40 protein-coding genes, 2 tRNA genes and 1 pseudogene (1 of these 43 running past the window's edge) are annotated in these 57,671 nt (G+C 70.2%); 22 read left to right on the forward strand and 21 right to left on the reverse strand.

Annotated elements, in window-relative coordinates; genetic code table 11:
* The 10 genes and pseudogenes from H563_RS16725 to iolC all read right to left on the reverse strand — a co-directional run.
* Positions 1-414 (reverse strand): DUF222 domain-containing protein (locus H563_RS16725; RefSeq protein WP_033210877.1); only part of this gene is annotated, 414 nt, incomplete at its 3' end.
* A 199-nt stretch (positions 415-613) separates the two neighbouring features.
* Positions 614-1,768, reverse strand: a pseudogene (locus H563_RS17100) (Gfo/Idh/MocA family protein).
* The gene (locus tag H563_RS0112935) at positions 1,765-2,661 is read right to left on the reverse strand and encodes a sugar phosphate isomerase/epimerase family protein (protein ID WP_022883017.1); all 897 of its coding nucleotides are present in this window, start codon (positions 2,659-2,661) and stop codon (positions 1,765-1,767) included. Before H563_RS0112935 ends, H563_RS17100 begins: the two are co-directional and overlap by 4 nt.
* 36 nt (positions 2,662-2,697) lie before the next feature.
* Positions 2,698-3,738, reverse strand: a complete 1,041-nt coding sequence (locus H563_RS0112940; RefSeq protein WP_022883018.1) for a Gfo/Idh/MocA family protein — start codon at positions 3,736-3,738, stop codon at positions 2,698-2,700.
* Between the two features lie 53 nt (positions 3,739-3,791).
* Positions 3,792-4,736, reverse strand: coding sequence for a sugar phosphate isomerase/epimerase family protein (locus H563_RS0112945; protein WP_022883019.1), 945 nt, complete (start codon positions 4,734-4,736; stop codon positions 3,792-3,794).
* Between the two features lie 34 nt (positions 4,737-4,770).
* Entirely contained in the window at positions 4,771-6,684 is a 1,914-nt protein-coding gene (iolD, locus tag H563_RS0112950; RefSeq protein WP_022883020.1) for a 3D-(3,5/4)-trihydroxycyclohexane-1,2-dione acylhydrolase (decyclizing), read from the reverse strand.
* Positions 6,681-7,595, reverse strand: a complete 915-nt coding sequence (iolB, locus tag H563_RS16735) for a 5-deoxy-glucuronate isomerase (RefSeq protein ID WP_022883021.1) — start codon at positions 7,593-7,595, stop codon at positions 6,681-6,683. The genes iolD and iolB overlap by 4 nt, the downstream gene beginning before the upstream one ends.
* Positions 7,596-7,613: 18 nt before the next feature.
* A complete protein-coding gene (locus H563_RS0112960; RefSeq protein WP_022883022.1) occupies positions 7,614-9,167 on the reverse strand; it encodes a CoA-acylating methylmalonate-semialdehyde dehydrogenase in 1,554 nt (517 codons plus the stop codon).
* Between the two features lie 44 nt (positions 9,168-9,211).
* A complete protein-coding gene (locus tag H563_RS0112965) occupies positions 9,212-10,093 on the reverse strand; it encodes a class I fructose-bisphosphate aldolase (RefSeq protein WP_245556857.1) in 882 nt (293 codons plus the stop codon).
* A gap of 25 nt (positions 10,094-10,118) precedes the next feature.
* Complete coding sequence (gene iolC / locus H563_RS0112970) at positions 10,119-11,090, reverse strand: 5-dehydro-2-deoxygluconokinase (RefSeq protein WP_022883024.1); 972 nt, start codon at positions 11,088-11,090, stop codon at positions 10,119-10,121.
* A gap of 200 nt (positions 11,091-11,290) precedes the next feature.
* On the opposite strand from iolC, the gene H563_RS0112975 reads away from it, so the two are divergent.
* Positions 11,291-11,362 (forward strand) — tRNA-Met (locus H563_RS0112975).
* A 119-nt stretch (positions 11,363-11,481) separates the two neighbouring features.
* Positions 11,482-12,054, forward strand: a complete 573-nt coding sequence (locus tag H563_RS0112980; protein ID WP_022883025.1) for a flavin reductase family protein — start codon at positions 11,482-11,484, stop codon at positions 12,052-12,054.
* Between the two features lie 203 nt (positions 12,055-12,257).
* On the opposite strand, the gene H563_RS0112985 is transcribed toward H563_RS0112980, so the two are convergent.
* The 4 genes from H563_RS0112985 to H563_RS0113000 all read right to left on the reverse strand — a co-directional run bounded on the left by H563_RS0112985 (position 12,258) and on the right by H563_RS0113000 (position 16,401).
* The gene (locus H563_RS0112985) at positions 12,258-14,432 is read right to left on the reverse strand and encodes a S9 family peptidase (protein ID WP_022883026.1); all 2,175 of its coding nucleotides are present in this window, start codon (positions 14,430-14,432) and stop codon (positions 12,258-12,260) included.
* A gap of 112 nt (positions 14,433-14,544) precedes the next feature.
* Positions 14,545-14,991 carry an SRPBCC family protein gene (locus H563_RS0112990; protein WP_027479435.1) on the reverse strand — a complete coding sequence of 149 codons (447 nt, stop codon included), beginning with the start codon at positions 14,989-14,991 and terminating at the stop codon, positions 14,545-14,547.
* 119 nt (positions 14,992-15,110) lie between these two features.
* Positions 15,111-15,449 (reverse strand): DUF7882 family protein, encoded by a 339-nt coding sequence (locus H563_RS0112995; protein WP_022883027.1) that lies wholly within the window; start codon positions 15,447-15,449, stop codon positions 15,111-15,113.
* Positions 15,450-15,714: 265 nt separating this feature from the next.
* Positions 15,715-16,401, reverse strand: coding sequence for an endonuclease/exonuclease/phosphatase family protein (locus H563_RS0113000; RefSeq protein ID WP_027479436.1), 687 nt, complete (start codon positions 16,399-16,401; stop codon positions 15,715-15,717).
* Between the two features lie 92 nt (positions 16,402-16,493).
* Here H563_RS0113000 and H563_RS0113005 point away from each other — a divergent pair, with 92 nt between their 5' ends.
* Positions 16,494-17,285, forward strand: a complete 792-nt coding sequence (locus H563_RS0113005; protein ID WP_022883029.1) for an NAD-dependent epimerase/dehydratase family protein — start codon at positions 16,494-16,496, stop codon at positions 17,283-17,285.
* Positions 17,286-17,311: 26 nt separating this feature from the next.
* Here the strand turns inward: H563_RS0113005 and H563_RS16740 are convergent, their stop codons facing one another.
* The 3 genes from H563_RS16740 to H563_RS0113020 all read right to left on the reverse strand — a co-directional run bounded on the left by H563_RS16740 (position 17,312) and on the right by H563_RS0113020 (position 20,665).
* Positions 17,312-17,995 (reverse strand): HAD family hydrolase, encoded by a 684-nt coding sequence (locus H563_RS16740; protein ID WP_022883030.1) that lies wholly within the window; start codon positions 17,993-17,995, stop codon positions 17,312-17,314.
* A 295-nt stretch (positions 17,996-18,290) separates the two neighbouring features.
* Positions 18,291-19,493: an MFS transporter gene (locus tag H563_RS0113015; protein ID WP_022883031.1), complete on the reverse strand. Its 1,203-nt coding sequence runs from the start codon at positions 19,491-19,493 to the stop codon at positions 18,291-18,293.
* Positions 19,490-20,665 (reverse strand): 4-hydroxybenzoate 3-monooxygenase, encoded by a 1,176-nt coding sequence (locus H563_RS0113020; protein ID WP_022883032.1) that lies wholly within the window; start codon positions 20,663-20,665, stop codon positions 19,490-19,492. Before H563_RS0113020 ends, H563_RS0113015 begins: the two co-directional genes overlap by 4 nt.
* 223 nt (positions 20,666-20,888) lie before the next feature.
* On the opposite strand from H563_RS0113020, the gene H563_RS0113025 reads away from it, so the two are divergent.
* The gene (locus H563_RS0113025; protein WP_022883033.1) at positions 20,889-22,367 is read left to right on the forward strand and encodes an MFS transporter; all 1,479 of its coding nucleotides are present in this window, start codon (positions 20,889-20,891) and stop codon (positions 22,365-22,367) included.
* A 292-nt stretch (positions 22,368-22,659) separates the two neighbouring features.
* On the opposite strand, the gene H563_RS0113030 is transcribed toward H563_RS0113025, so the two are convergent.
* Complete coding sequence (locus tag H563_RS0113030) at positions 22,660-23,394, reverse strand: ABC transporter ATP-binding protein (RefSeq protein WP_022883034.1); 735 nt, start codon at positions 23,392-23,394, stop codon at positions 22,660-22,662.
* A 53-nt stretch (positions 23,395-23,447) separates the two neighbouring features.
* Entirely contained in the window at positions 23,448-24,977 is a 1,530-nt protein-coding gene (locus tag H563_RS0113035; RefSeq protein ID WP_022883035.1) for an ABC transporter permease, read from the reverse strand.
* Positions 24,978-25,231: 254 nt separating this feature from the next.
* On the opposite strand from H563_RS0113035, the gene H563_RS0113040 reads away from it, so the two are divergent.
* Positions 25,232-26,278: an NAD(P)-dependent alcohol dehydrogenase gene (locus H563_RS0113040; protein WP_022883036.1), complete on the forward strand. Its 1,047-nt coding sequence runs from the start codon at positions 25,232-25,234 to the stop codon at positions 26,276-26,278.
* 62 nt (positions 26,279-26,340) lie between these two features.
* Positions 26,341-26,469, forward strand: a complete 129-nt coding sequence (locus H563_RS18415) for a hypothetical protein (protein WP_281169787.1) — start codon at positions 26,341-26,343, stop codon at positions 26,467-26,469.
* Positions 26,470-26,645: 176 nt separating this feature from the next.
* Here H563_RS18415 and H563_RS0113045 read toward each other — a convergent pair whose 3' ends face one another.
* Positions 26,646-28,268: a sialidase family protein gene (locus H563_RS0113045; RefSeq protein ID WP_022883037.1), complete on the reverse strand. Its 1,623-nt coding sequence runs from the start codon at positions 28,266-28,268 to the stop codon at positions 26,646-26,648.
* A gap of 230 nt (positions 28,269-28,498) precedes the next feature.
* Between H563_RS0113045 and H563_RS0113050 the strand changes: the two genes are divergently transcribed.
* The 5 genes from H563_RS0113050 to H563_RS16750 all read left to right on the forward strand — a co-directional run bounded on the left by H563_RS0113050 (position 28,499) and on the right by H563_RS16750 (position 35,135).
* Positions 28,499-30,580 (forward strand): glycoside hydrolase family 2 protein, encoded by a 2,082-nt coding sequence (locus tag H563_RS0113050; protein WP_022883038.1) that lies wholly within the window; start codon positions 28,499-28,501, stop codon positions 30,578-30,580.
* Entirely contained in the window at positions 30,577-32,037 is a 1,461-nt protein-coding gene (locus H563_RS16745; RefSeq protein ID WP_211212393.1) for an ABC transporter substrate-binding protein, read from the forward strand. Before H563_RS0113050 ends, H563_RS16745 begins: the two co-directional genes overlap by 4 nt.
* A gap of 212 nt (positions 32,038-32,249) precedes the next feature.
* Positions 32,250-33,077 carry a carbohydrate ABC transporter permease gene (locus H563_RS0113060; protein ID WP_211212394.1) on the forward strand — a complete coding sequence of 276 codons (828 nt, stop codon included), beginning with the start codon at positions 32,250-32,252 and terminating at the stop codon, positions 33,075-33,077.
* Positions 33,074-34,015, forward strand: a complete 942-nt coding sequence (locus H563_RS0113065) for a carbohydrate ABC transporter permease (protein WP_027479442.1) — start codon at positions 33,074-33,076, stop codon at positions 34,013-34,015. Before H563_RS0113060 ends, H563_RS0113065 begins: the two co-directional genes overlap by 4 nt.
* Before the next feature lie 28 nt (positions 34,016-34,043).
* The gene (locus H563_RS16750; RefSeq protein ID WP_022883042.1) at positions 34,044-35,135 is read left to right on the forward strand and encodes a LacI family DNA-binding transcriptional regulator; all 1,092 of its coding nucleotides are present in this window, start codon (positions 34,044-34,046) and stop codon (positions 35,133-35,135) included.
* A gap of 163 nt (positions 35,136-35,298) precedes the next feature.
* Here the strand turns inward: H563_RS16750 and H563_RS0113075 are convergent.
* A tRNA-Ser gene (locus H563_RS0113075) sits at positions 35,299-35,385 on the reverse strand.
* 114 nt (positions 35,386-35,499) lie between these two features.
* Between H563_RS0113075 and radA the strand changes: the two genes are divergently transcribed.
* The 11 genes from radA to H563_RS17490 all read left to right on the forward strand — a co-directional run.
* Positions 35,500-36,864 (forward strand): DNA repair protein RadA, encoded by a 1,365-nt coding sequence (gene radA / locus H563_RS16755; protein ID WP_022883043.1) that lies wholly within the window; start codon positions 35,500-35,502, stop codon positions 36,862-36,864.
* 205 nt (positions 36,865-37,069) lie between these two features.
* A complete protein-coding gene (locus H563_RS0113085) occupies positions 37,070-37,903 on the forward strand; it encodes a PP2C family protein-serine/threonine phosphatase (RefSeq protein WP_022883044.1) in 834 nt (277 codons plus the stop codon).
* Positions 37,904-37,907: 4 nt separating this feature from the next.
* Positions 37,908-39,386: an FHA domain-containing protein gene (locus tag H563_RS0113090; RefSeq protein WP_022883045.1), complete on the forward strand. Its 1,479-nt coding sequence runs from the start codon at positions 37,908-37,910 to the stop codon at positions 39,384-39,386.
* On the forward strand, positions 39,383-41,062 hold the full coding sequence (locus tag H563_RS0113095) for a serine/threonine-protein kinase (RefSeq protein WP_022883046.1): 1,680 nt from the start codon (positions 39,383-39,385) through the stop codon (positions 41,060-41,062). The genes H563_RS0113090 and H563_RS0113095 overlap by 4 nt, the downstream gene beginning before the upstream one ends.
* A complete protein-coding gene (locus H563_RS0113100) occupies positions 41,059-41,775 on the forward strand; it encodes an FHA domain-containing protein (RefSeq protein WP_211212395.1) in 717 nt (238 codons plus the stop codon). Before H563_RS0113095 ends, H563_RS0113100 begins: the two co-directional genes overlap by 4 nt.
* A 45-nt stretch (positions 41,776-41,820) precedes the next feature.
* On the forward strand, positions 41,821-47,256 hold the full coding sequence (locus tag H563_RS16760) for an Ig-like domain-containing protein (RefSeq protein WP_155865245.1): 5,436 nt from the start codon (positions 41,821-41,823) through the stop codon (positions 47,254-47,256).
* 142 nt (positions 47,257-47,398) lie between these two features.
* On the forward strand, positions 47,399-52,735 hold the full coding sequence (locus tag H563_RS0113115) for an Ig-like domain-containing protein (protein WP_155865247.1): 5,337 nt from the start codon (positions 47,399-47,401) through the stop codon (positions 52,733-52,735).
* Between the two features lie 22 nt (positions 52,736-52,757).
* On the forward strand, positions 52,758-53,726 hold the full coding sequence (locus tag H563_RS0113120; protein WP_022883050.1) for an AAA family ATPase: 969 nt from the start codon (positions 52,758-52,760) through the stop codon (positions 53,724-53,726).
* Between the two features lie 2 nt (positions 53,727-53,728).
* Positions 53,729-55,045, forward strand: a complete 1,317-nt coding sequence (locus H563_RS0113125) for a DUF58 domain-containing protein (protein WP_022883051.1) — start codon at positions 53,729-53,731, stop codon at positions 55,043-55,045.
* Positions 55,042-57,318: a transglutaminase-like domain-containing protein gene (locus tag H563_RS16765; RefSeq protein ID WP_022883052.1), complete on the forward strand. Its 2,277-nt coding sequence runs from the start codon at positions 55,042-55,044 to the stop codon at positions 57,316-57,318. The genes H563_RS0113125 and H563_RS16765 overlap by 4 nt, the downstream gene beginning before the upstream one ends.
* A gap of 8 nt (positions 57,319-57,326) precedes the next feature.
* Positions 57,327-57,671 carry the 5' portion of an FHA domain-containing protein gene (locus H563_RS17490; RefSeq protein WP_022883053.1) on the forward strand. Its footprint extends 219 nt past the window's final position, so 345 of the gene's 564 nt are visible here — the first part of the coding sequence; the start codon lies at positions 57,327-57,329; its stop codon lies off the right edge, out of view.

Genomic DNA, 57,671 nt, shown 5'->3' on the forward strand with positions numbered 1-57,671 from the left:
CACCGGGTCGGTGTCGTGCGCCGCTCTGCCGAGCGTCTGCGTGATGGCCTGCGCCGACTCCCGCCCGATGCGCCCGGCCAGCACGGCCTCGGCCACATGAGGCAGCTTCGCGATCTCCTCCGAGTCCCTGACCAGCTGGCGGGCCTCTTTGCCCGAGGAGCCCGTCACCGCCTCCAGCGCGTCGGCGGCCGTGCGATACCCGAGCCGCCGGGCCAGCGAGTCCGGGCCGTCGGCCGAGCGCCGGGTCATCTCGCCGGCGTTCACCAGCTCGATCGCGTCGAGCTGCCGGCGCACCTCGGCCGTGGCCTCGAGGAACGCCACGAACTCCCGCGGCCCCAAACACGAGACATCCGTCGGCAGCAGGGCGGCAAGACGCGCCATCGCGTCCGCAGCGGCCGGGCCGATCACCGTCATCACACGCTCCACACACGCACGAAGCACACCCCTTTTCGGGCGGCTTCTTCAGTTGTGGCGCGGACAGGTCAAGACTAGCACACGCGTAGCAAACTCGACCAGCTTTTTCCCCTACTTGTTATCAACAGATTCGAAGACACGTCCGAGTTGTCCACAAGCCCACGACCCCGCACCCCGCTCCCCGACGAGCGGCACCGCCTCAGCCGGTCCTCACCCACTCGCCGCTCGCGCCCGAGCGCTCCGCCGCGTCCGCGACCGCCGCAGCGGCGCGCCCGTCGGCGACGGACGGCCCGTGCTGCACCCCGTCGGCGATCGAGCGCAGGAACTGCGCCGCCTCGATGGTCTTCAGGTCGTCGAATCCCATCGAGGTGCCGCCGCCGGGCTGGAAGCGGGCGAAGTCGCCGTCGCCCGGCTGGGCGTAGAGGGTCGTATAGCCGTAGTCGCGCTCTCCCCTGATCGCCAACTGCAGCTCGTTCAGCCGCTGGAAGTCCCAGCGGAGCGAGCCATCCGTGCCGTACACATCGATGACCTACTCGGCCCGCGGCCCTACCGCGATGCGGCTCGACTCGAACACCCCGAGCGCGCCGTTCTCGAAGCGGGCGATCACGGCAGCGTAGTCCTCGTTCTCGACCGCGCCGGGCGCGCCGGTCGCGGTCGCGTTGTGCCCGATCGCGGCGCCGGTGAGCTGCGGCCGCTCCGCGATGAAGGTCTCCTGCGCGGCCGAGACCTCGGCGATCGGCCCGACCAGGTGGCTCGCGAGGTCGAAGCCGTGCGAGAGCAGGTCGCCGTACACGCCGGAACCGGCGCGGTCACGGATGAAGCGCCACATCAGCGCCCCGTCCGGGTCCGAGGAGTAGTCGGCGAGGAACGAGACGCGCACGTTCGTGATGCGGCCCAGGCGCCCGGCGGCGATCAGCTCGCGCGCCTTCTGGATCGCCGGCGGGTTGCGGTAACTGAACCCGACGGCCGTGACGACCCCGGCCTCCGCGGCGGCGCGCGCGATGTCGTCGCTCTCGGCGAGGCCGCGGCCCATGGGCTTCTCGATCCAGAACGGCTTGCCGGCGGATGCCGCGGCCAGCGCCAGCTCGCGATGCAGATAGTTCGGCGAGCAGATCGACACCGCCTGCACCTCGGGGTGCGCGAGCACCTCGCGCCAGTCGGCGACCGCGTCCCGGTAGCCGAGCAGGTCGACGGCGTCGCGCCGGTTCGCCTCCACGAGGTCGGCCGCGACGACGAGCTCGGGCCGCACCTCCAGCTCGGGGTAGTGCTCCACGACGTTGCGGTAGGCGCGCGAGTGCGCGCGACCCATCCACCCGACGCTGATCAGCCCGATGCCGACCGCGCGGCGGCTCATGCCCCGGCGCCGGCGGCCCCGGCCCCGGCCTGCGCGATCAGCTCGCGGATCTTCGCCAGCTGGTAGGCGGAGGTCTCGTCGGCGGTCTCGTCCTCCCCGAAGACGTTGGAGACGAGGATCGCGTCCTCCCTGGCGAGGAATCCGGAGGCGGCGAGCGCGCCGAACAGCTCGGCCCAATCGACGTCGCCGGCGCCGATGCGCAGGTGCTGGTGAACGCGGGTCGTGTTGCCGGGCGGGTTGGTGATGTAGCGCAGCCCGTGCGAGCGGTGGTGGTCGAAGCTGTCGGCCGTGTAGACCGCCCGGAGCCGGTCGCCGAGCTCGGGGATCAGCGTCGCCGCGCGGTCGCCGTAGTGGAAGGTGTGGCTGCCGACGTACGCGAAGCCGACGGAGGCCGAATTGAGTCCGCGGATGATGCGCCAGGCCTCCAGGCCGTCCTCGACGAAGTCGTCGGGGTGCGGGTCGATGTTGACGGTGACGCCCTCGCGCTCGATGATCGGCAGCAGCTCCTCCATCGAGCGGTAGAAGCCCGCCTCCGACTCCTCGGCGCGTTCCGGTCGGCCGGAGAACTCGGTGTTGATCACCGGCGCCTCCAGTTCGACGGCGATCTCGATGATCCGCTTGAAGTTGCGCACGGCCGCCTCGCGCGGCAGCTCGTCGGGCCACGACCAGCGCTGCACCGGCTGCAGCCCGACGACTCCGACGCCGGCATCCGTCGCCGCCTTCTTCACCTTCGCGAGGTAGTCGTCGTCGACGCGCGGGTGCGCGTAGAAGGGGATGAAGTCGGGGTGCGGGGTGAGGTGGATCCACCCGTAGCCGGCGCGGGCGACGACGTCGAACAGGCCGAGGAAGTCGGTCTGCGAGAAGTAGGGGGTGGGGTCGAGGGCGATCTTCACGTTCTGAGGTCCTCCGGGTCTCAGCTGGGCCGCGGCTCAGGCGCCGACGGGCACGGCGCCTGCGTAGAACGCCGGGATCTCGGGCAGTTCGACCGGCACGGGGCCGCTGGTCTTCAGCGCCTGCACGCCGGCGGCGCAGGCGACGGCGACCTTGTAGCCGTCCCACGCGGAGGGGCCGGCGATCGTGCCCTGCTTGGCGGCGTCGACCCAGTCCTGCACCTCGACGTCGTAGGCCTGCTTGAAGCGGGTCTTGAACGACTGGTGTTCGTCGATCTGGAACTTCGCGTCCTGCCACAGCTGCAGGCCCTCGGGCTGGCCGATGCGGGCCACGCCCTTCTGGAACACGGCCTCGGTGGCGACCTGGTAGCCGAACTGCACGCTGACGTTCATCTCGACGTCGACGAGCACGCCGTTGTCAAGCTCGAACAGCACCAGCACCGGTTCGCGCAGGTGGTCTGGGCTCAAGGCGTTGCGCTTGGCGTACTTGACCTCGACGGAGGTGATGGTGGCGCCGGCCAGCCACGGCACGACGTCGAACTCGTGCACGACGGAGTCGGTGATGAGCATCTCCTGCGTGTAGCTGTCCGGCACCGAGGGGTTGCGGTGCACGGCGCGCAGCATGAGCAGCTCGCCGGCGGTGCCGGAGGTGATCAGCTCGCGCAGCCGGCGGTACTGGGCGTCGAAGCGGCGCATGAAGCCGACCTGGATGAGCTGCTTGCCACCCTTCTGCTCGGCCTCGAGCACCCGCCAGGAGGACTCCGGGTCCTGCGTCAGCGGCTTCTCGCACAGGATCGGCAGGCCGGCCTCGAGCGCCGGCAGCAGCACCGGCTCGTGGAACTGGCCCGGCGTGGCGATGATGACGGCGTCGAGCACGCCGGCGGAGATCGCGTCCTCGATGCGGGTGAAGGTCTGCGCGCCCGGGGCGAGGGCCGCGGCCGCGGCGGCGCGGCCGGCATCCGGTTCGATGATCGCCGAGACGGATGCTCCGGCGATGGTGTTCGTGAGGCGCGCGATGTGGTCCGCGCCCATCTGGCCGGCTCCGACGACGCCGACGCGCAGGTCTGCAATGGTGCTCATGGGGTGTCTTCCTTCTTCATTGAGAATGACGTCTGCGTTGAAACGACGTGTATTCAGCGGATGCGCGTCAGCGGGCTGCAGCCGAAGATGTGCTCCCGGGTGCGGGTCGCGATGCCGAGCGGCAGCTCGATGTCGACGCCCGGCATGTCCTGCTCGACGATCGCGAAGATCTCGGGGTCGATCGCCGAGACGGCCTCGATGATCGGCGCGAACTCCGGGATGCCGGCCGGCGGCTCGACCATGACCTCGCTCGCGGCATCCGCGAACGCCACGTCGTTCTTGAGCACCTCGAAGCGCAGCTCGGGGTCGATCTGCTTGAGGTGCAGGTAGCCGATGCGAGTGGGGTGGGCGTTGATCAGCTTGACGTTGTCGCCGCCGTAGTAGGCGAAGTGGCCGGTGTCGAGGCACAGGTTCAGGTACTGCGGGTCGGTGAGCTCGAGCAGCCGCTCGACCTCCCGGTAGGTGCCGACGTGGCTGTCGGCGTGGGAGTGGAACTGCTGGTGCACGCCGTACTCCTCGAGCAGGGCCTTGCCCAGCCGGTCGTGGCCGGCGGCGAGCTTGTCCCACTGCTCGGGGGTGAGGGTGCGCGACTCGAGGGTCTCGCCCGTGGCATCCGATCGCCACAGGTCGGGGATGACGACGATGTGCTCCGCGCCGAGGGCGTGGGCGAGGCCGGCGACCTTGACGGCCTGATCCCAGGCGCGCTGCCACTGCTCGGGCCCCTTGTGGAAGCCGGTGAACACGGTGCCGGCCGACAGCTCGAGGTCACGCTTCGCGAGCTCGTCCTCGAGCTCGTGCGGGTCGGTGGGCAGGTAGCCGTAGGGGCCGAGCTCGATCCAGTGGTAGCCGGCAGCCTGCACCTCGTCGAGGAAGCGCTGCCAGGGGATCTGCCGGGGGTGCTCGGGGAACCAGACGCCCCAGGAGTCGGGGGCCGTGCCGATGCGCAGTCCCTGGGTGTGCGGGCCGGCCGTGGTGGGGGTCGTGGCGGTGTCGGTCATCGAAGGTCTTTCTGTGCAGAGGGGGGATCGGGGTTCAGCCGAGGAGCGGTCGCTGCTTCTTCTGCTGCTCGCGGTATTCGTCGTAGGCGCGCTTCGTGCTCTCCAGGTCGGCGACCTGGGCGACGGGCACGTCCCACCAGCCCTCGCCCTCCGGCGCGTAGACGAAGGGGTCGGAGTTGATGTGGATGAGCGTCGAGGTGCTGCTCGCCTTGGCGTCGCGCACGGCGGCGGAGAGCTGGTCGATCGCCTCGGGGCCGGGGTGGATCTCGACGACGTCGATGCCGTAGCTGCGGGCGTTGGCGGCGAGGTCGACCGCGGTGAGCAGGTCGCCCTTCTCGAAGTTCAGCTCGTCGCGGTCCAGGTAGCGGTAGCGGGTGCCGAAGCGCTGCGAGCCGACCGTCTCGGAGAGGTGGCCGATCGAGGCATAGCCCTCGTTCTGGATCAGCACGACGATGATCTTGATGCCTTCGGCGACCGCGGTGGCGAGCTCCGAGTGCAGCATCAGGTAGGAGCCGTCGCCGACCATGACGATCACGTCGCGGTCGTCGCCGAGCGCCTCGAGGCCCCGCTTGACGCCGAGGCCGCCGGCGATCTCGTAGCCCATGGTCGAGAAGGCGTACTCGACGTGGTAGCCGAGGCTGTCGCGCACCCGCCACAGCTTGTGCAGGTCGCCGGGCAGCGAACCGGCCGCCTGCACGACGACGTCCTTCGGGCCGCTCGCCGCCTGCACCGCGCCGATGATCTCCGGCTGACCCGGCAGGTTGAGGCCGGTCGGGGTGAACGCGCCGTCGACCGCAGCATCCCACGCGCGCTTCTCGGCGGCGATGCGCTCGGCGTATTCGGCGCTCACGTGGTGCCGGTCGAGCAGGGCGCGCAGCGCGGTCAGCGTCTCGCGGGCGTCGGCGATCACCGGCAGCTGGGTGCCGTGCTTGAACGCGTCGAACGGGGCGACGTTGATGTTGACGAACGCGACGTCGGGATTCTGGAACGCGGTGCGGCTGGCGGTGGTGAAGTCGCTGTACCGGGTGCCGATGCCGATCACGAGGTCGGCCTGGGCGGCCAGCCGGTTGGCGGCCGTCGTGCCGGTGGCGCCGACGCCGCCCAGGTACTGGGGGTGGTCCCAGACGAGCGACCCGCCGCCGGCCTGGCTGGTGCCGACCGGGATCCCGGTGAGCTCCACGAGCCGGCGCAGCGCCTCCTCGGCGCCGGAGTAGATGACGCCGCCGCCGGCGACGATGAACGGCTTCCGGGCGGCGCGGATCGCCGCGACGGCGGCCTCGAGCGCCCACTGCTCCGGAGCCGGGCGGCGGATGTGCCACTCCCGGTCCTGCAGGAACTCGAGCGGCACGTCTAGCGCCTCGGCCTGCACGTCCTCCGGCAGCGCGATGGTCACGGCGCCGGTCTCGGCCGGGTCGGTCAGCACGCGCATGGCGGCCAGCGCGATCGAGAACAGCTGCTCGGGGCGCTGCACCCGGTCGAAGTAGCGCGACAACGGCCGGAACGCGTCGGTGACCTGCACGCTCGTGTCGTGCGGGTGCTCGAGCTGCTGCAGCACGGGGTCGGCGACGCGGGTGGCGAAGGTGTCGGCGGGCAGCAGCAGCGCCGGCAGCCGGTTCGCGGTCGCGAGCGCGGCGCCGGTGAGCATGTTGGCGGCGCCGGGTCCGACGGATGCCGCGGCGGCGAAGGTCGCCCGCCGGCGATGGATGCGGGCGAAGCCGACGGCCTGGTGCACCATGGCCTGCTCGTTGCGGGCCTGGTGGTACGGCATCAGGGTCGGGTCGGCCACGTTGTACTGCTTGAGCGCCTGGCCGAGCCCGGCGACGTTGCCGTGGCCGAAGATGCCGAACACACCGGGGATGGTCCGCTCGCGGAGGTCGCCGTCGACGGTCCACTGGTGGGCGAGGAACTCGACCAGCGCCTGGCCGACGGTCATCCTCTTCGTGGTCATCGGGCGGCTCCTTCGGGTTCGCGGATGCCGCCTGCCGCGTAGGGCAGGCGCGGGTCGGCGGTCTCCTGCTCCCACTGGGAGCGGATCCACGCCTGACGCGGGTCGTCGGAGACCAGCCACACCCGCTCGGGGTCGGGGCCGGCCATGACGTTCAGGTAGTAGAGGTCGTACTCCGGCGCGGCCGCGGCCGGGCCGTGATAGCCGAACGGCACGAGGGCGACGTCGCCGGTGCGCACGAGCGCTTGCGTGTCGATCTCGCCGGCCTGAGACGAATAGCTGGCGAAGCTGCCGAACGCGTCGACGCCTTCGGGGGCACGGATGCCGCGGGCCGGCGCCGCCTCGAAGTAGTAGATCTCCTCCAGCCGGGACTCGTGCCCCGGCACCAGCTCGTCGTGCTTGTGCGCCGGGTGGGAGGACCAGTTGCCGCCCGGGGTGATCACCTCGCACACGATGAAGGCCGCCGCGTCCAGCGCGTCCGGCGTGCCGAAGTTGTGCACCTGGCGGGTGTCGCGGCCGGCGCCGCGCACCTCGACCGGGATGTCGGCCTTGGCGAGGTACCGGCTCGGCTTGCGCACCGTCGTCGGCGCCTCGGCGACGGCGACGCGACCGCTGCCGCGGATCGACAGCGCCTGCCCGGCGCCGATGTAGGCGACATCCGTGGGCCCGTCGAAGACGCTCGCGCGCCCTTCGAGCGTGGTCGTCGTGCCGTCGTGCTCGACGCGGAACGCGCCCGACAGCGGGATGACGAGGCGCTCGACCTCGCCCGCCGGGAGGTCGACAGAGCCGCCGTCGAGGGCGGCGACGCGGAGGCCCGTGTGCTGCCACCCGGGCAGCTGCGCGTCGACGACCGACTCCCAGCCGTCACGGGCGAGCGAGCCGCGGGGGAAGAACCATTCGTTGCGTACTGCCATGCTGCTCGTCGTTCCGGGTCAGTCGTTCTGGGGGAAGCCGAGGTTGATGCCGCCGTGGGTGGCCGGGTCGAGCCAACGGCTGGTGACCGCCTTCTCACGGGTGAAGAAGTCGAAGCCGTGCACGCCGTAGGCCTTCGCGTCGCCGAACAGCGACTTCTTCCACCCGCCGAAGGAGTGGTAGGCCACCGGCACCGGGATGGGCACGTTGATGCCGATCATGCCGACCTGGATCTCGTTCTGGAAGCGGCGGGCGGCGCCGCCGTCGTTGGTGAAGATCGCGGTGCCATTGCCGAACTGGCCGGAGTTGATCAGGTCGACGCCGTCCTGGAAGGACTGCACCCGCACCACCTCGAGCACCGGGCCGAAGATCTCCTCCTGGTAGGCGCGGGAGGTGGTGGGGATCTCGTCGATCAGGGTCGGGCCGAAGAAGTACCCGTCCTCGTGCCCCTCCACCTTCAGGTCGCGGCCGTCGACGACGATCTTCGCCCCGTCGGCCTCGGCGATGTCGACATAGCCCGACACCTTCTCCTTGTGCTGCTTGGAGATCAGCGGGCCGAGGTCGGGCTCGCCGTCGGGGCCGCCGGCCCCGTTTCCGACCTTCAGCCCGGCGATGCGGGTCTTGATCTTCTCGATCAGCTCGTCCGCGACCGGCTCCACCGCCAGCACCACCGAGACGGCCATGCACCGCTCACCCGCGGCACCGTAGCCGGCGTTCACCGCCTGGTCGGCGACCAGGTCGAGGTCGGCGTCGGGCAGCACGAGCATGTGGTTCTTCGCGCCGCCGAGCGCCTGCACCCGCTTGCCGTTCTTCGAGGCGGTCTCGTAGATGTACTGCGCGATCGGGGTGGAGCCCACGAACGAGATCGACTGCACCCGCGCATCCGTCAGCAAGCCGTCCACGGCGACCTTGTCGCCCTGCAGCACCGTGAACACGCCGTCCGGCAGCCCGGCCTCCTTCCACAGCTGCGCCAGCCACAGCGACGCCGACGGGTCCTTCTCGGAGGGCTTGACGACCACGGCGTTGCCGGCCGCGATCGCGATGGGGAAGAACCACATCGGCACCATCGCCGGGAAGTTGAACGGGCTGATGATGCCCGCCACCCCCAACGGCTGCTTGATCGAGTACACGTCGATGCCCGTGGAGGCCGACTCGCTGAACCCGCCCTTGGTCAGGTGCGGGAACCCGCAGGCCAGCTCCACGACCTCCTGGCCGCGGTTGATCTCCCCCATCGCGTCGGAGAGCACCTTGCCGTGCTCGGCGGTGATGATCGCCGCCAGCTCCTTCTTGCGCGCGTTCAGCAGCTCCCGGAACGCGAACACGACCGCCTGCCGCTTCGCGATCGAGAACCGGCTCCACACCTCGAAACCGCGCTGCGCGGAGGCGATCGCCGCATCCACCTCGGCCTCGTCGGCCAGGGCGACGCTCGCGGTCTGCGCGCCCGTGGCGGGGTTGAAGATCGGTGCGGTCCGCCCGCTCGAAGACGGCGACAGCGCGCCGTCGACCCAGTGCGAGACGACGGGCAGATCGGATGCCTGGGCGACGCCCGCAGGCGCCTCGGTGGTGTTGGTCATGACGGTTCCTTCGATATTGCGGAAATCGGGTTGAAGGCGGTCGCTCAGCGACCGTGGACGAGGGCGGCGGCGATGTCGACGGCCTTGGCCACATCGTCGTCCTGGGGGTAGAGCAGGGTGCGGCCGACCACGAGGCCGTGCACGCCGGGCAGCGCCAGCGCGGCCGCCCACGCGTTGTAGGTCTCGTCGGGGTCGCCGTCGGAGTCGCCTCCGAGCAACAGGGTCGGCAGCGTAGCGGCCTCCATCACGCGCTCCATGTCTTTCACGACCGGCAGCTTCAGCCAGGTGTAGGCCGAGGAGGCGCCGAGACCGCAGGAGATCGCGACGGAGGTGATCACGGCCTCCGTGGAGAGGTCGTTCACGATCTTCCCGTCGACCCAGTTGCTCATGAACGGCTCGAGCATGATCGGCAGCCTCGCGCGGGCGGAATCCGTGACCGCGTGCGCGGTCTCCTCGAGGGTGCGCGCCGTGCCGGGATCCTGGAGGTTCACCCGCACCAGCAGCTTCGCGGCGTCCAGGCGCGAGGAGACCATCGAGTCGACGTCGTAGCCGGTGTAGCGGTCGTCCATCTCGAACACGGCTCCGCGCAGGCCCCCGCGGTTCATCGAGCCCACGGCGACCTTCCCGTCGAGGGCGCCGAGCAGCGCGAGGTCCTCGATGATGTCGGGGGTGCCGAGCACGCCGTCGACGCCGGGCCGCGACAGCGCCAGCACGAGTCGCTGCAGCAGCTCGTACCTGCTGGCCATCGCCATGGGGTTGTCGCGCACGCCGAGGGCGCCGCGCGCCGGGTGGTCGGCGGCCACGATGAACAGGCGTCCGTCGCCGTGCACCAGCGGGCGCCTGGTGCGGGAGGCCAGCGCCGAGGCGATCGCCGCGGGGTCGCGGTGCCGGGTCTGGCGCAGCCGGGCGAAGGCCTCGTCGTCGATCGGTCGGTGGACGCGCTCGGTCAGATCAGGCGTGGACACGGTCGAGCTCCTTCACAATCGCGTCGACCTCCGCCGTCGTCGGCATGGCGGTCGAACATTCGCGGCGGGTGGCGACGATGGCGCCCGCGACGTTGGCGAAACGGATGACCCGTTCCAGATCCCAGCCCTGCAGCAGGCCGTAGCACAGGGCCCCGCCGAAGCCGTCGCCGGCGCCGAGCCCGTTCACGACCTCGACCCGGTAGGGCGCGACCTCGACGGTCTCCTCCGGCGTCTTGGCGAGCACGCCGCGGGGGCCCTGCTTGACGATCGCGAGTTCGACGCCGCGCTCCAGCAGGGCGTCGGCGGCGCGGTGCGGGTCGGTCTCGCCGACCGCGATCTCGCACTCCTCGCGGTTGCCGACGGCGACCGTGACCTGCTCGAGCGCCCGGCCCACCTCGGTGGTCGCCTCGGCGGGCGAGGGCCAGAACATGGGCCGGTAGTCCAGGTCGAGGATGGTGAACGGGGCGCGGCCGCGGGCCTGCCACGCGGTGTGGTGGGTGCTGCGGCTCGGCTGCCGGGACAGGCCGGTGACGGTCGCCCAGAAGATCCGCGCCGATGCGATCGCCTCGAGATCCAGGTCGGCATCCGTGATGGCGAGGTCGGGGGCGATCGGGTCGCGGTAGAAGTACAGCGGGAAGTCGTCGGGCGGGAAGATCTCGCAGAAGGTGACCGGGGTCTTGAGTTCCGGCACCCTGGCGACTAAGCGGTCGTCGACGCCCAGCCGGCGCAGCTCGCGGTGCGCGTACCGCCCGAACGGGTCGTCGCCCGTCGCGGTGATCACCGCGGTGCGCAGACCGTGCTGGGCGGCGGCGATCGCGACGTTGGTCGCGGAGCCGCCGAGGTACTTGCCGAACGTCTCGACGTCTTCGAGGCCTACGCCGTCCTGCAAGGGGTAGATGTCGACGCCGATGCGACCGACGGTGACGACGTCGTAGCGCTGGTCACCCCGTGCGATCATGCTTCACTCCCTTGTCGAGCCGTTCGCGATGTGCACCACGCTAGCACTCTTTTGTCCTGTCAAACTAACAAGTGCGCGCATCCGCTCTCGGTCGCCGCGGATCGCCCCGCCGTCGCCCGCCGTCACCTTCCGCAACACGTCGTAAGGGTCGGTAACGAAGCTCGCCTCGCCCTGCCGCCTGCGCCTAACGTGGCCGACATCGCGGCGACCCCAGGCGGTGGGGCGGCGGGCTCATCCCCCGCAGCGCGCGGGTTCGATTCCCGCCGTCGCGTCGAGGGGGCGGCGGCCGACTGGGGCGCCGGGGCGGCCCGGGCGGCGGGGTAGCGCCCGGGCCGCGGCACCCGACCCGCGGCGCCGTAGGTGCGCCGCCCGACCTACAGTGGGAGACGAGATGAGCGCAGAAGAGGCCGCGGTCCGGGCGATCGGGCAGGTGCAGGGCGAGCCCCGCTGGGACGAAGGCCTCAGCCCCGCCGAGTTCAAGCTCGCCTTCCGCAACCACCCCGCCGGCGTCGCCGTGGTTACCGCCGATGCGGGCGACGGCCCCGCCGGGCTGACCGCGACGTCGGTGTTCTCGGTGAGCGCCGAGCCGCCCCTGCTCGTCTTCTCGATCTCGCGGCAGTCCTCGGCCGCGCCCGTGCTGCTCGCCGCCGACACCCTCGTGGTCAACCTGCTCGGCACCGACCAGCTCGAGGTGGCCAGGCTGTTCGCGACCAGCGGCGTCGACCGTTTCGCCGACACCTCGATCTGGGATCGCCTGATCAGCGGCGAGCCGTACATCCCCGGCGCGCACGCCTGGCTGCGCGGCCGGGTGATCAACCGCATGGAGGCCGGCACCTCCACCGTCGTCGTCGTGCACGCCCTGCAGGCGAAGCAGCCGGCCGAGCGCGACGCCGAGGTCGCCCGCCCGCTCGTCTACCACAACCGCACCTGGCACGAGCTCAGCGATCGCTCCAAGCTGCGCTGACGTCGATTCGTCGAAAAGCGCTCACCAGATGCCCATGAGCAGCCATTCCTGACGAATGGCGGAAGGCCCGGGCATCCGTTCGTCGAAAACTGTCGCCGTGCCCCGGGCGGCGGACGCAATGTGACGAATCGGCAGGCGGCGCGGGCGGCGGACACAATGTGACGAATCGGCAGGCGGCGCGAGCGGGCGCCGCGCCCCCCGGGTCAGCCGAGCGTCGCCGGCACCTCGGCCTCGCGCCCGAGCACGTGCTGCGCCAGGAAGGCGAGCACGACCTGGTACCAGACCTTCGCGTGCTGGGGCGAGAGCACCCAGTGGTTCTCGTCGGGGAAGTACAGGAAGCGGTGCACGGTCGAGCCGTCGTCGGCCGCGGGCAGCCCCGACTTCGACAGCAGCTCGTACCACAGCCGCAGACCCTCGCCGATCGGGACCCGGTAGTCCCGGTCGCCGTGCACCACGAGCATCGGCGTGGTGATCTTCTCCACCGACAGGTGCGGGCTGTTCGCCAGCGCCATCTCGGGCGTCAGCTCGCGCTGCCAGTACATCGCGGCATCCGTCGTCGGCCCGAACTGGTCGAGCGCCCACAGGCTCGCGTGCGTGACGATCGCGGCGAAGCGGTCGGTGTGCCCGGCGACCCAGTTGGCCATGTAGCCGCCGAACGAGCCGCCCATGGCCGCGGTGCGGGTCTCGTCGATGTCGGGGCGCTGCTCGGCGGCATCCGTGATCGCCATCAGGTCGGTGAACGGCGCCTGCCCCCACGCGCCCCAGCCGCGCTGGATGAACTCCTGCCCGTACCCGACCGACAGCGCCGGGTCGGGCAGCAGCACGGCGTAGCCCTGCGCGACCATCAGCCACGGGTTCCACCGCCACGACCAGGCGTTCCACGATCCGAGCGGGCCGCCGTGGATCCACAGCAGCAGCGGCGCCGGGCTCTCGGCGCTCGCCCCCTCGGGCAGCGCGAGCCAGGCGCGCACGCGGGCGCCGTCGCCGGCGGTCGTCTCGACCTCGGTGAGGGTGCCGGGCAGCGCGGGCGCGTCCACCGGCGAGCGCAGGGCGACGGCGTCGATCGGATGCCTCGACCCGGCCGGCCCCTGCGCGAGGAAGCCGCCGAGGTCGACGCGTACCGGCTCGCTCGGGGCGAGGTAGCTCGTGCGCAGGGCATAGACGGCGGAGCCGTCGCGCGCCACGGCGACGTTCGAGAAGGCGGCGTCGTCGGCGGTGATGCGTTCGACGCGGGGCTCGGAGGAGGCATCCGTGATGCCGTTCTCGGCGCTGACCAGGAAGAGCGGCTCGCGGCCGTCCTCGTCGGCGGCCACGACGAGGCCCGAGCCGTCGGGCAGCCAGGCGAGCTCGGCGGGCCAGCGGTCCCATTCGGCGGCGACCAGGCGCGCCTCGCCGCCCGCGGTCGGCACGAGGCGCAGGTTGACCCGCGGCGCCTCGAACGGGGTCGTGATGGTCTCGGAGACGAACGCGACCCAGGCCCCGTCGGGCGAGACGACCGGCCCCATGGCGTCGTAGCCGGGGTCGTCGACGAGGGTGCGCTGCTCGCCCGTGGCGGTGTCGATCGCCACCAGGATGGCGCGGGTGTCGGCGCCGGGGCCGGGCACGTTCCAGCTGGTGATCAGGGTGGCGCCGTCGGGGGTGAGGTCGGCGGCGTGGTTCTCGAGCGCGCGGGTGGCGCCGGTGAGCTGCCGCAGCTCGAGGCGGCCGGCGGGCTTCGGGGCGTCCTCGCCCTCGGCGGGCGGCAGCGGCACCGCCGGCGCGTCGGCGAGCGCGGCGAGGTCGGCGGCGAAGCGTCGGGTCTGGGCCGGGCCGAGGTCGTGGTCCCAGAACCGCACGGGGTAGCCGGAGTGCAGGATGGCCTGCACCTTTGCGTCGGTGCGGGCCTTGCGCAGCTTCTCGTCCTCGGCGAGGTCGGCGGCGCTCGGCAGCACCTCGGCGGCGACGCTGACCACGTCGGCGTCCCTCGCGGCGATCGCGCCGCCGACGCCGCCGGGGGCGGTGCCGATCACGCGGGCCTCGCCGCCGTGCGCGGGCAGCAGCCACAGCGCGGGCGGGGCGTCGTCGCCGCCCTTCGTGTCGGGGTCGGGGCGCGCGGAGGTGAAGAGCAGGTCGCCCGAGCGGGTGAAGACGGCGGATGACTCGCCCTTGGCGCTGCGGGTGAGGCGGTGCGCCGGCTGCTGGCCGGCCGGGTCGACCTGCCACAGGGCGGTGGAGTATCCCGTGCGGTCGGGGCCGAGCGTCTGCACGCCGACGACGAGGCGGGTGCCGTCGGGGCTGAGCGCGAGCCCGCTCACGCGCGGGATCGCGATGTAGGCGTCGAGGTCGTGGAACGGGGTGGCGGGCGGTTCGGACTGCGGTGTCTGCTCGGTGTCGGTCACCCTGGTGTGTCTAGCACGCCCGTGTTTCACGGGCGTCTCAGGGCCCTGCCCCGGCGCATCCGATCGCCCGCGCCGCCCGGCCGTCCCGAACGCCGCGCCCGGCGCGGTCGCGTCACCCGACGTCGCCGCGCCAGGCGCCCGTCTCGACGTTGCGGTTCTCGATGAAGGTCTTGAAGTTCTCGAGGTCCTTGGCGATCGCCCGGTCGTCGAAGCCCGCGACCGCGCCGATCTTCTCGACCGCGCCGACCGGCTGCCACTCCAGCTGCACGGTGACGCGCGACGACACGTCGTTGAGCCGGTGGAAGGTGACGACGCCGGCGTGGGTGCCGTCCTCGCTCTTCCAGGCGACCCGCTCGTCGGGGTGCTGCTCGGTGATGGCGGCGTCGAACTCGCGCTCGTCGCCTGCGACCTTCACGCGCCAGTGGGTGTGCGTGTCGTCGAGCTGGGTGATCTCCTCGACGTAGTCCAGGAACTGCGGGAAGGTCTCGAACTGGGTCCACTGGTTGTAGGCGGTGCTGACCGGGACTCCGACCTCGATGGACTGCGTGACGCTGGCCATGATGGCTCCTCTCTGTTCGCTGCCGTATCGGCTGCTCACAGACGGTTACCCGCCCGGCGGCAGGCGGAAACGCGGGTTACGTCACGCGCCGGCGCAGGTCACGGAGGGGTGGGCGCAGGTCACGGAGGAGTGGGCGCGCCGGCCTGCCTCAGGTAGTCCTCGACCTGCTCCTCGGTGATCGCGAGCATGCCGCGGATGCTCTGCGACGAGCGCATCAGCGCCTCGATCCAGTGCCGGTTCAGGGTCTGCCGACTCGAGTCGTCGAAGACGAACTCGATCGGGATGGCCGGGTGCAGCCACACACAGCGTCGGGCGGTGTCCTCGTCGAGCACGCCGTCGAGGTCGAGCATGAAGGACTCCTGCGCCTGCAGCTTGGACGTGATGGCGACCCTCAGGTGGGCCAGCAGCCGGTCGTCGAGCCGCAACTCGCGACCGAAGCCGTAGACGAGGGTTCCCATTGCGCAAGCATGGCACACGGCCGGGCGGCGCCGTGAGGTCGCCGCAGACCGCGTCCCGCGCGGGCTCAGTCGTCTTCGAAGTCCAGCTCGCAGCGCGAGCAGTGCAGCACGCCCCCCTCTCGGCGCAGGTAACCGCCGCAGACGGGGCACGTCTCGGCGGTCTCCTCTGACGAATCAGACATGATGCCGCGAACGTACCCATCCCGCGGCCTGGCATTCCCCGCCGGCGCTCAGGCGAGGCCGTCGACGGCCCGCGGCCCGTGCTTCAGGCGGCGGCCTCGGCGCCTTCCTTGTACGCCGCCGAGACGAGGATCGGCTTGTGATCGGATGCCCCGGCCGGGAGCGTCTCGACGGCGTCGACGCGCAACCCCGTCGAGGTCGCGAAGTCGAAGTGGCCGCGGAAGTACTTGTACCGCGCGTAGGTGGTCGTGTCGCTGCGGGAGAGCTCGTAGCCGGACTGCATCATGCGCGCTCGCAGGCTCTTCTGGAACCACGGGTAGTTGAAGTCGCCGACCATCAGGGTCGGCAGGCCGGGGCCGAGGTCGCGCAGCATCGCGTGGGCCGCGTCGATCTGCGCGCGGCGCAGGGAGTTGGCGGCGGTGAGCGGGGCGGCGTGGAACGACGCCATCACGATCTCGCGTCCCGCCTCGGCGTCCACCAGCCGGGTGCCGACCAGCCGCTCGTGGGCGGGGGCGAGCAGGTGGTCGTGCAGCGACTTCTTCAGCGCGAACGCCTTCGTCGCCACCGTCTCGAAGCGGTGCTGCCGGTAGTAGAGGGCGAGGCCCAGCCGGTTGCGCATCGTCGCCCCGGCCAGGCGCAGGCCGCCGATGTGCTCGGGCAGGCCGGTTGCGCATTCCTGCAGGCACAGCACGTCGGGGTCGAACCGCTCGACGAGGCCGACGAGTTCGCCGCTCGCGTGGTTCTCGCGAAGGTTGTAACTGATCACGCGCATCGCGGTCAGCATAAATGAGACGGGTGGCCTGGAGGATGAACTCATATCCCGCCGGGGTACGGACCCGGAGGGACGGAGCGGGAGGAGGACGGGTGAAACGGATCGCGATCACCGGCGGCGGCGGCAGGATCGGGCGGACGATCGCGCCGCGGCTCGCGGCCGAGGGGTACCGGGTGCGGACTATCGATGTGACGGATGCGGGCGGCGGGGAGGATCACGTCGTCGCATCCGTGCTCGACCCGGCGGCCCTCGACGCGGCCCTGCGCGACGTGGACGCGGTCGTGCACCTGGCCGGCCACGCGTCGGAGCGGCCCTGGGCCGACCTCCTCGCCCTCAACATCGACGGCACGCAGAAGGTGCTCGAGGCGTGCGTTCGCGCAGGGGTGCGCAACGTGCTGCTGGCGAGCTCGATCCACGCCGTCGGCTATGCGACGCCCGAGCAGCTGGCCGGCGTCGAGGTCGCGCCGCCGCGGCCCGACACGTACTACGGCGTGAGCAAGGCGGCGCTCGAGGCGCTCGGCAGCGTGTTCGCCGACCGCTTCGGCATGGCGGTGGTGTCGGCGCGCATCTGCACCTTCGCCGACGAGCCGGGTGACGGGCGTGCGCTGGCGAGCTGGCTGTCGCCGGGCGACATGGTGCGGCTCGTGCGCGCCGCCGTCGAGCTGGAGACCCCGGGCCACCGCATCGTGTGGGGCGTCTCGCGCAACAGCCCGGGCTGGTTCGATCTGAGCGCGGGCGAGGCGATCGGATACTTCCCGCAGGACGACGCCGTCGAGTGGGTGCGCGACGAGGCCGACGCCCCGACCATCCCGGAGCGCGACGAGCTGCTCGGGGGCGAGTTCGCCGACCCGGGCTACGCGCTCGGGCACGACGCGTCGCAGTGACGCCGGGCGGTGACGCGGGTCGGCGGTTACGCGCGCGGGGCCAGCGGCTGGTCGCCGGCGAGCACCGGCCAGGACCGTTCGGCGGCGATCTCGAGCATCGTCGCGTCGGAGCCGACGACGACCGGGTCGGTGACTCCGTCGAGCAGCGGCAGGTCGCTTGGGTGATCGCCGTAGCCCCAGCTGCGCGTCACGGGCGGCCGGTGGGCGGCCGAGTACCGCCCGATGGCGGTGCGCTTGTCTTCGCCGATCATCGCGGCGGCGATGCGGCCGGTGTAGGCGCCGTCGGCGATCTCGAGCCGGGTGCAGAACAGCTCGTCGACGGCGAGCTCGTCGGCCAGCGGCTGCAGGGGGGCCTCGAACGAGCCCGACACGAGCACGATGCGGGCGCCGGCCGCGCGGTGCTCGCGCAGCCGCTGCAGCACGTCGGCGCGGAAGAATCCGGGCTGGGCGGAGACCTCGCGGTACCAGTCGCGGCCCGCCGCGCGCACCTGCTCGACCGGCTGGCCTGCCCAGAGCCCGAAGTAGAGGCGGTTGAACTCGGCGCGGTCGAGCTGGGTGACCTGCTGGGCGAGCTCGCGCAGCCGCTCGGGGGCGACCATGGAGGGTACCCGCTTCAGGTAGAAGAGCAGGAAGGACTCGAGCGTGCGCAGCGAGACGAGGGTCTCGTCGACGTCGAAGAACGCCGCGCTCGCGCCGCCTGGCTCCGACATGGGTGATGCTCCTTGAGGGTCGACCGGTCGCGCCGGGGCGCAGAACGGGATGAGCGTAACAGCCGTGCAGCGCCTGCGCCCGGCCCACGTTCGGGCGGTGCGGCGGCGAGGGATGCTCCCTCAGACCCCAGCCCGGCGAGGGTGTCGCCACGGTGATCCCTTCGGGCGCGGTCAGCGTTCGCACTCGCTCATCTTTCTCACGGGCGCAGTTCGCACGATGCCGCAGGTCGAAACCCGCAGAAGCCCTGCCGAACCGTGCGATCTGCGCCGGATCGTGCGCCAGGTCGCCCGGCCCTCACCCGATCACCCGCGGCCTGCTGACCAGGAACCCGACGCCGACGAGCGCGAGCCCGACGGCGGCCAGGATCAGGAGCGCCGGCGCCCACCGGCCGCTCGTGTCGTGGATCGCGCCGATCGCGACGGGGCCGGCCGCCGCGAACAGGTATCCGATCGACTGCGCCATGCCGGACAGGGCCGCCGCCTGGGCGTGATGCGCCGTCCGCAGCCCGAACAGCGAGAGCGCGACCACGATCATCGTGCCGCCGGCCAGGCCGGCGAGGCAGGCCCAGAGCGCGCCGGCGGAGGGGGCGAGGAGCAGGCCGATCACCGCGACGACGTAGACGCCCGGCGCGACGGTCGCGGTCAGCCGCAGCCCGCCGCGGCGCGGCACGAGCCCCGCCGCGCTCAGGCTGCCGGCGATGCCGAGCGCGTTGAACAGGAACTGGTGCACGCCGGCCTCGGCGGCCGGCACGCCGCCCGCCCGTTCGATCGACGGCAGCCAGGTGACGAGCACGTAGAAGCCGACCGACTGCAGGCCCATGAACGCCGTCACCTGCCAGCCGAGCGCCGAGCGCCAGGGGCTGCGGCCGAGGTTCTGGCCCTCCGCGCCGGCCGCGGTCTGCGGCATCCGTGCGGCCCGGCCGCGCAGCTGCGGCAGGACGACGGCGAGCGCGATCACCGCGAGCCCGGCCCAGATGCCGAGCGCCAGCCGCCATCCGGTCCCGCCGGCGCCCGCGACGGGAACCGCGACGCCGGCCGCGATCGCCGCGAACGCGCCCTGCACGCACGAGTAGGCACCCGTGAGCTGGCCGATGCGCTCGGGGAAGTCGCGCTTCACGAGCGCCGGCAGCACCACGTTGAGCACGGCGATCGCGGCGCCGAGCAGCGCGGTGCCGAGCCACAGCCACACGGCGCCCGGAACCGAGCGCAGCACGACCCCGATCGCGAGCACCCCGAGGGCGGCGGCGAGGGCGGGCTCGACGCCCATACGCCGGGCGAGCGGCGGCGCGAGCGGCGAGATCGCGGCGAAGGCGACGAGCGGCAGGCTGACGAGCACGGATGCCGCCGCGGCGCTCAACCCGAGTTCGTGCTGCACCCCGGGCAGCACCGGCCCGACGGCGGTGATCGCGGCGCGCAGGTTGGCGGCGACGAGCAGCACGCCGACGAGAGCGAGCGCCGGCCGCACCGCCGCGGCGGCCGGTCGCGCGGCACTGGTCACAGGGGCAGCCCCGAGTACTGCTCGGCCAGCGACTCCATCGCGTGTCTCGACCCGGTCACGTAGGCCAGCCTGCCCAGCTGGCTGCGGTACTGGAACTCGGCGGAGTCGTCGTCGGCGGGGGCGCGGTGCAGCAGCTCGGTCATCCACTGCGAGAACTGCTGCACCTTCCACTGCCGGCCGAGCGCCTCCGACTCGTACGCCTCCAGCCGGCCGTCGTCGCCCGCGTAGTGGTCGGCGAGGCCGCGGGCCAGCAGCGTGACATCGGCGATCGCCGCGTTGAGACCCTTCGCCCCGGTCGGCGGCACGATGTGCCCCGCGTCGCCGGCGAGGAAGAGCCGGCCGTGCCGCAGCCGGGCCGACACGAAGCTGCGCATGGGCGTGATCGACTTGTCGGTGATCGGGCCCTCGTGCAGGGTCCAGCCCGGCACGCCGAGCCGGGTCTGCAGCTCGTCCCAGATCCGGGCGTCCGGCCAGTTCTCGATGCGCTCGTCGTTCGGCACCTGCAGGTACAGCCGGCTCACCTCCGGCGAGCGCATCGAGTGCATCGCGAAACCGCGCTCGTGCAGGCAGTAGATCAGCTCGTCGGTCGAGGGCGCGACGTCGGCGAGGATTCCGAGCCAGGCATACGGGTAGCCGCGCTGGTAGGTCGTGAGGCCGGGGATGCTCGGCCGCGAAACGCCGTGGAAGCCGTCGGCGCCGACGACGAAGTCGGCCGTGAGCTCGGTCTCGGCGCCGCCTGCGACGTAGCGCACCCGCGGAGCATCCGTCGTCAGCTCGTGCAGCGAGACGTCGGATGCCTCGAACACGATCTCCGACCCGGCCTCGCGGTGGGCGCGGACCAGGTCGGCGACGACGGCCTGCTGGCCGTAGACGGTGACGGTGCGCCCGATCAGCGCGTGGAAGTCGACGTGGTGCCGCTGCCCGTCGAACTGCAGGTGGATGCCGTGGTGCGTGAGCCCGTGCTCCGCGATGCCGTCGCCGAGGCCGAGCCGGGTGAGCTCTTCGACCGAGCACTGCTCGAGGATGCCGGCTCGGATGCGGCCGAGGATGTGCTCGAGCGAGCGGTTCTCGATCACGACGCTGTCGATGCCGGCCGCGCGCAGCGACCACGAGAGCAGCAGCCCCGCGGGGCCGGCGCCGATGACGGCGACCTGGGTTCGGGTGGTGGACATCGTTGTCTCCTCGGCTCTCGGACCGTAGCTCATCCTGTCGGAAAGCGTCCGCGGCGACGGTCGCGGCGGTCTCACTCAGTGGGATCAGGGGGCGGGCATCCGCCGCGCATCCTGTGCCACGATGCTGCCTATCCGTCGGTGAGAGCGCGACGGAACAAAGAGAATCCCGTTCACGAGGAAGTGAAGCGATGAGCACTCTGATGATCGACCGCGAGGGCGCACGATGAGCGCCCCCTCCACGCCTCAGCCCGCCGGCTCGCCCCGCGCCGAGGTCCAGGCAGGCGAGCCGATCCCCGACGAGGCCCGCGAGCTCTTCGCCCGGCTCGACCGGATCCAGACCTGGTCGCTCTCGCCGGCGTTCCTCGCGATCATCGGCATCGGGTTCCTGTTCACCTTCTACGACATCTTCGACATCAACGTGTCGTTCGTGCAGACCTGCACGCAGCTCGTCAAGGGGTGCACGCCGGAGGACGCGCTGTCCTCCCTGCCGCTGCCGACCGTGCTGAATCTGCTCGGATACGTCGTCGGCACCCTGGTGCTGTCGCCCATCTCCGATCGCATCGGCCGCCGCAACATGCTGCTGATCACGATGCTGGTCACGGGCCTCGGGTCGCTGTACTCCGCACTCGCGCCCGACTACGGGAACTTCATCCTCTCCCGCACGCTCACGGGCGTCGGCATCGGCGCCGACCTCGCGATCGTGAACACCTATGTCGGCGAGGTCTCGCCCCGGCACTCGCGGGCGAAGTACACCACCGTGGTGTTCATCATGTCGGCGCTCGGCGCCTTCGTCGGGGTCTGGCTCGGCCTCTTCCTCACGACCGAGAAGGCGCCCTGGCCCACCGGACTCCCGTTCGCGATCGACCTCGCGTCGGGGTGGCGCTGGATGTACGGGGTCGGCGCGATCCTCGCCCTCGTCGCCATCCTGCTGCGCTTCCAGCTGCCCGAGTCGCCCCGCTGGCTGCTGCAGCGGGGCAAGCACCAGGAAGCCGAGGCGGTCACCGCGGACATGGAGCTGCGCGCCGCGAAGACGGGCCCGCTCGACCTCGCCACGACCGACGGCGTGCCCACGCACTGGCCGCCGTCCCGCCGCGTGCCGTATGCGGACATCTTCACGAATCCCGTCTACCTGCGACGGATGATCCTGCTGTTCTGCATGTGGTTCATCGGCTACATCACGGTCTACGCGTACGCCTCGGGCTTCACCTCCGTGATGACGTCGCTCAAGTACCCGGCCTCGGAGGCCGGCGTGATCGCCGCCGTCGGAACGATCGGTTTCGTCGCCGAGGCCGTGATCATGGCGTTCATCGTCGAGAAGCTCGAGCGCCGCTACTGGCTGCCCATCGCGACGGTCGTCACCTTCATCGGCGCCGTGATGGTCGCCTTCGCCGGCACCTCGGTGGCCGTGTCGTTCATCGGCGCGATGCTGATCTTCGCCGGCTTCAACCTGTGGGTGTCGCCGACCTACGCGCTCACCGCCGAGCACTTCCCCACCCGGGCGCGCTCGACGGGCTTCGCCATCGTCGACGGCGTCGGCCACGTCGGCGGCGGCATCGGCATCCTGGTGCTCGCGCCGCTCATCCCGCACCTGTCGGTGTTCTGGGCGCTGATGCTGATCTCGTCGTTCATGATCATCGCGTCGGTGCTCGCCCAGTTCACCGTGCACACGAGGAACCGGTCGTTCGAGCAGGTCTCGCCGTAGGCATCCGTCGCCCCTCGCCCGGCCCGACCGGGACCCGGCCCCGTCGGCCGGCGCCTAGCCGAGCGCGGGGTGGCCGGGCCGCAGGATGAGGCGGAAGTAGCGCCGCAGTTCGGCGTCCATGACGAGCGGCCGCCTGCGCGCATTGCGCTCGACGAGGTGGTGCAGGCGGCGAGTACGACCCGGGTGCGTACAGGTTCGAGCGCTCCCTGATCGCCGGATCCTGACGGCACGGCCTCGGCCCCGGGGCGACGCGGCTGCGTCACTCCCGGGGCCGTGATGCAAGAGCGCCGGCTCAGATCTCGCGGACCTGCCCCTGCTTGAGGTGGAGTCGCCGTTCGGCGCGCTTCGCGACCCAGGAGTCGTGCGTGACGATCACCACGGTGAGGCCCCGGTCCTTCCACTGCCGCTCGATGAGGGTCATGATCTCTTCGCGGGTCGCCTCGTCGAGCGCACCGGTCGGTTCGTCGGCGAGCAGGACGCGGGGGTTCTTCACGAGTGCGCGGGCGATGGCGACCCGCTGCTGCTGGCCGCCGGAGAGCTCGGCGGGCAGGTGGTCGAGGCGTTCGGCGAGCCCGACCTCGGTGAGGGCGGCCGTCGAGCGCTCCCGGATCTCGTCCTTCGAAAGCTTCGCCAGGGAGCCGGCGAACGCGGATTCGACGTTCTCCAGCGCCGTGAGGGTGGGGATCAGGTTGAAGCCCTGGAACACGAAGCCGATCTCCGTGGCGCGGATGTCGGTCAGCGCATGGTCGCCGAGCGCGGCGATGTTGCGCTCGCCGAGCGTGACTTCGCCGCTGGTCGGCCGGTCGAGTGCGCCGAGCATCTGCAACAGCGTCGATTTGCCGCCTCCGGTCGGCCCCTGGATGGCGACGAGCTGTCCGGCAGGGATCGAGAGGTTGACGCCGCTGAGTGCGACGACCTTCTTTTTCTTCTGCTGATACGTCTTCGTGACGTCGGTGAGGCGGTAGATGGGTGAGGGCGGGGCGGATGCCTCTGCCTCTGCCGCGATGGTCGTTTCGGTCTCGGTCATGATGTGTCCTTGTTGATCGGGTTGAGTGGTGGCGCCGCGTGAGACGGCAGGGTTCAGGCGACGCTGCGCAGCGCTTCGGCCGGCCGCAGACGGGAGGCGCGCCATCCGCCGAGGGCGCCCGCGATCAGGCCGCCGGCGATGGAGAGCCCGATGGCCAGCAGGATGATGTCGACCGTCACGGGCGCGTGCAGCACGACGTCCGCCGTCGAGGTGGTCGAACCGCCGCCGCCGAAGCCGGGCGCCCCGCCGCCCCCGGGGGCGCCGCTGCTGACGGCCGTGGACCGGGCTTGAGTGCCGGTGCCGGTCGTGCTGCCGGAGATGGTCGGCGAGACGATGTTCACCACGAGGATGCCGGCGAGACCGGCTGCGGCTCCGACGATGCCGCCGATGATCCCTTGGACGACCGACTCACCGGCGACCTGTCGCGTGATGCGTCCGTTCGACCAGCCGATGGCCTTGAGCGTGCCGAACTCGCGGGTGCGCCGGGTCACGCCGGAGATGGTGAACAGGATCGCGATGAGGAACGCCGCGGCGAGCACCGCGATCGACAGCCACTTGCCCAGGTTGGAGATCAGGGTGGAGGCCGTCGACAGGGAGCCCGAGATGCTCGAGGCGAGGTCCGCCTCGGTCGACACGGTCGTGCCCGACATCTTCTTCTCCAGCGCCGACTTGATCGTGTCGACGTCGGAGGACGAGGTCGCCGAGACGTAGATCGCGGTGACCTTGCCGGTCTCGCCGGAGAGCTTCTGCGCCGTGTCGAGCGGAATGTACACGTCCGAGGCGGTGCTCGAGGACGAGCTGGTGGACGAGACGATGCCGACGATCTTGAAGGTGGCGCTGCCGAGCTTGATCGTGTCGCCGACCGACTTCGAGTTGGTCTTCGCGTAGGACTGGTCGAGGATCGCCACGTCCTTGCCGCTGTCGGAGGCCGTGAAGGCGCGGCCGCTCGTCGTCGTCGTGCTGGTCAGGGGGCCGACGATGTCGCCGGAGACGGGGATGCCTTCGACGCTCGTCTGATCGAAGCTGAAGTTCCCGCCGCCGAAGCCGCCGCTGGAACCCGAGCTCGAACTCGAACCGGACTGGCCCTCAGGCGCGCCCTGAGAGCTTCCGCCGCTGCCGCTGCTGCCGCTGCCGCTGCTGCCGCTGCTCTGGCTTTGGCTGATGCTGCCGGAGAAATCCGTGTCCTGCAGTTGCAGCACGCCCGTGGCCTTGCTGACGCCTGCGGTCTTCTCGACCTCGGTCACGTCCGACGCCGGGAGCGTCTGGCTTCCCATCGCGAGCGAGAGCCGCGACTGGTTGAGCTTCGTCTGCCCGCTCGATGAGCCCGGCGTCGAACCGGAGCCGGAACCGAAGTTGAAGCTGGGCTTCGATCCGCCGCTCGCGGCGGAAGCGGTCTTGGTCACGGTGATATCCGTGCCCACACCGTAGACGGATTGCAGGGCGGTCGCCTGGGCGGCTTTGACTCCGCTGGAGACAGAGGAAACGATGACGACGAGCGCGATGGCCAGCGCCATTCCGATGCCGATGATGACGGTCTGCTTCTTGCGGTTCGTGAGCTCGCGTCTCAAGTACGTGAGGAACATGGATCTCCTTGAAGTGAGGGGGCCCGTTCGCTTCGGGTGCGAACTCTGGCTGAGAGCCATGACGCTAAGCACCGCCGGTGAGGCAGAACTTGCCGGTCTCAGTGCGAGCGATAAGCGCTAGCCGGGAGCCTGGGGTGCGCCGGATGTGAGAGCGATATAGACCGAGGGATGAGGGCCCAGACGTTCATCGGCTGCCGACGGATGCCCGCAACGGCGGACGAGAATGAGATCCCGGCGACAGGAAGGATCACGCGATGAAAGCGTTGCAGTACGTCAAGGTCGGCGCCCCGCCCGAGGTGCGCGAGGTCGACACCCCGGAACCCGGTCCGGGACAGGTCCGCCTCAAGGTGACGGCCGCGGGTGCCTGCCACTCCGACGCGTTCGTGATGGGGCTCGACGAGGAGAGCTACGTCAACGGCTTCGGCTATCCCCTGCCCATGACCCTCGGGCACGAAGGCACCGGGATCGTGGACAAGCTGGGCGCCGGCGTGACGAGCGTCGCGGTCGGCGATTCCGTGGCCGTCTACGGTCCGTGGGGCTGCGGCACCTGCTACCAGTGCGCGCAGGGCAAGGAGAACTACTGCGAGCGCGCCGCCGAACTCGGCATCACCCCGCCCGGCCTCGGACACGACGGGTCCATGGCGGAGTACATGATCGTCGACGACCCGCGGTTCCTCGTGCCGCTGGGCGACCTGGACCCTGTCGAGAACGTCGCGCTGACCGACGCCGGCCTCACCCCCTATCACGCGATCAAGGGCTCGCTCGGCAAGCTCGGCCCCGGCAGCGTCGCCGTGGTGATCGGCACGGGCGGGCTGGGGCACGTCGCGATCCAGCTGCTGCGCGCCCTCACCCCCGCGACCGTGATCGCGCTGGACGTGAACGACGACAAGCTGGCGTTGGCGAAGGATGTCGGCGCACATCACGCGTTCCTGTCGAACTCGGATGCTCCCGAAGCGATCGCGCAGGCGACCGGCAGAGCGTCTGCGACCGCCGTGTTCGACTTCGTCGCCGCACAGGCCACGGTCGACCTCGGGGCGGCGCTGTGCGGCGTCGAGACGGATCAGGTGATCGTGGGCGTCGGCGCCGCCAAGGCCGACGTCGGCATGCTGGCGAAGCCGTTCGATGCGGCGATCCGTGCGCCCTACTGGGGCTCGCGTGCAGAGCTCATGGAAGTGCTGAACCTGGCCCGCGCCAGCCTGGTGCACGTGGAGACGGAGCGGTTCACCCTCGACGACGCCCCCGAGGCGTATCGCCGGCTCCACGACGGCACACTCCGCGGCCGGGCGGTCGTCGTGCCGTAGGAGGCCTGCTCGCGTCCCGACATAATGATCGGAGTCGGACGTCGAGATCTGGATCGAGAAGCATGGCTTCGTCACCCCTACCGCGCCGCGCCACCAACCGCGACGTGGCGCGGCTCGCGGGCGTCAATTATGCGGCGGATGCCGCGTGCAATACTGCGACCGCCACCGCCACGGTGACCGTGGTCAAGTAGCTCGCGGTCTGGCCGCAGCGGGCGCCGTTCCATCACGCAGCGGCGCCCCGTCTCTCTGTCCGCACCCGGCCGTGTGCGCATCCCGAGCCCGCGCACGCCGACCGTGTAGGGGGCGCTCGACGTAGCGCGTCGGGCACCCCCTCATTCTCATTGAGCGTCTGGAAAGGCAGGCCGTCTCAACTGGTGGGCATGTTCCACTTCTGGGTGAACAGGCCGTTGCAGTCGTAGATCTGAAGTTGGGTGCCTTCGGCGGTCTCGGCTTGCGGGTCATCAAGGCATCGGCCCGACTGCGGGTTGTAGAGGGACCCGTCGCTGCGGGCCACCCACTGCTGGCCGCCGGCACCGTCGCAGTCCCAGAGCTCGACTTTGGTGTAGTTGGCTGTGCCGTTTCCGTCGATGTCGAGGCACTTGTCGTAGGCGCGAATAGTTCCGTCGGTCTCAAGAGACCATTGCTGACCGACGGCGTTGTCACATGCCCACAGCTGGACAGCATTGCCGTTCACGGACGTGTTGGTGTTGACGTCGACGCATTCTCCGGTCGTTCCCGGTCCTGTGATCTGCCCCTGAGCGGTGGGGAGGGTCGCTGTTCCGAAGTCCGTTTCGCAGTGGCCGCTGGCGATGTGGACCCCAGCAAGCACCAGGAAGGTGTCATCAGACGGATCTGCGAGGAGCGGCGAGCTGTACCCGGCGCAGCTCGTCTCCCCGCTGTCGTAGCCGCCGGTCGGTGCGGTCGTGACGGGAGTGGTTATCTCCTGCCAGCCCCCTGCCCCTAGCGAGCGATTGACGAACAGCACGTGCCCGCTTTCCGGCTGCTCGATCAGCGACCCGTCAGAGCCCGCGACGACGCGCTGCCCGGATGCGATCAGTGTTCCGTCCGCCCCGCCGTAAGGAGACCAGGCGAGATACGGCGTGTGGAGCAGGAACCTGTCGTCGCTGGTTTCGATTCGTGTTCCGAGCGTGGAGGGACCCCACGACTCGGCGCTGGAACTGGTCTTGAGGTAGACATCGCACGCCTGGTCTGGGTCGTAGCCGGCTTTGCAATCCTCGAATGACATTGCGTAGGTGCCGTTAGGGAGGTTGAGCACTGTGGCCATACCGGGCCGGTCGATGCCGTTCTGAATCGCCACGTCATACACCTCGGGAGCCCAAGTGAGACCGCCGTCGGTGGAGACAACGTGGGCGAGGACCTGGTTGTAGTTGTTACTGGAGGGTCGCTCATCGGAGAAGTAGCAGACGAGGTCCCCGTTGGCGGCCACGTCGAATTCGGGTTCCCAGATGCCGTGGCCTTCCGTGTTTGGCTGCCCGGACTCGCTCGCGCATGAGCTGCGGTAGGTCCAGGTAGCACCTTGATCCGTGGAGTAGTAGACCTCGATCGCCTGGTTCGAGAAATCGCCGATGTTGTATGCGGACCCAGCCGCAAGGATCGTTCCGGCGGGAAGGTCACCTTCTGCCTGGGGGAGTTCGTACAGCGTCGGACCCTGGAGGTCCCAGCCGTGCTGCGTCTCCGTGACAGTGCCGATGGGGGAGGACGTCCAGCTCGCGCCATTGTCGGTCGAGCGGTAGATCGGGAAGTTGGCCTTGTTAGTGCCGTCCCCCATGTGGGAGAACGTGGCGAGCAGCGTGCCATTGGCCGAGCCGTTGTGCTCCAGGCGGATGACGCGCGGGTAGCTCGCATCCTCGGTGGAACTGGATGAGCTGGGCGCGTAGAGGACGCCGCTCGAGGTGGTTGCTGCGTCCGCTGCAGGCGAGGACGCAAGTGCTCCGCCGCCGATTGCGAGCACAGCGGCCGCGGCGAGCATTGCTGCTCTTCCGGCCGTGAAGGAGCGTCGTCGTGTCATCTTTGGCCCCCGAACTCGTGGCAAGTGAATTTCGAAGCCGACCTTGCAAGACCACGATCGGTATGTACGATTGCATCGTTGCAAAGCTGGTTCGCCGCTGACTTTAGAACTCCCGGTCCAGCGCTGCAAGCATTTGATGCAACGATGCAAGGCTTGCCTGCTCGACCACTCACTTCCTGAGGACTGGACCAATGACGCTCACCGTCTCCGACCCTTCTGCCGACTCCGCGATGTGCTCCGGAACTCCGCGTCCGGAGTACCCGCGCCCGCACTTTGACCGCTCGGCGCGATGGAGCAGCTTGAACGGAAAGTGGGATTTCCGGCGAGGCCGCGCGACGGGAGGCGGGGTGTCAGAGGGCTGGCTTGAGCAGATCACGGTGCCGTTCGCGTGGGAGACGCCGGCGTCGGGCATCCAGACGCACTGGTTGGAGCGTGCTGCCTACCGGCGCACGTTCACGGTGGACCCCGAGTGGCTGGAGGATCGGATCATCCTTCATTTCGGCGCTGTCCATCACGCGGCGACTGTGTGGGTGAACGGCGCCAGGGTGGGCAGCCACGAGGGCGGCTATACGCCGTTCGAGTTCGACATTACGGACGCACTGACGGGCAGCATCGAGCACGAGTTGGTTGTCGAGGTGTTCGCGCCGACCGACAAGCACGCCGTCGCGCATGGTAAGCAGCGCAGCATGCCGCGGGATGATTACGACGGCTGCGCGTTCACCCCGTCCAGTGGCATCTGGCAGTCCGTGTGGCTCGAGCCCCGGCCGCAGACTTATCTTTCGGAACTCGGCCTGACCGCAACTTCCGAGCTCAATGGCATCCGTGTCATCGGCCGGCTCGACGGGCCGTCTCTTGGAGATGCGACCGTTGTGGTTTCCGTCGAGGAGGCCGACGCCGTGTGGAGAGGGAGCGCCGCGACTCTCGCCACGGGCGTCGAACTTCGCCTGGATGGGCCGCGACTATGGTCCCCGGAGGATCCTTACCTGTATCGGGTGCGTGTCGAAGTCACCTCGGCTGACGGGACGGATACCGTCATCGGCACCACGGGCCTGCGAAGGATCGAGACCCGCGACGGAATGTTCTTCCTCAACGGGCGGCGCATTTCGCTACGCGGGGTGCTCGATCAGGGCTACTGGCCGGCGTCGGGCATTACCGCCCCTACCGATGAGGCGTTCGTCCGCGATCTCGAGCTGGCCCGGGAGGCGGGCTTCAACCTGGTTCGCAAGCACCTGAAGCTGGAAGATCCGCGCTTCCATTACCACGCCGACCGGCTTGGCATGCTGGTGTGGGCGGAACCTGCCTCCACTGGCCGGTACTCGGACCGCGCCGTCAAAGCATTCAGCGCGCAGATCGCTCCGATGGTCGCGCGCGACAGCAACCACCCCAGCATCATCATCTGGGGTCTCTACAACGAGGAGTGGGGCCTGGACTGGGACATCCCTGGCGACCCCGCTAAGCAGGAGGTCGTGCGACGCGACTACCGGGCGCTGAAAGCCCTGGACCCGAGCCGACCCATCGTGGACAACTCCGGCTGGGCGCACGTGGTGACCGATATCGTCGACTGGCACATCTACGACGAATACCCCAAGGGGTGGGCCGACAAGCTCGCCAACCTCATGTCCGAGCTCACCACGGCGGACGCCCCGACGTTCCCCGTCGGCATCGACGTCGGGCGCGTTGTGCCCAAGCAACTGCTCGTCGAAGGCCCGGTCTCGCCGAGCTTGCCGTTCATGAACAGCGAATTCGGCGGCGGCTGGACCTCCGTTGACCGTGGCTGGAACCTGCACTGGCAGACCCAGGAGCTGCGTCGCCACGATCGTATCGCCGGGTGGATCTGGACCGAGCTCTACGATATCGAACACGAATCGGCCGGCATCTACGACGCCTTCCGAACTCTCAAGGACAGCGGCAGTCGCCCGGCCCATCACGCCAATGGCGAGACGGCGCTGGTCTTTGACCTCACGCCCATCGCACCCGGGCGCGACCTCGTAACCTCCACAGAAGAGGTGGAGTTCAGCGTCTGCGTCTCTCATCACGGCTCTGCGCCCATTGACGCGGAGATCACATTCGCCTGGGGGCCCGTATTCGCGGCTGACGCAACAACCGCTCCCGAACTCGCCGGGGCAGTGCGCACCGAGCCTTTCGTGCTCAGCGACCCCATCACAATCCGCACCGCAGTTCCCGACGGCTCCGCTAGGGCACGCCTCCACGTCTTCATCCGCACCACTGACAGCATCATCGGCCGCGGCGCCCTCGACGTGGCGCGCGAGTGACCGCCGTCGCCGCACCATCCACCCGCCCGAACATCAACGACGATAGGAACGGACACATGATCCCGCGGAAACCTCGCGCTACCTCCCGGCGGCGCACCCATCGGCTGGCCGCAGCAGCAATCGCCCTCGCCTCAATTGCGGCCCTGGCCGCCTGCTCAAGCTCCAACTCGAGCACGAGCGCCGCGAGCAGCAGCGCTTCGCCCAGCCCCACATCCACCACAACAGCCTCGTGCTCGGCGGGTGCGACCAAGCTCACGTTCTGGGGCTGGCCGGCTGGATACGACCTCGCAGTGAACGAGTTCAACAAGACGCATCCGAAGATCTGTGTTGAGCTCGAGAACGCGGGGGCGTCGACCGACGAGTACACGAAGCTGAGCGACGCGATCAAGGCGGGCAGCGGCACGCCCGACATCGCGACGATCGAGTACTTCGAGCTTCCGTCCTTCGAGGTCACCAACAGCCTGGTCGACCTGTCCAAGTACGGGATCGACTCGGCCAAGGCCGACGAAGCTCCGATCGCCTGGTCTCAGGTTTCCCAGGGTTCGCACGTGTACGCCATGCCCGTCGACCTGGGGCCGACAGCGCTCTTCTACAACTCGAAGGTGTTCTCGGCTAACGGACTCTCGGTGCCTACCACGTGGGCCCAGTTCGCGTCAGAGGCCGACCAGCTGCACGCCAAGGACTCGTCAGCGGCAATCACCAATTTCGATCCTGAGAGCCCTCAGGACGTGCTCGCGCTCATGCAGCAGTTCGGGGCGTTCCCATTCACCTACAGCGGCGGCTCGAAGCTCGGGATCAACTTCACGGGCTCGAGCGAGATGGCGTTCGCGAAGTACTGGCAGGACCTGATCTCGAAGAAGGAGGCCACGACTGACGCGGATTTCTCGCCCGCGCAGTGGGCGGCCTTCGACAGCGGCAAGGTCGCGTCGCGTATCAGCCCGGCGTGGGGTCCTGTGGGCATGCAGCTAAGCATCAAGAAGACGATCGGGGACTGGGTGACCGCACCGCTTCCGCAGAAGAAAGCGGGCGCCGAGGCGTCGGGCGACTGGGGCGGCTCGACGCTGGCGGTCGTCAAGGGCACGAAGCATGCGAAGCTCGCCGAGGAATTCGTCAAGTGGTTCGGCGGCTCCGCTGACTCGTGGAAGATCTTGAGCGGTCCAGTGGCCGGCGCGTTCCCCGCCTATGAGCCACTGCTCAACTCGTCGTCCTTCCAGGCCACGAAGCTGAAGATCACCGGCTCGACCACGCCTAACAAGGTGTTCGCCGCCGCCGCGCAGAATGTGCAGGCTGCGGAGTGGCCCCCGATCATGACGGCAGCACTGACTCAGTGGACGTCGACGTTCGCCGGCGTGACGAAGGGGACCGAAACGCTGCAGCAGGCCTTCACCACCTACCAGTCACAACTCGTGAAGTACGCCAAGTCACAAGGCTTCAAGGTCACCACTTCGAACGGCTAAGACTCCGCCCGGGTACCCCCACCCGGCTGGGTACCCGGGCCCCACGCCCACTCCGTGAGCGGAAAGACCACGCAATGTCGCAACAGCTAATCCAGGACGCAACCGGGCCATTGGTCGGACGTCCCCGAGATTCTTTTCGGCCCCCTTCGGAACGCCGGGGCGTCGTAGCGTCGCGCCGCGAGCGAGCAGGTGCAGTCTTCATCGCCCCGCACATGCTCATGCTCGCGCTGTTCATGCTCGTGCCGACCATCTACGCGATCTGGAGCAGTCTCTTCACCACGAAGATCATCGGCGGCCGTCAATTCGCGGGCCTCGCGAACTACGTGACGGTGTTCGAATCCGGTGAATTCTGGTCCGGTGTCATCCGTGTCCTAATCTTCGGCGCCATCCAGGTCCCAGTGACGCTCGCCCTCGCGTTCCTGTTCGCGGCCCTTTTCGACGCCGGGGTGATCCGAGGCAGTAGGTTCTTCCGCACCGTCTACTTCATGCCCTTTGCCGTCCCGGGCGTCGTCGCATCCGTGATGTGGTCATTTCTGTTGCTGCCGAACTTCGGGCCCTACGCGCAGTTCGTGAAGCAGCTCGGCTTCGGCAATGTCAACTTCTTCTCCAGCAGCCTCATCCTGCCCACGATCATGCTCATCGTGATCTGGGAGTGGACCGGCTACAACATGACCATCTTGTACACGTCCCTGAAGGCGATTCCGAAAGAGGTGACCGAGGCGGCCATCGTGGAGGGGGCCTCGCTCTGGCGCATCATCTTGCGGATCAAACTGCCGATGGTGATGCCGTCCATCGTGATGCTCGTCTTCCTCAATGCCGTCGGGGCGCTGCAACTGTTCACCGAGCCGTCGATCCTCGCTGCCTTCCAGCCGCAGGCGGTCTCCTTCGGTTTCACGCCATCACTGTTCGTCTACAACACCGCGGTAGGCAGCGGCCAATACGAACTGGGAGCCGCCGCAGCCATCGTGCTCGCCCTCATCATCGGCGCCCTCTCGGTCGCCGGTTTCGCAGTCCGCCGTCGAAATGGAGAGTTCCGATGACCGCCCCGACAGCAGCACCTGTCACCGCGAGGCGCGCGAAGAAGTCGCGCGCGGTGACTGATCAGGTGCCCGCGCACCTGTACGGACTGCGCCGCGGCACGAGCGCCGTGCTGACAATCCTCGCGGCCCTCTTCGCAGTCTTCATCCTCGCCCCGCTCGTCTGGCTGCTCATCAACGCCACCAAGAGCCAAGCCGAGATCTACACCAGCTTCGGCTTCTGGTTCGCCGGTCCCTTCCGCCTCTGGCAGAACGTCGCCGGCCTCGGCCAAGACATCAGCGGTGCCGGTGTTTTCATCCAATGGTTCGGCAACACGCTGCTGTACGCCGTCTCGGGAGCCGTCGGCGCCACGATCCTCTCAGCCCTCGCGGGTTACGGGTTCTCCCGCTACCGATTCCGTGGCGGCAACGCGATGTTCTTCCTCGTGATGGCCACTCTGTTGGTGCCGCTAACCTCCATCGCTCTGCCGCTGTTCCTCGTCTACTCAAAAGTGGGCTTGGTCAACTCGGTATGGGGAATGATCCTGCCCAGCATGGTCTCGCCCATCGGCATTTACCTCATGCGCACGTACCTCGACGCATCGGTACCCAAAGAGCTCATCGAGGCCGCCCGCATCGACGGGGCAAGCGAACTCGGGATCTTCGTGCGCATCGCACTGCCGCTATCGGTGCCGGGCCTGATGACGGTACTGCTGATCTCGATCGTTGCAATATGGAACAACTACTTCCTGCCGCTGATCATCTTCAGCAAGAACAACCTCTACCCCCTCACCGTCGGCCTCTCGGCCCTGTCGAAAGCGGCCGAGACCGGAACGAAAGCCGAACTCCTCCCCGTCCTCATCACGGGCGGCCTCGTCACGGTCCTCCCCCTGATCGTGCTGTTCCTACTACTAGAGAGGTATTTCCGCGGCGGGATGCTACAGGGCAGCGTGACCGGATGATGCGCGAGAGAATGAGCCAGTTGCGCGTATGACTGATGAGGAGGGCGCGATGAAAAGTCCCGCCCGCCTGCGAGATGTTGCGGCGCGTGCGGGAGTGTCCATCCGTACGGTCTCGAACGTCGTCAACGGGTACGCGCCCGTCTCCGAGGAGAAGCGCAAGCGAGTGGAGGCGGCCGTCGCTGAACTCGGGTACCGGCCGAACGCGCTCGCACGAAACCTCAAGAACGGACGCAGCGGACTGATCGCACTCGTCGTGCCGGAACTGGACGTGCCGTACTTCTCCGAGCTCGCCCGCGCCGTCATCGCCCGCGCCCGCGAGTTCGGCTACACGGTAGTCGTCGACCAGACAGATGGCGACCGGGAGCGCGAGCGCGAACTGATCCAGCGCGAAGGTGACGCCGCCCTCTTCGATGGCGTGATCCTCAGCGCCCTCTCGCTATCGCAACACGACCTTCCCCCGTACGACCCGAGCCGCCCACTGGTGCTGCTCGGCGAGCGCATGGTGGACGGCGGCTACGACCATGTCGCCATTGACAACGTCGCCGCCGCAAAGGCGGCGACCGAGCACCTCTTCGACATCGGCCGCACCCGCGTCGCAGCGATCGGTGACCAGCCCTACGAGACCGGCGAGACCGCCCAACTTCGCACACGAGGTTTTCTCCAAGCACACGAGGAGCGCGGGATCCCCGTGGACCGCTCATTGATCATCCCGCGGCGTAACTTCCACTTCTCCGACGGTGCCGACGCAATGCTGAAACTCCTGAACCGCTCGGACGGGCCCCCAGACGCCGTTTTCTGCTACAACGACCTCATCGCCATCGGTGCGATACGCACACTGCTCACACACGGAGTGCGCGTACCGAAGGACATCGCTGTCGTGGGCTTCGACGACATCGAAGCCGGCCGATACCTGACGCCGTCCTTGACAACGATCGCGCCGGACCGGGCCGCGATCGCCAAGCTGGCCGTCGAGCGTCTCGTCGCGCGACTTCGAAGCGCCGAGGCCGAAGCAGCGGAACTCTTCGTGGACTACCAACTCATCATTCGTGAAAGCACAACCGGGGAAGCCTCGTCCACCGTGCAACGCAGAAGGGGCGCGGAACGCGGGCCCTGGGAGTGACACAGCGGCCCTCGACCCTGTAATCGCCCTGCCACTCTTGGCTGCGGAACCAACCCCGGGCGAATCACCATCCCCAGAAACGACCGAAGCCCCTCCTCACGGAGGGGCTCCAGCAAACGATGACGCAAGAGACCGGTCAACGATGTCTCGACACATCACTCGGCGGTACCGGTGGGATTTGAACCCACGGAGGGCGTGAACCCTCACATGTTTTCGAGACATGCTCCTTCGGCCGCTCGGACACGGTACCGGGGAAGATCTTACGCGAGCCTGCGCGCCAGGGCGAATCCACCGGCGGCCGGCTGCACCCCCGCCCTGTGAGTCGTCGCCGGCCGATGTCGCAGGCCGCCCGTACCCTGAACGCATGGCCAAGCCCCAGACCTCGTTCACGTGCACGGAGTGCGGCTGGTCGACGTCGAAATGGGTGGGCCGCTGCGCCGAGTGCGGGCAGTGGAACACGGTCGTCGAGGCCGCGACGCCCACGGGAGTGCTGCGGGCGCTGAATCCGGTCGCGATCGGCGAGAACCGCCGTGCGCGGCCGATCGTCGAGATCGAGGCGGATGCGGCGAGCCACTGGCCGACCGGCATCGCAGAGTTCGACCGGGTGCTCGGCGGCGGCATCGTGCCCGGTGCCGCCGTGCTGCTCTCCGGCGAGCCGGGCGTGGGCAAGTCGACGCTGCTGCTCGAGGTGGCCTCGAAGGCCGCCGAGGCGTACGACCGGGTGCTGTACGTCAGCGCGGAGGAGAGCGCGAGCCAGGTGCGGCTGCGTGCCGAGCGCACCGGGGCGCTGCACGGCAACCTCTACCTCGCGGCCGAGACCGACCTCGCCACGATCGTCGCGCAGATCGACGCCGTGAAGCCGGGGCTCGTGATCGTCGACTCGGTGCAGACGGTGTCGAGCTCGGCGGTCGACGGTCTGGCCGGCGGGCCGGCACAGGTGCGCGAGGTGGCCGTCACGCTCATCCGCGTCGCCAAGGAGCGCGGCGTGCCCGTGCTGCTCGTCGGCCACGTGACGAAGGACGGCAACGTGGCGGGGCCGCGGCTGCTCGAGCATCTGGTCGACGTGGTGTGCCAGTTCGAGGGCGACCGGCAGACCCCGCTGCGGTTCGTGCGGGCGCTGAAGAACCGCTTCGGCCCGACCGACGAGGTGGGCTGCTTCGAGATGACCGGCGACGGCATCGCCGAGGTGCCCGACCCGAGCGGGCTGTTCCTCTCCCGGTCGGTGATCCCCGTCTCCGGCACCTGCGTGACGATCGCGATGGAGGGGCGCCGGCCGCTGCCGGTCGAGATCCAGGCGCTCGTCATCCCGAGCGGTGCACCCAGCCCGAGGCGCGTCACGAGCGGCGTCGACCCGGCGCGGGTGGCGATGCTGATCGCGGTGCTCGACCGGCGCTACAAGCTGCACGAGCTGTCGAAGAGCGACGTCTACGTCTCGACCGTCGGCGGGGTGCGGGTCACCGAGCCGGCCGCCGACCTCGCCATCGCCCTCGCGATCGCCTCGGCGGTCACCGGCGGCACCGTCGCCAACGAGACCGCGGCGTTCGGCGAGATCAGCCTCGCCGGCGACATCCGCCCCGCGCCCGCGTCGCGGCAGCGCGGCAGCGAGGCGAAACGGCTCGGGTTCACCACCCTGATCGACGCCGAGGCGCTGCACGTCAGCTTCGCGATCCCGAAGGCGCTCGACCAGTCCGACCGCCCGCACGGCCCCAAGCGCATTCCGCCGTTCTGATCCTCTTCGCGCCGCCTCGCGCCCGATCGCGCTACTCGCGCAGACTGGCGCGCCTCTCGGGAGAGGCGCGCCAGTACGTATGAGTAGCGCAACTGCGCGAGGCCCGGGCGCCCCGGCCGGCGCCCCCATGGGGAGAGCTCCCCGTGCCCGCCGGCACCCCCGTTCGGGCTACGATGCCTAACACGAACCGCACGGGGGAGGTCGCATGCCGTACACCGTCGATGTCAGCGCGCACAGCGACACCGGCCGTGTCCGTACGCTCAACGAGGACTCCTTCCTCGCGGCGGATCCGATGTTCTTCGTCGCCGACGGCATGGGCGGGCACGCCTTCGGCGACCGGGCCAGCCAGGCGGCCGTCGCCGAGCTCGCGGCGCACGTCCCGCCGGGCAGCGAGGCCAGCCCCGACGATGTGCTCGCCGCGGTGCGTGCCGCCAACTCGGCGGTGCGAGCGCTCTCCGGCGTCGACGACACAGGTCCCGCGGTCGCCGGCACCACGCTCACGGGCGTGGCGCGCGTCACCACCGGCGGCGCCGAGTTCTGGATGGTCGTGAACATCGGCGACTCCCGCGTCTACAGCTGGGACGGTCGCAAGCTCGCCCAGCTCACCGTCGACCACTCCGCCGTGCAGGAGCTCGTCGACGCCGGCGAGATCACCGCCGACGAGGCACTCGCGCATCCCGAGCGCAACGTGATCACGCGCGCGCTCGGCGCCGACGAGGACGCCGACGTCGACGTGTGGCTGCTGCCCGTGCGCAGCGTGCGCTCCTTCCTGATCTGCTCCGACGGCCTGACCAAAGAACTCCCCGAAGAGCGCATCGGCGCGATCCTCGCCGGCGATGCCACGGGCGAGCACCACGAGGGCCACCCGCCGCGCCACACCGCCGAGCTGCTGGTCGAGGCGGCGGTCGAGGCCGGGGGCCACGACAACGTCACCGCGATCGTGGTTGAATGGCAGCCCGAAGGGGCCGAGGGCGCCGACGAGACACGCGAGCGCGACGAGCTTCCGGGGATGCTCGAAGAGACCTGGCCGAGGGGGTAAGGCTGTGCTCAAGGTGCGCGCGACCGCGCCCGGCGGGTGGCTCGTGATCGCCGTCCCCGGCGTGGGGCTGATGCTCGAGTCGCCTGCGGAGACGCCCTGGGACGTCGAAGCGCTGATGGCCGCGCTGCGCTCCCCGCAGCGCATCCCCGAGACGCTGGGGCTGCTGACCGCCCGCGGCTTCGCCGCGATGCCCGCCTTCGCCCTCGTCGCGCTCACCGCGTCCGGCACCGCCCACTACGTCGTACGCGGTACCGTCACCGTCGAACTGCAGACCGCCGACGGGCCGCGCAGCGCCGACGGCTCCGGCATCTCCACCTGGCGCGAGCTCGCCGCCGACGACGTCAGCGCCTTCCGCGTCGCGCCGGCCGGAGCGGGCGGCGGCGGTCCGCTGCTCCCGCTCGCCGAGGGCGCCGCCTGGGGCGACCTGGTCGAATTCCACATGCCCGGCACCGCAGCGGGCGCGAGCACGGATGCCTCGGCCGCAAGCACCCCGACCGCAGCCGCCCCTCCTGCCACGGAGGCGGCGCCCGCGACAGCACCCGCCGCATCCGGCGCCCGCGCCGCAGCCGCTCCCGCCGCAGCACCGGGGCCCGCCGCAGCACCTGCGCCTGGCGCATCCGTACCCGCTGCGCCCGCGCCGGCGAGCGCTCGCGAGCCCGAGCTCACGCCCGCGCCCGAGGCCATGACAGACGCGTCGCACGACACGATGCTGCCGCCCGAACTCGAGGCGACGACGGTGGTGCCGCACGTTCCGGCCGGCCCGCGCGCCGACGCTCCGGCGGCGAGCGCCCCGGCGCCCACCTCGCCCACCCGCATCCAGCCGCCGCCCGCGGCCGATGCCCCGCCGACCGATTCCGACACCTACGACCACCTCTTCGGCGCCACCATCATGAAGAGCGTCGAGACGGCCGCGGTGCGCCCGGCGGAGGAGGACGAGGAGGACGCCGACAAGACGGCGGCCCCGCCGCCCGAGCCGTCGGCCGAGCCGCAGGCCGGCGACGCGGGCGACCACGACGGGATGACGATGATGTCCGGCGACATCGCCGAGCTGCGCCGCCGCGCCGCGGCCGGCGCCTCGCACCACGACGCCGCCGACGAGCCGTCCCACGGCCGTCCCGCCGAGCCGCAGTTCCGGCTCGAGTTCGCCGACGGCGCGGTCGAGGAGCTCGACCGGCCGGTCATCGTCGGGCGCGCCCCGAGCGCGTCGAAGGTGGCGGGCAACCAGGTGCCCCGGCTGCTCACGGTCGGCGCGGGCGACCCCGACATCTCGCGCAGCCACGTGCGGTTCACCGTCGAGGGCGGCACCGTCGTGATCACCGACCTCAACTCGCGCAACGGCACCCTGATGACCCTGCCCGGCCGCCCCGCCCAGCGCCTGCGCGGCGGCGAGCCGGCGTCGGCCCTGGCCGGCACCGTGGTCGACCTCGGCGGCGGCATCGTCATCACCGTCACCGACGCGGGATCGGCGGCCGGCACCCGATGAGGCGCTCCGTCACGGCTCCCCCCGAGATCCCGGGGCTCGAGTACACCCGCCTGCTCGGCTCGGGCGGATTCGCCGACGTGTTCCTCTACAAGCAGCAGCTGCCCCGGCGCGACGTCGCCGTCAAGGTGCTGCTGGTCGACGACATCGACGCCGGGGCGCGCGAGCGGTTCGTCGCCGAGGCGAACGTGATGGCGCGGCTGTCGGCGCATCCGTACATCGTGACGATCTACCACGCCGACATCGCCGGGAACCGGCCGTACTTCGTCATGGAGTACTGCCCCGGTCCGAGCCTCGCCGATCGCTACAAGGCGAAGGTGCTCGACGTGCCCGACGCGCTGCGCACGGGCATCCGGGTCGGCAGCGCGGTCGCCGCGGCCCACGCCGCGGGCATCCTGCACCGCGACATCAAGCCGGCCAACGTGCTCACCAACGGCTTCGGCTGGCCGGCGCTGACCGACTTCGGCATCGCCTCGACCCTCGAGGGCGAGGTGCCCGCGCACACCACGACGACCCTCGGCTCGGTGCGCCGGGGCGACGCGAGCGCCACTGGGAACACGGGCAGCGCGAGCGTCGGACTCAGCGTGCCCTGGTCGCCGCCGGAGATGTTCGAGGACGACCCCGACCCCGACGTGCGCAGCGACGTCTTCTCGCTCGCCGCGACGATCCACACGGTGCTCGCCGGCCGCACGCCCTTCGAGGTGCCGGGCCGCTCGAACGGCACGCTCGACATCATCGGCCGCATCGAGCGCGGCGCGATCACGCCGATCGACCGTCCCGACATCCCGCGCTCCCTGACCGCCGTGCTCGCCAAGGGCATGGCGCCGCGCCGCGCCGACCGGTACCAGGACGTCGTGCAGTTCGTGCGCGCCCTGCAGCGCGTCGAGCTCGAGCTCGGCTACGCCCCCACCGGCATCGACCTGCCCAACCTCGGCGGGCAGGACACCGAGCGCCCCGCCGACGGCGGCGCCGACGAGACCCGCATGCGCCCCATCGCCACCGTCGAGGCGCAGCCGCGCCCCGCCCCGGCGCCGATCGGCGCCCCGCCGAAGGCGGCACCGAAGGCGGCGCCGAAAGCGGCACCCGGCCGGGCGCCGAAAGGATCGCCCGCGCCGGCCGGCGAGGTCGAGCCGACCCGGCTGCGCGGGGTGGTGCCGGTCGTCGAGGAGGCGCCGGTCGCCGAGACCGTCATGCGGCCGCGGCGCACCGCGACCGACACGGAGCCGGAAGCCGCGCCCGAGGCATCCGAGCCCGATGCCGCGCCGCCCTCGCGGCGCACCGCGATCCTGCTCTCGGTGTCGGGCGCGATCGTCGCCGCCGGCGTGGCCGCGGTGCTGATCGCGACGCTCGGCGGCGGCGACTCCGCGCCGAAGCCCACGCATTCGGCGGCGGCCTCCGACGGCGGCGGTCTGCAGGTGCAGGTCGTGCCCGACCCCAAGCCGGGCAAGGTGACCCGCAGCGCCGACGGCAAGACGGTCACCTTCACCTGGAAGAACCCCTCCCCCGAGCCCGGCGACAAGTACCAGTGGTCGGTCGTGGCCACGAACATCGACATCCAGACCGCCTCCACCCCCCAGGCGATCGTGAGGAACGTCGACCCGAAGGTGCAGACGTGCATCCAGGTGCGCATCCTGCGCAGCGGTCGGACCTCCTCCAATCCCCTGAAGGAGTGCACGTGAGCGGACTTCGCATCGAATACTGCGGCGAGTGGTACGACGTCGACCCCGAGACGCCGTTCTCGGTGGGCCGCGAAGCCGACCTCTCCATCGACGAGAACCCCTACCTGCACCGCCACTTCCTCTCCCTCTACCAGGAGCAGGAGCTGTGGTGGATCGCGAACGTGGGCAACCTGCTCACCGCGACGGTGACGGATGCCTCGGGCACGGTGCAGGCGTGGCTCGCGCCCGGCGCTCGCCTGCCCATCGTCTTCCAGAAGATGCACGTCATGTTCAGCGCCGGGTCGACCACCTACGACTTCACCGTCTACGCCGACGGGAACGTGTACGAGACCTCCTCGGTGAACCTGCGCCAGGCCGGCACCACCACGATGCTGCCGGTCACGCTCACCCCGAGCCAGCGGCTGCTGATCCTGTCGCTGGCCGAGGGGGTGCTCACCGAGCGCATCCCCGGCCGGGGCACCGTGCCCACCTCCGCCGAGGCGGCCGCCCGGCTCGGCTGGAGCATGACGCGGTTCAACCGCAAGCTCGACAACGTGTGCGACAAGCTCGACAAGCTGGGCGTCGCGGGCCTGCGCGGCGGCCCCGGCAAGCTCGCCACCGGCCGCCGCGCCCGGCTCGTCGAATACGCCGTCGCGACGCACCTGGTCGGAGTCGAAGACCTTCCGCTGCTCGACGCCCCGCGCGTCGAGCACGAGTCGGCCGATGGTGACTAGTACCCATGGCTGGCCCGCGCCGGTCTCGTCTACGGTGCTGCCTGGGTGCGAGAACGCACCACCTGCGGGGGAGTCATGGCGGCTGACGTGATGGGATGGCTGCGGCGTCGCAAGGCCGTCGCCTCGGCCGTCGCGATCGCCGTGCTGGCCGGCGTGCCCATCACCGTCGCGTCGATGTACAAGGGCTTCCCCGTCGCCGACCTCGACCTGAACGCCCTCGACGTCTGGGTGACCGCGGGCGACCAGCTGCTCGGCGGCCGGCTCAACCACCAGATCGACGACCTCGACGCCGTCGTCTCCGGCGCATCCTCCGACCTCGACGTGCTGCAGGACAGCAACGACTACTTCCTGGCCGACAGCTCGCAGGGCACCGTGCAGCGCATCGACCCCGCCTACGTCAGCCTCTCCGACCAGATCACCATCCCCAAGGACTCGTGGGTCGGCTACGGCGGCGACACCATGGCGATCCTCGCCCCCGACGGGCGGCTGTGGACGATCGGCACCGCCGACCGGCTCGAGTTCAACGCCGCCAAGACGACCCCCTCGGCGAAGCTCGGCAAGGGCGCCGTGGCGGTCGTCGCCAAGACCGGAGAGGTCTTCGCCGTCTCGCCCGATCGGGACGAGCTGGCGACGGTGGCGAGACCCGGCAAGGCCGCGCAGATCACCGCGTTCGACGTCGAGGACGACGCGCAGCTGAGCGCCGTCGGCGACACCGCGGTCGTGCTCGACAAGGGCGGGCAGCGGCTGCGCACGCCCGATCGCACCCTGAAGGCGCCGTCGGGCGGGCTGAAGCTGCAGCAGCCGAGCGCCGCCTCCGACGTGGTGCTGGTGGCCGGGGCATCCGATCTCTATCGCGTGCCGCTCTCGGGCGGCGCGGCGACCGCGGTGCCCTCCGGCGGCACGGAGCCCTCGTCGGTCACCGCCGACCAGGTGCCCGCGCCTGTGCAGGTCGACGGCTGCGACTACGCGGCGTGGTCGGCCAACACCCGCTACGTGTACGCGTGCACCGGATCCGATCCCGTCGCGGTGCAGATCCCCGAGCAGAAGACGGCCGCGCAGCTGGAATTCCGGGTGAACCACGGCGTGGTCGCGCTCAACGACGTGCGCAGCGGGGACGCCTGGGTGGCGACGAAGACGCTCAAGCTGGTCAACGACTGGTCGACGCTGACGCCCGACAAGAAGGAACAGAAGAAGAGCGACAAGGGCGAGGTGCAGCCCGTCAAGCGCAGCTACCAGGACATGGTGGCCAAGCGCGGCACGACCAACACCCGGCCCGATGCGCAGGACGACGACTTCGGAGTGCGCCAGGGGCGGGCGACGCTGCTGCCGGTGCTCGACAACGACCAGGACGAGGACGGCGACGTGCTCACCGTGGCCGACACCGACCCGAGCCAGCTGAGCGCGTCGGTCGGCACGCTCGACCTCGTCGACGGCGGCCGGGCCCTGCAGTACACGCCCGCGCCCGGCTTCACCGGGGGCTTCTCCTTCCACTACACGGTCACCGACGGCCGGTCCGGCGGCGAGGACACGGCGACCGTGCACGTCACCATCCACGCCTCGGCGGTGAACGCGGCGCCCGTGCAGAACCGCGAGAGCCAGACCGACGTCGAGGCCGGGCAGACGGCGACGTACAACGTGCTGCAGGACTGGATCGACCCCGACGGCGACGGCATCTACCTCGACAGCGTCACCCCGAGCACCTCGAACGACGTGTCGTTCACCCCAGACGGCGAGATCAGCTTCACCGCCAAGTCCGGCGAGTTGGGCTCGCGCACGGTGGACTTCGTCGTCTCCGACGGGTCGAAGAAGGCGCAGGGCACCCTCGAGGTCGACGTGAAGGCCAAGGGCAGCCTGAAACCGGTCGCCGTGCCCGACTTCGCCGAGGCGACCCTCGGCCGGGCGCTCACGCTCGACCCGCTGGAGAACGACGAGTCGCCGTCGGGCGCCTCGCTCGACCTGGTCAGCGCCGACCCCGGCGACACGCCGCTCGAGATCAGCGTCGACGAAGACGCGGGCACGCTGCGGATCACCGGCACGCAGACCGGCACCTACTACTTCACCTACCAGCTCGCCGCCGGGTCCAGCGACACCGTCGACGGGCTCGTGCGCGTCGACGTCGTCGAACCCGAGAAGACGGATGCGCCGCCGCTCGCCGTCAACGACGTCGCCTACGTGCACCCCGCCCAGACCACCGAGGTCGCCCCGCTCGACAACGACGTCTCCCCCTCCGGCCGGGTGCTCGCCGTGCGCTCGGTCACCGGCGGCGACGACGCCACCGCGCTCAACATCCAGCTGCTGGACAACACGGTCGTGCGGATCACCTCGCCCGGCGTGCTGGAGAAGCAGGTGCAGCTGAGCTACGAGCTCTCCGACGGGCTGAAGACCGTGACGGGCACCATCACGGTCGTGCCGGTCGCGCCGCTCGTGAACTACCAGCCGCCCGTGGCGGTGACCGACGCCGTCAACGTGCGCGCCGGCGACATCGCCACCGTCGACGTGCTCGACAACGACTACTCCCCCGACGACCAGCCGTTCTCGCTGCAGCCGACGCTGGTGTCGACCAAGCGCGCCGGCGGCTCGGCCTTCGTCAGCGGCGACACGGTGCGCTACCTCGCCCCGGAGAAGGCGGGCACCTACGAGGTCACCTACCGCATCGAGGACGAGCACGACCAGACCGACACCGCGGAAGTGATCTTCCAGGTGCTGCCCGACGGCTCCAGCGACCGCGCGCCCGAACCGCAGACCCTCACCGCGCGTGCGTTCGCCGGCAGCGCCATCCCGATCACCGTGCCGCTGAACGGCATCGACCCCGACGGCGACTCGGTGTTCTTCGACGGGGTCACCGACGAGCCCGAGCTGGGCCGCGTCACCGGGACGACGGCGACCGGCTTCGTCTACGAGGCGGCCGCATCGGATGCCGGCACCGACGAGTTCCACTACCAGGTGGAGGACACCCACGGGAAGACCGCGACGGGGGTCATCCGCATCGCGGTCATCCCGCGCCCGACCTCGCTGCAGCCGCCGACCGCCGTCAACGACACGGTCGAGGTGAAGCCGGGCAAGACCGCGTCGGTGCAGGTGCTCGCCAACGACTCCGACCCGAACGGCTACGCGCTGTCGCTGAAGAGCAAGCTCGACCAGGTCGACGACGGGTTCCGGGACCTCTCCGTCGACGGCTCCTCCGTGCTCTTCACCGCCCCCACCGAGGAGGGCACCTACCAGTTCCACTACACCGTCGACAACGGGCACGGCGGCCAGGCCGGCGCGTACGTGCAGGTCACGGTGCGCTCCGACGCCGAGCCGCGCTACCCGACCGCGATCGACCACTACGTGACCGCCGCCCAGGTGAACGGGCGCACCTCGGTGTCGGTCGACGCGCTCGACGGCGCCGTCAACCCCTCCGGCCCCGTCGACGACCTGACGGTCTCGCTGCCGTCGGCCACGGCGAAGGTCGCCACGGTCTCCGGCTCCACCATCACCGTGAAGCCGCAGAAGACCCGCACCGTGATCGCCTACCAGGTCACCGACCCGGCGACGAAGCTGACCGGCAAGGCGTTCATCATCGTGCCGCCCGCGAACGTCAAGACCACCCAGCCCACCTCGAACGCAGCCGACCAGAGCACGCCGAAGGCCGAGCAGGCCGGCCAGTCGAGCGACAAGCCCGCGTCGTCCGAAGAGAAGGCCCAGCAGAAGGCCGAGGAGAAGGCCAAGAAGGGCAAGGGCACGCAGCCGCCGCACCTGAAGGTCGGCACGCAGGTCGTCCCGATGAACGGGCAGAAGACCTTCGCGTTCTCGCAGATCCTCTCCGTGCCCTCGGGCCGGTCCGCCGAGCTGTCGGGAACGCCGACCGCCACGCACGGCACGGTGAAGGGCTCCGGCGCGTCGTTCACCTTCACGCCGGCGAAGGACTACCGCGGCCCGGCATCCGTCACGTTCACGGTCGACGACGGACGCGAGGAGGGCGCCTCGCGCGACCGTCACACGGAGCTCACCCTGCAGATCACGGTCGGCAGCGCCGACCAGTCGGACGTGCCGCCCACGTTCACCCCGCCGAAGGTGCAGATCGAGCCGGGCGAGGCGGCGAAGTCGGTCGACCTCCGGGCGGCGAGCTACCACCCCAACCAGAAGATCCTGAACTCGCTGACCTACACCGACCTGAAGCAGAGCAGCATCAACGGCATCACGGCGACGCTGAAGGGGTCGACCCTGAAGGTCTCCACGCCGGTCACCGCCAAGCCGGGCACCACGGCGACGTTCCGCTTCACCGTCAACTCGCCCACCAAGCACGTCGCCGGCTCGGTCAAGGTCACCGTCACCAGCTCGACCAGGCCGCTCGCGCAGCAGAAGAACGCGCCGCAGAAGATCTCCATGAAGCGCGGCACGAGCAAGACGGTGTCGAACGCGGTCGGCACCGCCTACTGGGTGAACCCGTTCCCCGACAAGGCGCTGAAGATCGTCTCGGCCTCCGTGGTCAGCTCGCCCGTCGGGGTCAGCGTCTCGCACACCGCCACCTCGATCACGGTGAAGGCGACGAGCGGCGCCGCGATCGGCCAGGCGAACATCACCTACACGGTGCAGGACGCCACGGGCGACACCGCACGCCGCGTGATCGGCCGCCTGCAGGCCACGATCCACGACGTGCCCGCGCAGCCGCAGGCCCCGTCGAACGTGTCGGCGAACGACAAGCACGCCACCTTCACCATCAAGGCGCCCGCGAACCACGGCCTCAAGATCACGGGCTACAACGTGCTCGACAACCACGGGCACAGCTGGCACCCGACCTCGGCGACGACCATGACCGTGAGCGGTCTCACCAACGGCACCTCGTACCGGTTCCGGGTGCAGGCGGTCAACGCCGACGGACCCGGGCCGTGGTCGGCGCCGAGCGCCGCGGTCACGCCCTACGGCACGCCGTCGGTGCCGACCAACCTGCGGGCGACTGCGTCGGACGACTACGCGAAGGCGTCGTTCACCTTCACCTGGGGAGCCCCGCAGACGAGCGGCGGCGGCACCGTGCGCTACCAGTGGACGTTCAACGGCAATTCCGGCACCACCCTGGCCACCTCGCACACGACGGCGAAGCTGGCGGCCGACACGTACAAGTTCAAGGTGCGTGCCGTGAACGTCGGATCCGGCAAGACGTCGGACTGGGTGACGAAGACCGTCACGCTCTCCGCGCCGCCGAAACCGGCGAAGAAGGTGACGCTCAGCAACGGAGCCCCGGGGCCCGCCGGGCACTACTACCAGATCAACGTCAGCGGATTCTCCGCCAACACCTCGTACCAGGTGAAGTTCTGGTGCGAAGGGGATCCGCTGGTGAGCCACACCAGCGGCAAGACCTACGTCGAGACCCTGCGCACCGGCGCGGCGGGCAACGGCAGCCTCAACACGCACAACACCGTGAACGGCGAGTACTGCGGCTACTCGAACGCCTGGGTCACCGTCGGCGGCAAGAAGAGCAACACCGTCGACATGCGATGACGGCGCCAGGCAGAGAACGGATGCGCCGCCGCCGGCGCCATCCGAGCGGTTTCGACCCCCATGCTAGGGTGACCGTGTTCGCGCGGGCGGCCGTCCGACCGGCCCGCCCGACGTCCGTGATCGTCACTGCCGGGGGGTGGAAGTGCAGATCGGCCGAGGCGTGCTGACGTGGCTGCGGCGGCGCAAGTCGGTGGCATCCGCCGTCGCCATCGCCGTCCTGGCCGGGGTGCCGCTCACCGTCGCCGCGCTGCACAAGGGCTTCCCCGTCTCCGACGTCGACCTGAAGAGCCTCGACGTGTGGGTGACCAACGGCACCGACCTGCTGGCCGGGCGGCTCAACCACCAGATCGACCAGCTCGACGCATCCGTCGCCGGCCCGTCGAAAGACCTGGACGTGCTGCAGGACGGCTCCGCCTATTTCCTCACCGACACCGCCGAGGGCTCGGTGCAGCGCATCGACCCGGCCTACGTCAGCACGAGCGAGCAGATCACCGTGCCGGAGGACTCCTGGGTCGGCTACGGCGGCGACACCATGGCGATCCTCGCCCCCGACGGCCGGCTGTGGACGATCGACGCCGCCGACCGCCTCGACTTCGACGCCACCAAGACCAAGCCCGTCGCCAAGCTCGGCAAGAACGCCGCCGCCGTCGTCACCAAGAGCGGCGTCACCTACGCGGTGTCGCCGCAGCACTCCACGCTGGTGCGCGTGGCGGCGCCGGGGCGGAAGGCTGAGACAACCAAGGGCTTCGCGGTCACGGATGACGCGGAGCTGAGCTCGGTCGGCGACACCGCGGTGGTGCTCGACAACGGCGGCCGGCGGCTGCGCACGCCCGACAAGACGCTGAAGCTGCCCTCCGCCGGGCTGCAGCTGCAGCAGCCCAGCACCGCCTCGGACCACGTGCTCGTGTCCGCCGCATCCGCCCTCTATCGCGTCCCGCTCTCCGGGGATGACGCGACCACCCTGCCCGCCGGCGGGAACACGCCGGACGCGACGAACGCCGCCGAGGTGTCGGCGCCGGTGCAGCTGAAGGGCTGCGACTACGCCGCCTGGGCCTCGAGCGCGCGCTACCTGTACGCGTGCGAGGGGTCGAAGCCCGTCGGCGTCGACATCGGCCAGCCGGTTAGCGGCGCCGACCTGCGCTTCCGGGTGAACCACGGGGTCATCGCGCTGAACAACGTGCAGAACGGCGACGCGTGGGTCGTCTCCAGCCACATGAAGCTCGTGCGCAACTGGGAGCAGCTCAAGCCCAGCACCGACGAGAAGAAGAAGAGCGACAAGGGCCAGGAGCAGCCGGTCGTGCAGTCCTACCAGGACACGCTCGCGCACCGCTCGCAGACCAACACGCGGCCCAAGCCCGAGGACGACGAGTTCGGCGTGCGGCCGGGCCGCACCACGCTGCTGCCGGTGCTCGACAACGACGAGGACCCGGACGGCGACGTGCTGACGGTGAAGTCCTTCGACGCGATCCCGAAGAGCGTCGGAACGATCGCCGTGGTCGACGGCGGGCGCGCCCTGCAGTTCACGCCCGCGCCCAGCGTCACGGGCGGCGCCGCGTTCAAGTACACCGTCACCGACGGGCGGCCGGGCGGCGAGGCGACCGCCGAGGTGCGCATCCGGGTGCACGAGCCGGCCGAGAACGCGGCGCCCAAGCAGACCCGGCTGAGCACGACCGAGGTGGAGCAGAACGAATCCATCACCTACAACGTGCTGCAGGACTGGATCGACCCGGACGGCGACAGCATCTACCTCGAGAGCGCCACGAAGACGACCGCCGACCAGGTCTCCTTCACCCCCGACGGCGAGATCACCTTCACCAACAAGAGCGGCCAGGTGGGCACGAAGCAGGTCAACTTCGTGGTCTCCGACGGCACGAAGCGTGCGACGGGCAAGCTCGAGGTCACCGTCAAGCAGAAGGACACCCTGCCCCAGGTCGCCGTGCCCGACTTCGCCCAGGTCACGTTGGGGCAGAAGACCACGATCAAGCCGCTCGAGAACGACGAGTCGCCGTCCGGCGCCCCGCTCACCCTCGTCTCGGCGACATCGAAGGACACCTCGCTCACGGTGACCGCGCACACCGACCAGGGCACCATCAGCGTCCTCGGCCAGGCGACCGGGACCTACTACTTCACCTACGAGCTCGGCTCGGGCGCCCGCAAGACCGTCGACGGGCTCGTGCGCATCGACGTGGTCGAGCCGACCGACAAGAACGCGCCGCCGCTCGCGGTGAATGACGTCGTGTACGTGCATCCCAGCCAGACCAGCACCGTCGACCCGCTCGACAACGACGTGTCGCCGTCGGGCCGGGTGCTGGCCGTGCAGTCCGTGACGGGCGGCACGGATGCCTCGGCGCTGAACATCCAGCTGCTGGACAACACCGAGGTGCGGGTCACCTCGCCCGGGGTGCTCGAGAAGCAGGTGCAGCTGACCTACGAGCTCTCCGACGGGCTGCACACGGTGCAGGGCACCATCACGGTCGTGCCCGTCGCCCCGCTCGTCAACTACCAGCCGCCCGTGGCGGTCAACGACGCGGTCAACGTGCGCGCCGGTGACATCTCGACCGTCGACGTGCTCGACAACGACTACTCCCCCGACGACCAGCCGTTCACGCTCGACCCGACGCTGAAGTCGACCAAGGGCGCGAAGGGCGCGACCGTGTTCGTCAGCGGCTCCTCGGTGCGCTTCCAGGCGCCGAGCAAGCCCGGCATCTACACGGTCACCTACAGCGTCTCCGACCAGCACAACCAGTCGGCCACGGCCGACGTGATCTTCAACGTGATCGGCGACTCTGACTCCGACCGGGCACCCGAGCCCCAGGAGCTCACCGCCCGCGCCTTCGCCGGCAGCGCCATCCCCATCTCGATCCCGCTGAACGGCATCGACCCCGACGGCGACTCCGTGTTCTTCGACGGGGTCTCCTCCAAGCCCGAGCTCGGCCGCATCACGGGCACGAGCGCCACCGGATTCGTGTACCAGCCGGCGGACTCCTCCGCAGGCACCGAGGAGCTCACCTACCAGGTCGAGGACACGCACGGCAAGACGGCCACGGGGCAGATCCGCATCGGCGTCATCCCCCGCCCGAGCTCGCTGCAGCCCCCGACCGCCGTCAACGACAAGGTCGAGGTGAAGCCGGGCAAGACGGGCTCGGTGCAGGTGCTCGCCAACGACTCCGACCCGAACGGGTATTCGCTGACCCTCGAGAAGAAGCTCGACGACATCGACGAGGGTCTGACGGATGTCTCGACCGACGGCTCCTCGGTGCTCTTCACCGCGCCCAAGAAGGAGGGCGCCTACCTCATCCACTACACCGTCTCCAACGGACACGGCGGCACCGCGAGCGCCTACGTGCAGGTGATCGTGAGCTCCACCGCGCAGCCGCGCTACCCGACCGCCGTCGACCACTACGTCGACACGGCGAAGGCGAAGGGCAAGGCATCCGTCACCCTCGACGCGCTCGACGGCGCGACCAACCCGTCCGGGCCTGTGAGCGACCTCACCGTCGCGGTCACCGGGCAGAACGCGAAGCTCGCGACGGTCAAGGGCGACGAGATCACGATCAAGACGCAGAAGACGCGCACGGTCGTCGCCTACCAGGTGACCGACCCGCAGACGAAGCTCACCGGCAAGGCGTTCATCATCGTGCCGCCCGCGTCGGTCAAGCAGACCACGCCGACGAGCAACGCGAACAAGCGCGCGAGCGACACGAAGGGCACCCAGCCGCCGCACCTGAAGTCGGGCCTGGCCGAGCAGGTGATCGAGATGAACGGGTCGAAGACGTTCAGCCTGAGCCAGCTCATCGACGTGCCCTCGGGCCGGCCCGCGTCGCTCGCCGGCGGGCTGAGCGTCGACCACGGCACCATCACGGGCTCCGGAACGTCGTTCACGGTCACCCCCGCGAAGGACTACCGGGGGGCGCTGACCGTGCGGTTCAACGTCGACGACGGGAAGGAACCCGGCGCGTCATCCGATCGCATCACCCCCATCACGCTGCCGGTGACGGTCGGCGCGAAGGACCAGTCCGACGTGCCGCCCACGTTCACCCCGCCGAAGGTGCAGATCGAGCCGGGCGAGGCCGCGAAGGACGTCGACCTGCGCTCGGCGAGCGACCACCCGAACCCGCAGATCAAGGCCGAGCTGAAATACGAAGACCTGCAGTCCAGCACGGTGAACGGCGTCAAGGGGAAGCTGAGCGGGTCGACGCTGTCGGTCTCGGCCCCCGTGGACACGAAACCGGGGACGACCGCGGTGTTCAAGTTCAAGGTCGTGCCGCCGAAGGGCGATCCGATCGACGGGTCGGTGACTGTGACGGTCACGAGCTCGACGCGGCCGCTCGCGCAGCAGAAGAACCCGCCGCAGAAGCGCGAGCTGCAACGCGGCAACAGCGTCACGCTGAGCGACGCCGTCGGCACGGACTACTGGGTGAACCCGTTCCCCGACACCCCGCTGAAGATCACGGATGCGACGCTGGCCAGCGCCCCCGCCGGCGTGTCGGTCTCGCACACCGACGACTCGATCACCGTCACCGCCCAGAGCGGGGCGAAGGTCGGCACGGTGAACGTGAACTACCACGTGGAGGACGCCACAGAGGATCCGGATCGCACCAAGCAGGTGGTCGGCCAGTTCCAGGTGACGATCCACGACCGGCCCGACCAGCCGCAGGCGCCGAGCGATGTCTCGGCCGGCGATGCCAGCGCGACCATGACGATCGCCGCCCCCGCCGCGAACGGCAAGGACATCACGCAGTACGAGATCCGCGACACCGGCAAGACCGTCGACGTGACCCAGTCGCAGGCCGGGCGGGTCGAGCTCGACAACCTGACCAACGGCCACGACTACGCCTTCCAGGTGCGCGCCAAGAACGCCGACGGCTGGAGCGAGTGGTCGACCGCGAGCGCGACCGTCACCCCGTACGGGAAGCCGGCGACGCCGAAGAACCTCAGCATCGTCGAGCGGAACAACGTCGCCCCGTCGAAGTACGACCTGTCCTGGAGCGCCGTGACCGACACCGGCGGCAAGTCGGTGCACTACGAGTGGCAGTTCGACGACGGCGCCTGGAACAGCACCACGAAGACCACCGCGGTCAGCCCGAGCGCCGAGGCCGGCACGCACTACTTCCGGGTGCGGGCGATCAACGACGCGGGCAAGGTCTCCGACATCGCCAAATCGGGCACGGTCACCCTGCCGAAACCCCAGGTGTCGGTGACGCTCAAGAAGGGCGGATCCGCCGCGAGCGAGCCCGGCTGCACCTCCAACACCTGCTACTACTACAGCATCACGGTCGCGAACTACGTCAAGGGCACGTATCCGATCGTCCTTTACTGCAACGGCAGCGTGCTCAGCACGGCGCACAGCATGACGATCGGATCCGACGGCAGCGGCAGCTGGAACAGCAAGAACGACGGCCACGCGTTCTGCGGCTACTCCGACACCCACGCGACCGTGAACAAGATCGACAGCAACCACGTCGACTTCAGCAATTGAGACCATCGAGTAGAGGACACCCATGCCCGTAACCCAAGAACAGGCCGACTGGTTCGCCGGCGCGGTCGACCAGCTGATCGCCAACCTCGACCAGGCGATCCTCGGCAAGCACGAGGTCATCAAGCTCGTCGTGGCCAGCCTGCTCACGGGCGGGCACGTGCTGCTCGAAGACGTGCCGGGCACGGGCAAGACGGTGCTGGCCAAGTCGTTGGCGAACAGCATCGAGGGCACCCAGTCGCGCATCCAGTTCACGCCCGACCTGCTGCCCTCCGACGTGACCGGCGTCACGATCTTCGACCAGGGCACCGGCAAGTTCGCCTTCCACCCTGGCCCGGTGTTCGCGTCGATCGTGCTGGCCGACGAGATCAACCGCGCGAGCCCGAAGACGCAGTCGGCGCTGCTCGAGGTGATGGAGGAGGGCGTCGTCACCGTCGACGGCACCCCGCACCCGGTCGGCACTCCATTCATGGTCATCGCGACCCAGAACCCGGTCGAGCAGGCGGGCACCTACTCGCTGCCCGAGGCGCAGCTCGACCGCTTCCTGGTCAAGACGAGCCTCGGCTACCCCGACCGCGACACCACGGTGAACCTGCTGATGGACTCCTCGAACCGGGCGCGCAACGAGGCCGTGAAGCCGATCATCCAGGCATCCGTCGTCGCCTCGATGACCCAGCTGGCGGCCGAGGTGCACACGGATGCCGCGGTGATGGCGTACCTGAGCGACATCGTCGACGCCACCCGCCGCGACCCGGACGTGTCGCTCGGCGTCTCGATCCGCGGCGCGCTCGCGCTCGCCCGCGCCGCGAAGACGTGGGCGCTCGCCGACCACCGCACCTATGTGACGCCCGACGACATCCAGGACCTCGCGGTGCCCGTGCTCGCCCACCGCGTCATCCTCGACCCGGAGGCCGAGTTCACCGGGGTGACGCAGGCCCAGGTCGTCGAGCGCGCGCTCGCCGCCGTCGTTCCCCCGACCACGCGCGTGGGGTAGCGATGACGACACCGGAACCCGCCGGCGGCACCCTGCAGGGGCTGTTCACCACCTTCCAGAGCACGCTCGGCAGCCGCTCGCGCAGCCTGATCGAGCCGATCACGCGCGCCGTCGAGCCGGTGGTCGCGGCCGCCCGCCCGCTCGGCCGCTGGTGGCGGGTGGCGTTGCAGACGGTGCCGGTTCCGGGGCGCATCGTGCTGTTCGGGGCGATCGGATGCCTCGTGCTGGGCTTCTGGCTCAACTGGTCGGAGCTCGTCTTCGCCGGGGCGACCCTCGGCGCGGCGCTGCTCATCGCCGTCGGCTTCGCCATCGGCCGCACCACCTACGCCGTCACGGTCGAACTGAACCCGCGGCGGGTGGTCGTCGGCGGGCGCGCGCTCGGCCGCCTCGCCGTGACCAACAATGGCACCCGCCCGGTGCTGCCCACCCGCATGGAGCTGCCGGTCGGCCGCGCGCACGCCGAGTTCCAGCTGCCGCGGCTCGCGCCGGCGCAGGAGCACGAGGACCTCTTCGCCGTGCCCACCAACCGGCGCGCGCTGATCCTCGCCGGGCCCGCGACCTCGGTGCGCGGCGACCAGCTCGGGCTGGTGCGCCGCACGCAGACCTGGACGGACCGCATCGAGCTGTTCGTGCACCCGAAGACGGCGCGGCTGAAGGCGTCGGCGCAGGGCCTCGTGCGCGACCTCGAGGGGCAGGCGACCAAGACCATCACCAACAGCGACCTGGCGTTCCACGCGCTGCGGCCGTACGAGCGCGGCGACTCGATGAAGAACGTGCACTGGCGCACCTCGGCCCGCACCGGGCAGCTCATGGTGCGGCAGTACCAGGAGACCCGCCGCTCGCAGCTGCTGCTCACCATGGGGGCCGACCTCGCGCACTACGCGGGCGAGGAGGAGTTCGAGCTCGCCGTCTCGGCCCTCGCATCCGTCGGCACGCACGTCATCGCCGAGGAGAACCAGGTCGTCGCCGGGTGGGACGGCGGCCAGCTGCACAGCCGCAACCCGGTCTCGCTGCTCGACGACTCCTGCCGCATCGAGCCGGTCACGCGGCGGCCGAAGCCGCTGCGCGAGGTCGTGCGGCAGTCGGCGGGCCGGCGCTCGCAGCCGAGCGTCGTGATGCTCGTCGTCGGGTCGCTGGCGCCGTCGCCGGACATCCGGGCGGTGGCGACGCTGTTCAGCCCCGACACGGTGTTCACCGCGATCAAGGCCGACGTGGCGGGCGAGCCCGGCATGCGCCGCATCGGCCCCGTCACGGTCGCGAGCATCTCGTCGCTGCGCGACCTGCCCTCGATGATCGTGAGACTGGGGACGCAGCAATGACCGCGCCGCGCTCGTTCTGGACCGACCTCGGCGTCGTCGCCGCGCTCTCGGCCATCGCCGCGCTCGGCTTCCAGCCGCTGTACGGCGGCATCGTCTTCGTGCTGCCCGCGCTCGGCGGCCTGCTCGTCAGCCTGGCCGCCGCGGCCGCGGGCCGCCTGCTGCGCGCGCCGCTGATCACCACGATCGCCTTCGGCATCGCCGGATACTTCCTCTTCGGCAGCGCCTTCGCAATGCCCGCGACGGCCACCTTCACCGTGCTGCCCAACCTCGACACCCTGTCGGGGCTGGTGCGCGGCGCCGTGTTCGGGTGGTCCGACGCGGTCACCCTCACCGCGCCGCTGCAGGAGCCGCCGTACATCGGCGTCGTCGCCTACGTCGCCTGCTGGGCGGCCGCGCTCATCTCCGGGGCGGTCGTCGCCCACTGGGCGCCGTCGGCCGGGCCGGGCTCGCCGCTGCGGCGGTGCGTCGCGGTCGCTGCGCCGCTCGCGCTGCTCATCGCGACCATCCTGCTCGGCACGCATCAGGTGTTCCTCGGCGGGGTGCGCGGGGTGGTCTTCACGGCGCTGGCGCTGGTGTGGATCTGCTGGCGGCAGAGTGCCGATGAGGCATCCGTCTCGGCCGGTCAGAGCGGGTCGCGGCGCAAGCTGATCGGCTCGGCGACGGTCGTGCTCGGCGCGCTGCTCGTCGGCGGACTGGTCGGCGGGCTGGTGCAGCCGGCCGCCGCCGACCGTTTCGTGGCGCGCGACGAGATCGTGCCGCCCTTCGACCCGCTCGACTACCCGAGCCCGCTCGCCGCGTTCCGCAAGTACGTCAACGACGAGAACAAGACGGTGCTGTTCACCGAGAGCGGGCTGCCCAAGGGCTCGTACGTGCGGCTCGCGACGATGGACGCGTGGGACGGCGTGGTGTGGAACGTGTCGGCGGATGCCTCGACGGCGTCCGGCTCCGGCGCGTTCCGGTTGCTCGGCCGCAAGCTGCCCGAGCCGAGCCTGTTCACCGCCGGGGCGACCACCAAGGCGACCTTCACCATCAAGGACTACACGGGCGTGTGGCTGCCATCGGGCAGCTACCCCACGGGGCTGCAGTTCGAGGGCGACGACGCCGAGCAGACGGCGCAGAACGTGCGGGTGAACTCCGAGACCGGCACGGTCGCGCTCACCTCGGGCGTGACCAAGGGGCTCAGCTACCAGATGGAGGTCACGGCGCTGAAGGTGCCCGACGAGAAGGCGCTCGCGGCGATTCCCCCGGCGACGCTCGACCCGGCCGACCGGCAGAACGTGCCCGACGTCGTCGAGAGCACGGCGACGCAGTACGCCGGCGACGCGACGACCGCGCTGCAGAAGCTGCAGAACCTGCAGCGGTCGCTGCAGAACCTCGGCTATCTGAGCCACGGCCGGCCGGACGACTCGGTGCCGGCGCGGGCCGGCGAGGGCGCGGACCGGGTGGTCGAGCTGCTCACCCAGACCCCCATGGTCGGGGATCAGGAGCAGTACACGACCGCGTTCGCGCTGATGGCCGGTTCGCTGGGCTTCTCGACGCGCGTCGTGCTCGGCGCGAAGGTGCCGTCGCAGGGCGGCGACGTCGACATCACCGGCAACGACGTCACGGCGTGGGTCGAGGTCGCGTTCCAGGGCGTGGGCTGGGTGCCGTTCTTCCCGACCCCGACGAAGACGGATGCTCCGAAGGAGCAGACCGTGAAGCCGAAGGTCATCCCGCAGCCGCAGGTGCGCCAGCCGCCGCGCGACCACCTCAAGGACGATCAGCTGCTCACCCCGGTGCAGACGGAGGACCAGCACAAGAAGAAGCAGCAGAAGGGCTTCGAGATCCCCGTCTGGGCGTACTGGGCCGGCGGATCGCTCCTGCTGCTCGCCGCGATCGTGTTCCTGCCCCTGCTCATCGTGTGGCTGTTGAAACGCCGGCGCAGACGCAAACGGAGCCGGGGGCCGGGCGACCGTCAGGCGGCGGGCGCGTGGGCCGAGTTGCGCAGCGCGCTCGCGGAGCTGGGGCTCGCCGCTCCGGCGCAGGTCACCACGCGACGCCAGCTGGCCCGGCACTACGAGACCGCGGGTGCGGCGATCGGCGTGGCCGTGCCGGACGGATCGCTGGGTCCGCTCGCCCGCGAGGTCGACCACGCGGTGTTCTCCGCCGACGATGTCGGCCCGGAGGCCGCGACGGCGCTGTGGGCCTCGGTCGACAAGGTGCTCGAGCAGGCGCGCAGCGGGTTGAGTTGGGTGCGCCGGCGCCTCGCTGACTACCGCTACAGCCGCATATAGTCGACACCGTGGAGAACGGCTACATCACTCCGCCACCCGGGCTGCTGCCGGCTGCGCCCGAGGTCGATGTGCCGCGCCGCGAGCAGGTGCCGGCGGCGCCGTCGTTCCCGAGCTTCGCACCGTCCCCACTGGGGGTGCCGGCGCAGGTTCCCGCGGCGCCGGCCGCCCCTGCCGCCGCGCCCGCGGAGCCGCCGGTCGAGACGACGTCGGTGAAGGTGGTCGCGCCGCAGTCGGTGCCCGAGCCGAAGTGGTCGTTGCGTCTGGGGGACGGCACGCAGATCGCCCTGGCCGGGTCGACGTTCGTCGGTCGCAATCCGGTGCCGTCCGATGCGGCGCCCGATGGTGCGGTGCTT

The organism is Gryllotalpicola ginsengisoli DSM 22003 (assembly GCF_000419445.1).
GTDB lineage: Bacteria > Actinomycetota > Actinomycetes > Actinomycetales > Microbacteriaceae > Gryllotalpicola > Gryllotalpicola ginsengisoli.

Bases quoted from the DNA above. Each gene is read 5' to 3' on its own strand.
- H563_RS0112940 (WP_022883018.1), bottom strand. From the start codon at position 3,738: ATGAGCACCATTGCAGACCTGCGCGTCGGCGTCGTCGGAGCCGGCCAG.
- H563_RS0112945 (WP_022883019.1), bottom strand. From the start codon at position 4,736: ATGACCGACACCGCCACGACCCCCACCACGGCCGGCCCGCACACCCAG.
- iolD (WP_022883020.1), bottom strand. From the start codon at position 6,684: ATGACCACGAAGAGGATGACCGTCGGCCAGGCGCTGGTCGAGTTCCTC.
- iolB (WP_022883021.1), bottom strand. From the start codon at position 7,595: ATGGCAGTACGCAACGAATGGTTCTTCCCCCGCGGCTCGCTCGCCCGT.
- H563_RS0112960 (WP_022883022.1), bottom strand. From the start codon at position 9,167: ATGACCAACACCACCGAGGCGCCTGCGGGCGTCGCCCAGGCATCCGAT.
- iolC (WP_022883024.1), bottom strand. From the start codon at position 11,090: ATGATCGCACGGGGTGACCAGCGCTACGACGTCGTCACCGTCGGTCGC.
- H563_RS0112980 (WP_022883025.1), top strand. From the start codon at position 11,482: ATGAGCGCAGAAGAGGCCGCGGTCCGGGCGATCGGGCAGGTGCAGGGC.
- H563_RS0112990 (WP_027479435.1), bottom strand. From the start codon at position 14,991: ATGGCCAGCGTCACGCAGTCCATCGAGGTCGGAGTCCCGGTCAGCACC.
- H563_RS0112995 (WP_022883027.1), bottom strand. From the start codon at position 15,449: ATGGGAACCCTCGTCTACGGCTTCGGTCGCGAGTTGCGGCTCGACGAC.
- H563_RS0113000 (WP_027479436.1), bottom strand. From the start codon at position 16,401: ATGCGCGTGATCAGTTACAACCTTCGCGAGAACCACGCGAGCGGCGAA.
- H563_RS16740 (WP_022883030.1), bottom strand. From the start codon at position 17,995: ATGTCGGAGCCAGGCGGCGCGAGCGCGGCGTTCTTCGACGTCGACGAG.
- H563_RS0113020 (WP_022883032.1), bottom strand. From the start codon at position 20,665: ATGTCCACCACCCGAACCCAGGTCGCCGTCATCGGCGCCGGCCCCGCG.
- H563_RS0113025 (WP_022883033.1), top strand. From the start codon at position 20,889: ATGAGCGCCCCCTCCACGCCTCAGCCCGCCGGCTCGCCCCGCGCCGAG.
- H563_RS0113030 (WP_022883034.1), bottom strand. From the start codon at position 23,394: ATGACCGAGACCGAAACGACCATCGCGGCAGAGGCAGAGGCATCCGCC.
- H563_RS0113035 (WP_022883035.1), bottom strand. From the start codon at position 24,977: ATGTTCCTCACGTACTTGAGACGCGAGCTCACGAACCGCAAGAAGCAG.
- H563_RS0113040 (WP_022883036.1), top strand. From the start codon at position 25,232: ATGAAAGCGTTGCAGTACGTCAAGGTCGGCGCCCCGCCCGAGGTGCGC.
- H563_RS18415 (WP_281169787.1), top strand. From the start codon at position 26,341: ATGGCTTCGTCACCCCTACCGCGCCGCGCCACCAACCGCGACGTGGCG.
- H563_RS0113045 (WP_022883037.1), bottom strand. From the start codon at position 28,268: ATGCTCGCCGCGGCCGCTGTGCTCGCAATCGGCGGCGGAGCACTTGCG.
- H563_RS0113050 (WP_022883038.1), top strand. From the start codon at position 28,499: ATGACGCTCACCGTCTCCGACCCTTCTGCCGACTCCGCGATGTGCTCC.
- H563_RS0113060 (WP_211212394.1), top strand. From the start codon at position 32,250: ATGCTCATGCTCGCGCTGTTCATGCTCGTGCCGACCATCTACGCGATC.
- H563_RS0113065 (WP_027479442.1), top strand. From the start codon at position 33,074: ATGACCGCCCCGACAGCAGCACCTGTCACCGCGAGGCGCGCGAAGAAG.
- H563_RS16750 (WP_022883042.1), top strand. From the start codon at position 34,044: ATGACTGATGAGGAGGGCGCGATGAAAAGTCCCGCCCGCCTGCGAGAT.
- radA (WP_022883043.1), top strand. From the start codon at position 35,500: ATGGCCAAGCCCCAGACCTCGTTCACGTGCACGGAGTGCGGCTGGTCG.
- H563_RS0113085 (WP_022883044.1), top strand. From the start codon at position 37,070: ATGCCGTACACCGTCGATGTCAGCGCGCACAGCGACACCGGCCGTGTC.
- H563_RS0113095 (WP_022883046.1), top strand. From the start codon at position 39,383: ATGAGGCGCTCCGTCACGGCTCCCCCCGAGATCCCGGGGCTCGAGTAC.
- H563_RS0113120 (WP_022883050.1), top strand. From the start codon at position 52,758: ATGCCCGTAACCCAAGAACAGGCCGACTGGTTCGCCGGCGCGGTCGAC.
- H563_RS0113125 (WP_022883051.1), top strand. From the start codon at position 53,729: ATGACGACACCGGAACCCGCCGGCGGCACCCTGCAGGGGCTGTTCACC.
- H563_RS16765 (WP_022883052.1), top strand. From the start codon at position 55,042: ATGACCGCGCCGCGCTCGTTCTGGACCGACCTCGGCGTCGTCGCCGCG.